Source organism: Pseudarthrobacter sp. CC12, assembly GCF_039907755.1.
GTDB lineage: Bacteria > Actinomycetota > Actinomycetes > Actinomycetales > Micrococcaceae > Arthrobacter > Arthrobacter niigatensis.
The window spans coordinates 1-57005 of the sequence record NZ_JARDJH010000024.1 but is presented as its reverse complement, the minus strand read 5'-3'; the positions used below and the strand labels follow the sequence as shown (position 1 = coordinate 57005).

Annotated in this window: 55 protein-coding genes and 3 pseudogenes (1 of these 58 running past the window's edge); 33 read left to right on the top strand and 25 right to left on the bottom strand. The window is 62.1% G+C overall.

Translation table 11 applies throughout. The features are described from left to right. From PV772_RS15860 to PV772_RS15845, 4 genes are all read right to left on the bottom strand, one after another. Positions 1-197, bottom strand: the 5' portion of a protein-coding gene (locus PV772_RS15860) for a hypothetical protein (RefSeq protein WP_347886760.1). It extends 262 nt beyond the left edge of the window; only the first 197 of its 459 coding nucleotides appear in the window; it begins with the start codon at positions 195-197; its stop codon lies off the left edge, out of view. A gap of 94 nt (positions 198-291) precedes the next feature. Continuing rightward, positions 292-909, bottom strand: a complete 618-nt coding sequence (locus tag PV772_RS15855) for a hypothetical protein (protein ID WP_347886759.1) — start codon at positions 907-909, stop codon at positions 292-294. After that, positions 910-1908 carry a hypothetical protein gene (locus tag PV772_RS15850; protein WP_347886758.1) on the bottom strand — a complete coding sequence of 333 codons (999 nt, stop codon included), beginning with the start codon at positions 1906-1908 and terminating at the stop codon, positions 910-912. Next, positions 1905-2396 carry a hypothetical protein gene (locus PV772_RS15845; protein ID WP_347886757.1) on the bottom strand — a complete coding sequence of 164 codons (492 nt, stop codon included), beginning with the start codon at positions 2394-2396 and terminating at the stop codon, positions 1905-1907. The genes PV772_RS15850 and PV772_RS15845 overlap by 4 nt, the downstream gene beginning before the upstream one ends. Before the next feature lie 484 nt (positions 2397-2880). On the opposite strand from PV772_RS15845, the gene PV772_RS15840 reads away from it, so the two are divergent. Together PV772_RS15840 and PV772_RS15835 are read left to right on the top strand one after the other, a co-directional pair. After that, positions 2881-3117 (top strand): hypothetical protein, encoded by a 237-nt coding sequence (locus tag PV772_RS15840; RefSeq protein ID WP_347886756.1) that lies wholly within the window; start codon positions 2881-2883, stop codon positions 3115-3117. Between the two features lie 300 nt (positions 3118-3417). After that, a complete protein-coding gene (locus tag PV772_RS15835) occupies positions 3418-5160 on the top strand; it encodes a MarR family transcriptional regulator (RefSeq protein WP_347886755.1) in 1743 nt (580 codons plus the stop codon). Positions 5161-5343: 183 nt separating this feature from the next. Here PV772_RS15835 and PV772_RS15830 read toward each other — a convergent pair whose 3' ends face one another. After that, positions 5344-5925, bottom strand: a complete 582-nt coding sequence (locus tag PV772_RS15830) for a hypothetical protein (RefSeq protein WP_347886754.1) — start codon at positions 5923-5925, stop codon at positions 5344-5346. Positions 5926-6053: 128 nt separating this feature from the next. After that, a complete protein-coding gene (locus PV772_RS15825) occupies positions 6054-6995 on the bottom strand; it encodes a ParA family protein (protein WP_347886753.1) in 942 nt (313 codons plus the stop codon). 1018 nt (positions 6996-8013) lie between these two features. Between PV772_RS15825 and PV772_RS15820 the strand changes: the two genes are divergently transcribed. Further along, positions 8014-8604 (top strand): recombinase family protein, encoded by a 591-nt coding sequence (locus tag PV772_RS15820; protein WP_347886752.1) that lies wholly within the window; start codon positions 8014-8016, stop codon positions 8602-8604. A 391-nt stretch (positions 8605-8995) separates the two neighbouring features. Here the strand turns inward: PV772_RS15820 and PV772_RS15815 are convergent, their stop codons facing one another. Continuing rightward, positions 8996-9904 (bottom strand): nucleotide-binding protein, encoded by a 909-nt coding sequence (locus PV772_RS15815; protein WP_347886751.1) that lies wholly within the window; start codon positions 9902-9904, stop codon positions 8996-8998. 161 nt (positions 9905-10065) lie between these two features. On the opposite strand from PV772_RS15815, the gene PV772_RS15810 reads away from it, so the two are divergent. Then, positions 10066-10863: a hypothetical protein gene (locus PV772_RS15810; protein ID WP_347886750.1), complete on the top strand. Its 798-nt coding sequence runs from the start codon at positions 10066-10068 to the stop codon at positions 10861-10863. A 55-nt stretch (positions 10864-10918) separates the two neighbouring features. Next, a complete protein-coding gene (locus PV772_RS15805) occupies positions 10919-11239 on the top strand; it encodes a hypothetical protein (RefSeq protein ID WP_347886749.1) in 321 nt (106 codons plus the stop codon). A 64-nt stretch (positions 11240-11303) separates the two neighbouring features. On the opposite strand, the gene PV772_RS15800 is transcribed toward PV772_RS15805, so the two are convergent. Beyond that, complete coding sequence (locus PV772_RS15800) at positions 11304-11573, bottom strand: hypothetical protein (RefSeq protein ID WP_347886748.1); 270 nt, start codon at positions 11571-11573, stop codon at positions 11304-11306. Positions 11574-11783: 210 nt separating this feature from the next. Here PV772_RS15800 and PV772_RS15795 point away from each other — a divergent pair, with 210 nt between their 5' ends. The 3 genes from PV772_RS15795 to PV772_RS15785 are packed head-to-tail and all read left to right on the top strand — an operon-like array spanning position 11784 to position 17352. After that, positions 11784-13946 carry a DNA methyltransferase gene (locus tag PV772_RS15795; protein ID WP_347886747.1) on the top strand — a complete coding sequence of 721 codons (2163 nt, stop codon included), beginning with the start codon at positions 11784-11786 and terminating at the stop codon, positions 13944-13946. 8 nt (positions 13947-13954) lie between these two features. Next, positions 13955-16753: a DEAD/DEAH box helicase family protein gene (locus tag PV772_RS15790; protein WP_347886746.1), complete on the top strand. Its 2799-nt coding sequence runs from the start codon at positions 13955-13957 to the stop codon at positions 16751-16753. Between the two features lie 38 nt (positions 16754-16791). Beyond that, positions 16792-17352 (top strand): hypothetical protein, encoded by a 561-nt coding sequence (locus tag PV772_RS15785; protein ID WP_347886745.1) that lies wholly within the window; start codon positions 16792-16794, stop codon positions 17350-17352. Between the two features lie 62 nt (positions 17353-17414). On the opposite strand, the gene PV772_RS15780 is transcribed toward PV772_RS15785, so the two are convergent. The 4 genes from PV772_RS15780 to PV772_RS15765 form a co-directional block, all read right to left on the bottom strand. Continuing rightward, entirely contained in the window at positions 17415-17741 is a 327-nt protein-coding gene (locus PV772_RS15780) for a hypothetical protein (RefSeq protein WP_347886744.1), read from the bottom strand. Continuing rightward, positions 17722-18054 carry a hypothetical protein gene (locus tag PV772_RS15775; protein ID WP_347886743.1) on the bottom strand — a complete coding sequence of 111 codons (333 nt, stop codon included), beginning with the start codon at positions 18052-18054 and terminating at the stop codon, positions 17722-17724. Before PV772_RS15775 ends, PV772_RS15780 begins: the two co-directional genes overlap by 20 nt. A gap of 1480 nt (positions 18055-19534) precedes the next feature. Further along, complete coding sequence (locus PV772_RS15770; RefSeq protein WP_347886742.1) at positions 19535-20056, bottom strand: cyclophilin-like fold protein; 522 nt, start codon at positions 20054-20056, stop codon at positions 19535-19537. Positions 20057-20062: 6 nt separating this feature from the next. Then, a complete protein-coding gene (locus PV772_RS15765; RefSeq protein ID WP_347886741.1) occupies positions 20063-20902 on the bottom strand; it encodes an SDR family oxidoreductase in 840 nt (279 codons plus the stop codon). 148 nt (positions 20903-21050) lie between these two features. Here PV772_RS15765 and PV772_RS15760 point away from each other — a divergent pair, with 148 nt between their 5' ends. The 6 genes from PV772_RS15760 (at position 21051) to PV772_RS15735 (ending at position 26174) form a co-directional block, all read left to right on the top strand. Continuing rightward, positions 21051-21956 (top strand): helix-turn-helix transcriptional regulator, encoded by a 906-nt coding sequence (locus tag PV772_RS15760; RefSeq protein WP_347886740.1) that lies wholly within the window; start codon positions 21051-21053, stop codon positions 21954-21956. 547 nt (positions 21957-22503) lie between these two features. Next, a complete protein-coding gene (locus PV772_RS15755) occupies positions 22504-22653 on the top strand; it encodes a hypothetical protein (protein WP_165838024.1) in 150 nt (49 codons plus the stop codon). A 693-nt stretch (positions 22654-23346) separates the two neighbouring features. Further along, positions 23347-23778: a hypothetical protein gene (locus tag PV772_RS15750; RefSeq protein WP_347886739.1), complete on the top strand. Its 432-nt coding sequence runs from the start codon at positions 23347-23349 to the stop codon at positions 23776-23778. Positions 23779-23854: 76 nt separating this feature from the next. Next, positions 23855-24205, top strand: a complete 351-nt coding sequence (locus PV772_RS15745) for a hypothetical protein (protein ID WP_347886738.1) — start codon at positions 23855-23857, stop codon at positions 24203-24205. 605 nt (positions 24206-24810) lie between these two features. Beyond that, complete coding sequence (locus tag PV772_RS15740) at positions 24811-25824, top strand: DUF4192 domain-containing protein (RefSeq protein ID WP_347886737.1); 1014 nt, start codon at positions 24811-24813, stop codon at positions 25822-25824. 197 nt (positions 25825-26021) lie between these two features. Beyond that, on the top strand, positions 26022-26174 hold the full coding sequence (locus PV772_RS15735; RefSeq protein WP_347886736.1) for a hypothetical protein: 153 nt from the start codon (positions 26022-26024) through the stop codon (positions 26172-26174). Positions 26175-26264: 90 nt separating this feature from the next. Here PV772_RS15735 and PV772_RS15730 read toward each other — a convergent pair whose 3' ends face one another. Next, a complete protein-coding gene (locus PV772_RS15730; RefSeq protein WP_347886735.1) occupies positions 26265-26441 on the bottom strand; it encodes a hypothetical protein in 177 nt (58 codons plus the stop codon). A gap of 556 nt (positions 26442-26997) precedes the next feature. After that, positions 26998-27777, bottom strand: a complete 780-nt coding sequence (locus PV772_RS15725) for an alpha/beta fold hydrolase (protein ID WP_347886734.1) — start codon at positions 27775-27777, stop codon at positions 26998-27000. 549 nt (positions 27778-28326) lie between these two features. Here PV772_RS15725 and PV772_RS15720 point away from each other — a divergent pair. Then, positions 28327-29673: a ParB/RepB/Spo0J family partition protein gene (locus PV772_RS15720; protein ID WP_347886733.1), complete on the top strand. Its 1347-nt coding sequence runs from the start codon at positions 28327-28329 to the stop codon at positions 29671-29673. Positions 29674-30031: 358 nt separating this feature from the next. On the opposite strand, the gene PV772_RS15715 is transcribed toward PV772_RS15720, so the two are convergent. After that, entirely contained in the window at positions 30032-30259 is a 228-nt protein-coding gene (locus PV772_RS15715) for a DUF2188 domain-containing protein (RefSeq protein ID WP_347886732.1), read from the bottom strand. A gap of 165 nt (positions 30260-30424) precedes the next feature. Beyond that, on the bottom strand, positions 30425-31048 hold the full coding sequence (locus PV772_RS15710) for a helicase associated domain-containing protein (RefSeq protein WP_347886731.1): 624 nt from the start codon (positions 31046-31048) through the stop codon (positions 30425-30427). A gap of 520 nt (positions 31049-31568) precedes the next feature. On the opposite strand from PV772_RS15710, the pseudogene PV772_RS15705 reads away from it, so the two are divergent. The 4 genes and pseudogenes from PV772_RS15705 (at position 31569) to PV772_RS15690 (ending at position 33977) form a co-directional block, all read left to right on the top strand. Continuing rightward, a pseudogene (locus tag PV772_RS15705) lies at positions 31569-31834 on the top strand (glutaredoxin family protein). A gap of 5 nt (positions 31835-31839) precedes the next feature. Beyond that, complete coding sequence (locus tag PV772_RS15700) at positions 31840-32790, top strand: single-stranded DNA-binding protein (RefSeq protein ID WP_347886730.1); 951 nt, start codon at positions 31840-31842, stop codon at positions 32788-32790. 29 nt (positions 32791-32819) lie between these two features. After that, the gene (locus tag PV772_RS15695) at positions 32820-33080 is read left to right on the top strand and encodes a hypothetical protein (RefSeq protein ID WP_347886729.1); all 261 of its coding nucleotides are present in this window, start codon (positions 32820-32822) and stop codon (positions 33078-33080) included. A 339-nt stretch (positions 33081-33419) separates the two neighbouring features. Beyond that, positions 33420-33977, top strand: a complete 558-nt coding sequence (locus PV772_RS15690; protein ID WP_347886728.1) for a hypothetical protein — start codon at positions 33420-33422, stop codon at positions 33975-33977. A 111-nt stretch (positions 33978-34088) separates the two neighbouring features. Here the strand turns inward: PV772_RS15690 and PV772_RS15685 are convergent, their stop codons facing one another. The 3 genes from PV772_RS15685 to PV772_RS15675 all read right to left on the bottom strand — a co-directional run bounded on the left by PV772_RS15685 (position 34089) and on the right by PV772_RS15675 (position 37169). After that, the gene (locus PV772_RS15685) at positions 34089-35357 is read right to left on the bottom strand and encodes a hypothetical protein (RefSeq protein ID WP_347886727.1); all 1269 of its coding nucleotides are present in this window, start codon (positions 35355-35357) and stop codon (positions 34089-34091) included. 398 nt (positions 35358-35755) lie between these two features. Further along, on the bottom strand, positions 35756-36058 hold the full coding sequence (locus tag PV772_RS15680; RefSeq protein ID WP_347886726.1) for a helix-turn-helix transcriptional regulator: 303 nt from the start codon (positions 36056-36058) through the stop codon (positions 35756-35758). 22 nt (positions 36059-36080) lie between these two features. Then, complete coding sequence (locus tag PV772_RS15675) at positions 36081-37169, bottom strand: tyrosine-type recombinase/integrase (RefSeq protein ID WP_347886725.1); 1089 nt, start codon at positions 37167-37169, stop codon at positions 36081-36083. A 169-nt stretch (positions 37170-37338) separates the two neighbouring features. On the opposite strand from PV772_RS15675, the pseudogene PV772_RS15670 reads away from it, so the two are divergent. The 4 genes and pseudogenes from PV772_RS15670 to PV772_RS15655 form a co-directional block, all read left to right on the top strand. Next, positions 37339-37794, top strand: a pseudogene (locus tag PV772_RS15670) (single-stranded DNA-binding protein); the annotation flags it as partial. Positions 37795-37891: 97 nt separating this feature from the next. Continuing rightward, positions 37892-38497: a DNA-binding protein gene (locus PV772_RS15665; RefSeq protein WP_347886724.1), complete on the top strand. Its 606-nt coding sequence runs from the start codon at positions 37892-37894 to the stop codon at positions 38495-38497. Further along, positions 38484-38750, top strand: coding sequence for a hypothetical protein (locus PV772_RS15660; protein WP_347886723.1), 267 nt, complete (start codon positions 38484-38486; stop codon positions 38748-38750). The genes PV772_RS15665 and PV772_RS15660 overlap by 14 nt, the downstream gene beginning before the upstream one ends. A 2-nt stretch (positions 38751-38752) precedes the next feature. After that, positions 38753-39040: a helix-turn-helix domain-containing protein gene (locus PV772_RS15655; protein ID WP_347886722.1), complete on the top strand. Its 288-nt coding sequence runs from the start codon at positions 38753-38755 to the stop codon at positions 39038-39040. 528 nt (positions 39041-39568) lie between these two features. Here the strand turns inward: PV772_RS15655 and PV772_RS15650 are convergent. Then, positions 39569-39871 carry a hypothetical protein gene (locus PV772_RS15650; protein WP_347886721.1) on the bottom strand — a complete coding sequence of 101 codons (303 nt, stop codon included), beginning with the start codon at positions 39869-39871 and terminating at the stop codon, positions 39569-39571. 28 nt (positions 39872-39899) lie between these two features. After that, positions 39900-40700, bottom strand: coding sequence for a hypothetical protein (locus PV772_RS15645; RefSeq protein ID WP_347886720.1), 801 nt, complete (start codon positions 40698-40700; stop codon positions 39900-39902). A gap of 251 nt (positions 40701-40951) precedes the next feature. Between PV772_RS15645 and PV772_RS15640 the strand changes: the two genes are divergently transcribed. The 4 genes from PV772_RS15640 to PV772_RS15625 all read left to right on the top strand — a co-directional run bounded on the left by PV772_RS15640 (position 40952) and on the right by PV772_RS15625 (position 44519). Further along, the gene (locus PV772_RS15640) at positions 40952-41341 is read left to right on the top strand and encodes a MobC family plasmid mobilization relaxosome protein (protein WP_347886719.1); all 390 of its coding nucleotides are present in this window, start codon (positions 40952-40954) and stop codon (positions 41339-41341) included. Between the two features lie 2 nt (positions 41342-41343). Then, positions 41344-42981, top strand: coding sequence for a relaxase/mobilization nuclease domain-containing protein (locus tag PV772_RS15635; protein ID WP_347886718.1), 1638 nt, complete (start codon positions 41344-41346; stop codon positions 42979-42981). 30 nt (positions 42982-43011) lie between these two features. Further along, positions 43012-44244 (top strand): hypothetical protein, encoded by a 1233-nt coding sequence (locus tag PV772_RS15630; RefSeq protein WP_347886717.1) that lies wholly within the window; start codon positions 43012-43014, stop codon positions 44242-44244. A gap of 68 nt (positions 44245-44312) precedes the next feature. After that, entirely contained in the window at positions 44313-44519 is a 207-nt protein-coding gene (locus PV772_RS15625; protein WP_347886716.1) for a hypothetical protein, read from the top strand. Between the two features lie 775 nt (positions 44520-45294). On the opposite strand, the gene PV772_RS15620 is transcribed toward PV772_RS15625, so the two are convergent. Further along, complete coding sequence (locus PV772_RS15620) at positions 45295-46395, bottom strand: ATP-binding protein (protein ID WP_347886715.1); 1101 nt, start codon at positions 46393-46395, stop codon at positions 45295-45297. Positions 46396-46968: 573 nt separating this feature from the next. On the opposite strand from PV772_RS15620, the gene PV772_RS15615 reads away from it, so the two are divergent. Further along, complete coding sequence (locus PV772_RS15615) at positions 46969-48045, top strand: response regulator (RefSeq protein ID WP_347886775.1); 1077 nt, start codon at positions 46969-46971, stop codon at positions 48043-48045. A 458-nt stretch (positions 48046-48503) separates the two neighbouring features. On the opposite strand, the gene PV772_RS15610 is transcribed toward PV772_RS15615, so the two are convergent. The 3 genes from PV772_RS15610 to PV772_RS15600 all read right to left on the bottom strand — a co-directional run bounded on the left by PV772_RS15610 (position 48504) and on the right by PV772_RS15600 (position 52111). Then, complete coding sequence (locus PV772_RS15610; protein WP_347886714.1) at positions 48504-49856, bottom strand: adenylosuccinate lyase family protein; 1353 nt, start codon at positions 49854-49856, stop codon at positions 48504-48506. Positions 49857-49866: 10 nt separating this feature from the next. Further along, the gene (locus PV772_RS15605; protein ID WP_347886713.1) at positions 49867-51285 is read right to left on the bottom strand and encodes a cation:dicarboxylase symporter family transporter; all 1419 of its coding nucleotides are present in this window, start codon (positions 51283-51285) and stop codon (positions 49867-49869) included. Positions 51286-51388: 103 nt separating this feature from the next. Next, the gene (locus PV772_RS15600; RefSeq protein ID WP_347886712.1) at positions 51389-52111 is read right to left on the bottom strand and encodes a GntR family transcriptional regulator; all 723 of its coding nucleotides are present in this window, start codon (positions 52109-52111) and stop codon (positions 51389-51391) included. Between the two features lie 84 nt (positions 52112-52195). Between PV772_RS15600 and PV772_RS15595 the strand changes: the two are divergent. From PV772_RS15595 to iolD, 5 genes and pseudogenes are all read left to right on the top strand, one after another. Continuing rightward, positions 52196-52285: pseudogene (locus tag PV772_RS15595) on the top strand (ATP-binding protein); the annotation flags it as partial. 267 nt (positions 52286-52552) lie between these two features. Continuing rightward, a complete protein-coding gene (locus tag PV772_RS15590) occupies positions 52553-52957 on the top strand; it encodes a tautomerase family protein (protein ID WP_347886711.1) in 405 nt (134 codons plus the stop codon). A gap of 175 nt (positions 52958-53132) precedes the next feature. After that, complete coding sequence (gene iolC, locus PV772_RS15585) at positions 53133-54149, top strand: 5-dehydro-2-deoxygluconokinase (protein ID WP_347886710.1); 1017 nt, start codon at positions 53133-53135, stop codon at positions 54147-54149. After that, complete coding sequence (locus tag PV772_RS15580) at positions 54146-55084, top strand: deoxyribose-phosphate aldolase (RefSeq protein ID WP_347886709.1); 939 nt, start codon at positions 54146-54148, stop codon at positions 55082-55084. Before iolC ends, PV772_RS15580 begins: the two co-directional genes overlap by 4 nt. Before the next feature lie 2 nt (positions 55085-55086). Beyond that, the coding region (gene iolD, locus PV772_RS15575) for a 3D-(3,5/4)-trihydroxycyclohexane-1,2-dione acylhydrolase (decyclizing) (protein WP_347886708.1) at positions 55087-57005 on the top strand (1919 nt) is incomplete at its 3' end.

The following is a 57005-nucleotide window of genomic DNA, read 5'->3' as shown; positions in this document are numbered from 1 at the left end:
TCCGGAGAGCCGGCCAGGAGCCGATGCCACCGGGTCTTTGTCAGGTTGAATCCCTGTTCGGCCAGACCGGCGCGGATCTCTTCGTAAGTGAAGCTGGCAGCGTCTTTGGCGTGAACTATATCGAGAAGGAGTTGCAGCTTGGACGCCAAGACCTCCCGGTCCGTCCTGCTGTCAACGGGGTTCGTGCCCTCAGTCATTTTTCCTGCTCTCGGAGCTGCATCTAGGCCGTTCGTAGTAACCGGTCTGCTGTTCCAAAACTGGGGACCCTGAACGTTCAGAAAAAATACTATGTCAGTTCAGAATTAGCACGCAGGCCGATCCAAATACGACAAGCCCCGTTACGAAGCCGGCCAGAACCTGCGAGAGCGTGTGATCCTTCAGGTACACCCTTGACCAGCACACCAAAGGCGCTGCGAGCACGAATGGGATCGACCAGACTCCGAAGAGCATAGCCGAAGAAATCGTCGCTCCCCCAAGCGTCATGGCATGCCCAGACACTTTCCAGAAAGGGCTGACAATGATGAGTGCCAGGATTCCGCCGAGAATGCCGGCAATCAATGCCCACACAGTCACAGGGGTGTTGATCAACGTGAGTACTCCGCAGCCCAAAAGAGCCGATGCCAGCGTCGAGAGCATCACCGGGCGGCGCTGCTTCTTGTTTCCCACGTGGTGATCCGTGAGTTTCCCGCGGCGGGCGAGAATCACTACCACCAGCAAGGGCGCCAAGCAGATCGTGACAGCGGCCACGAGACCCGGCAGCACAGCTGTGACGCCTCCCCCGTCACGCAGTGCAGCAAGGACGAGCAGCAGCGAGAGAACGAGAGGCGGCTGTGCCACTTCCGTTGAAATGCGCGCCACGCGTTGAATCATCGAAGGGGTAACCACTGCGAATTGGGTGTCTGAAGCCACCTAGATTTCCGCCCTTTTCCTAAGCTCCAGCCCAAGGGGCTCGGATGTGTTGGTCAGCCGCCGTTGAGCCAGGACAAGCGCCCTCTCAGCTGGCTTGGAATACGCTGCTTGCCGGCCCGCGGCGCGAAGATCACCGAGGGCAATGACCAGCGTGTACAGCCGCTCGGACGGGCGAGGCCCGAGTACGTCGGCGGCAAATGAGAAACGCGCCTCCGGAGCCTTCCCGATACTTCTTACCGCAGGAAACTTGCGGTGCAGCACGAGAATCCAGAAGCGATCGACGAGGGCCAGCCTGCGCCAGAGCCGCACGGTTGGTGGTATGCCGAGTCCGAGTGATGTGAGCAGAATGCCGCTGTAGAAGAGGGGTGTAAACAGCAGGTACGTCACATCGGCCAAGAATCCCTGGAGGCCGGTAAAGCGGACGCTCATATAGATGATCTCATCGATGCAGCCGAGAACCATGATGCCCATTCCGATCCCGACGACCGTGGCGCTAGCGCGCACCGTGCGGCTTTCACGCGGGCTAATGCTCAGTCGTAGGACCGAGAGGCCCAGGCCCCCAAGAATTGCCATATAGACCGTTGCATAAATGTAAACCGCCGGTTGGTGAACGGTTTCAGGGATGAAGGCATCCGTAGTCGGGACGAAGGACTGCAGGGTGAAGGGCATGACTATGGCCAGGAGGAGCGCGGCGAGGAACAGAGGTCGGTGGGTCGTACGGCGCCTGGTCGTGAGTTCGGTGGACAGCGCGCTGAACACGCCTTCCCGAACCAGCCACACTGCCGCGGTAACAAGGAGGTTCCTCACCAAGTGGAGCCAGTTCGTTCCTCCGATTAGATCGTCAAGGGTGCTTTCAGGGACGATTTGGCCTGTACAGAAGAGGCCCACGACGCCGACGCCGGTTGCCCCCAGGAACGCCGTCGATGCATTGTGACGGGCCACCAGATACAGCCGCGCCACGAAAACAACGGCCAACAGCCAGAATGCAGCCTGAATCACAGTCCAAAAATCCGTTCTGCGTCAGAGACGCAGGCGTCCGGCCCTGCCACCAGCCGTTGAGCCAGGGCATAGGCGAGATTTTCCGCCGCCTGCTCGGCCTCTTCCAAGGGAATGGCCGCCGGCCGGCACATCCAACTGATCCCGCGCCGCTTACCGACTCCTGAGAAGAAGCCCGCAGACTGAAGGCCGTCAGCTGGCTCACCTTTGTGCCCCAAAAGAATGTGGCCGAACTCATGCAGAATGACGTGCCGGCACCAGAATGCGTGACCGCGACGGTACTGAATGAGACCCTGGTTCGGCATGTCGACCCACCGCCCGGTCACCCCATCCGCCAGGACATCCTCCGTTACTTCGTCGAACTCCAAGGGTTTGCCGTAGGCCCGCTCTACTGCGGTGATCAGGTGCGGAAGGGTGGGAGAAGCCGGCAGTTGCAAGGACTGGATCGTCCGCAGGGACAGCTTAGTCGGCTCTAGCAATTGGTTTCCCATCAGTTCCCACCCCAGTGAACTTGCTACTGAAATAATTTCAGTGATGTGTAATATAGGTTCAGCGCCCGACCCGAGGGTCAAACAGGGCCACACCATATCAAGGAGCCCCGGGACTCTGCTTGTCACATGGGCCCCAGGTCGATCGCTACCAGCCACTTGGATCGGGGTTGTAGGTACTCATCGCCAGGAAGGAGGCGAAGGGCGCACGTATATGAAGGGTGCTGTTCTTTGTGGGGGCGAGGGCCACCGGATTCGGGCTGCCTACTCTTGCTCATGCGCCGGGGCTGATGCTTGCAATGATGTAGACGGGAGGGCCAAGTCACAAACGCGACACGCGTTCGTTTTCTGAAAACAAATCCCGAGCAGTTCAGGTGCCCGGTGATAGTTTCGGAGCAGTCGCAGGGACAATCAACTACCCAGTGGCAGCAACACAACGATGAAGCTGTATCCGTTCAGGCGGTTACAAAATCAAAGGACACAGCAAATGACGGCAGTAGCAGTAAATCGAGGCGGCGGGCGCCCCAGCAAAGGCCTGCGCAAGTTCATTGGTTTTCGCTCACCGGAACCCACCGCTGACGGTATCGCCAAAGTGGCGGCTCATAAGGGCCTGACTGTCACTGAATATCTTCTGTCCGTTGTCGAGCCGCAACTGAAAGAGGATCTGGCCGCCCTCGATCAGGACGACTACCAGCAGGAGCTGCCCATCCGCATGGCCTCATAACAAAAGAAGGCCCGCACTAGGCGGGCCTTCGAAGCTTGAGACTTACCTTCTGGATTGCTTGCCGGCGGATCAGATTGTAAGTCGTGGAGAGCCTATACAGGCCATCCTTTGTGTTGCTATGAAACCGATCTGGCAGGATCGGCCCTTTTTCGTACCTCAATCCCCGAAAGGATTACCCTCATCGTACATCAGCACGTCTCCGTGCTGCCATCACGCCCCGCCATTGGCGTGTCCACGCAGTCAGACGACCCAACAACCGTGTGGGCAGCTCTAGCTCCATTGCTAGCAGGCCAGCCCAGAATGCGCCTTTCTCGTGATGCAGGCAAAACGTACCCACAGAAATATGAACGGAACCTCACCGAGGCCCTTCCCTCATTTCCGGCCGCAGTCCGCATCTTCGGCAAAGACGGAACATGCGCCGCGATCTTCCTTGACTTCGACTCCTCGGTAGCGGGGGTCGACTGGGTCCAGGCTGACGTTCGTGCCGTGCAGAGCTGGCTGCACTCGGTGGGAGGCCGCTGGATTGAGGACTTCTCCCCCAACGGAGGCCGTCACGTCTACATCCCGCTAGCGCAGCGGGTCACCTTCTCCGAAGCGCGTGATCTTGTCGAGGCGCTGGGCACCCGGTACCGGACCCTGGACAAGACCCCGCACCAGAACCTGCTTCACGGCTGCATGCGAACCCCCGGTTCACCGCATAAGCGCGGAGGCCACCAGGAGCTGGCGATGAGCCTGTCCATGGCTTACGACGTTGCCCGCCGGCCCAACACTGCCAAAACTTGGGCCGCAATGACCAAAGATCTAGCCTCTGAGATCAAAGCTGTCCGCGCCCTCCGCCAGGAAGAGTCCTTCACCCCGGACACCCTCGAAGCACCCGTCATCGACCAGCCCGTCGGACGCATGTCCCGCTCTATGCAGGTGCTGGCCCAGACGGGGCTGTACGACACCAACCGATATTCGTCGGACTCTGATGCCCGCCAGGCGGTTATCGTCTCCGCCGCGGCAGCTGGCCTGCAGCTCGTGGACGTTGAACGCCGCATGCTCCAGGGAACCTGGCCCGGGCTGGCCTCCTTCTACGCACGGTACGCCGCCAAGCACAGGCTTCCTGCACTGCGCCGGGACTGGCATAACGGCGTCCAATACCTCAGCAAAAACAAGGCCAGCGGCGATAGAACTAACAATGTCCGCAGATCCCCCACAAGCCAGCCAACTACACAGCCCCCAGCATTACAAGGCACAAATCCAATTTCGAATCCCGATGCAGAGCATCGGTTTATTCGGACCTGGCGCAATGCACTACGGATCAGGGAGGTGAACTACCACAAATCCAGGACAGGAATGGCGCGTCGGATGGTTCTCAGGTCGTTGGGGGAGGCAGCCCACATGACGGGATCCAGGTTTGTTGAATTCGGTGTTCGTTCCATTGCCGTGGCCACGGGTCTGGACCACACCACCGTGGCCATGCACCTTCGGAAGCTCCGTGCCGAGAAGGACCCTTTGGTCACTCTCGTCGAGGAGGGGCGTGGGACGAAGGGTGATCTGTACATGCTGACCGTCCCCGAAGAGTTGAAGTCTGCAGCGGAAGACGCGTCCTGGCAGAAGGGGAAGGTCCACGCTCTCCGCCCGGTGTTCCGGGAACTGGGTCTGCCGGCAGCGTTCGTTTACGAAGCCCTGGAACACTCCCCCGCCATGCCGACATCTGAAGTCGTGCGTGTTACTGGACTTTCGCGGTCCGCAGTAAACGAGGCCTTGGAAGTGCTGGCGGCATGGAACCTCATCACCCGTGGTGCCGCCCGTGCCTGGTTCACCGTGGCGGCTACGTCACTGAAGCAACTTGCCGAGCACTTCGGAGTCTTGGAGGCGGTTGCCAGCCAGATCCAGCGTTACCGCAACGATCGCATCATTTGGCGGGAATGGCTCGCCAAGAACATTAACACCGTCGTCGAGCTCCTCTCCCCCGACGACGACTACCCTTGGGATACCTTCGAGGGCCCGCCCGATGAGTGGTCACTGTCGGATATGGCCTTCATCAGAACAGGATGAGGGCCAGGGCCAAGGCGTGTCGTTTTTGTGACCTCCTCCGGATTGCCAATTGACTCGTGTCGATGGGCCGGCCGGGGCGTCCACTCCCCCGGTGTAACTTTCACACCCACGTTTTCACGCCATTGGTCGTGCCATAAGCACTATTGGAAGACAAGCCACGGTTGTCTTCCAGGAGCTGCTGGATCACTGTGCTGCAGTCGGCCCCGCGTGAATATGAAGCTTGAGGACGGTGGAGACGAGCGCGCTGCGTGACGGTGCGTCGAACTCGGCGACCTTCTCATCCAGCCAATCGACCTGATGCCCGTCGAGGCGCAGCTGGATCTGAATGCCCGCTTCGCCCCGTTTTCGCGGTGCACGGCGGGGCATGCCCGAGGTGGTCAGCGTGGTTTCGGGAGTGAACTCCTTGGTTATCTGATTGTCGTCGACGGCTTCGAAGGCATCAATTAATAGGTCCGCGTATGTGGTCCGTTTTTGGTAGACGGCATCCTTGACTTGGGCCAGGAGCGCCGGCGGCAGGTAAACCCCGACATTGCGTAGCGCCCCGGGAACCAGTTCGGAGGCTTTGGTTGCGTTAGCTGCCTTTTTGGCACTATCTTGATGCCGCGTGTTGGCCTTTGGGGCCTTGATGACTTTAGGCGCGCGCTCCTCCTGGGGCGCCTCCTCAGCTGGCCGATTATCCGCTTGCGGTTGCTCAATAGGTGCCGGTGCGGGTTCGGGTGCCGCTGCTGGTTGCACCTGGACAAATTCAGCGACCGTGGTCTCCACGGGTTCTCCGGTTTTGGGTTCCGGTGCAGGAGTGCCCCTCCCCCGCTTTGGAGCCAGCAACCCTTGGAGTGCTGCACCGCGGGGAGGCGCTACAGGTGCGAACGCCCCCGCAAGGCTCTGTCGGCCGCTCATGCTTCGTTCTCGCTTTCGATCTCGTTTAGTCGGGCGAGTATTTCGCCGGTAAGCTGCTCGTACTCCTCAGCGAGTCCCCCGGCGTTTCGGGAGAAGAAGCCGTCTGTCGGCTTCTCCCCCGCCCGGAGCGCCTTCAAGCGGTTCTTCTGAGCGTCGGTAACGGCACCTTCAAGTTCGTGGAAGAGCAGGCCCTTTCGGCGGGCGTCGGCGCTTGCGCTCTCGAGGTTCCTGATGCGAGTCGCGAAGACCGGGGCGACGGTGCCGAGCATTTCCTCCAAGGTGTCTCGGACGCTGCGTTCGAGACGCATAGAGCGCGGACCTACACCGAACAAGACGATGCCTGCTAACTGCAGGGACGGGTTGCGGTCACGTACGGCCATGAAGCGGCGTGCAATACGTTCGACACCGTCGATGCTCGCATCATCAGACCGGGTAGGAATGACGACTGCGCTTGAGATTGCGAAGGCACCCTCTACAAGGATCCGCTCCCCCGGTGGGGTATCGATCAGGATCAAGTCGTACTCGTCCGCCAACGGGGCCAAAACGGTGTAAAGCATGTCACCGAAGTCGCCGGCGCCGGAGCGGTTGGAGCGGGACACCATTAGACCCTGGATGTCTTCAAGGTCCTGGCCGCCCGGGATTACGTCAAGGTTTTCCCGAACGTCGCGCAGGATCATCGGCGGCGTGCCGGCGATCAGGGCCTGAAAGAATTCCCTCCCTGTCTGCCGCTCGTATCCGAGGTCGCGGGCCAGATCGCCCTGCGGGTCAAGGTCGATCAGCAGCACACGCGAGCCGGCCAGCGCCACGTAACCGCCAACGTTGGCCGCCGTTGTCGTCTTGCCGACTCCGCCTTTGCCGTTCGCTAGAGATACGACACGGTCAAGGGCCCGTGTTGTTTGGGGTTTCGGGTGGACGGGGATTTCCAGCGATCGTGCCATCGGCCGACGACTCTCCTATTTGATCGGGTGCATGTTGTTCTTGCTGACAACGCTATGTGGACTTCCCCAGGAACGTCGGCAGTGACACGCGTAAGAGTAGTAACAGACCGTAGAGCAGGGATATGTACGGGGTGTCACGTCGTAGGCATGGCGCACCTTAATGTCCGCATCCTTACGATGAATCAAATCGGTTGTTCTATGGCAACTTCAATTTGTCTCCCTACTGCGCTCCCTGCCCGGTCTACTGTGGTGGCTTTTATTGTCCCGCCTGTTATCTCTACCGTGTCATAGCACGCGTGTTGTATCGCTTGATGTAACTGGTGAATTCATGCTCGATTGCTCAGCAAATGTGCAACGTGACGTATGGCCTTATTACGTGCGTTTTGGCGTATGGGTAGAGATGCCGTAGTTCTTAGCCGCGCTCCAACTAGGCCTTATGTGTGTCGTCCTACAGGAGATATGGCATTGCTTATGGCATCAATTGTTGATGATGCTGAAATGGTCCGCCTAGCATGTAGCCGAGCAAGGACCCATGCCCTGCGCCCACTGGCCTGACCAATGTCTATCGAGCCCTCATGCGGGGCCAGCAGCCATCGTCCGGAGTCAATTAACACAGTCGCGTTATTACCCGATGGCCGGATTTCGAATAGTGCTAGTAGACAGGGCGGGGGAGACCCCTCTGGACTGGAGGCCCGGCCTTGCCATCCATGCACGGATCAGCCCTTCTGGTGCAGCGGCGGGAAACACGTAGTTCAGTTGATGTCCTTCAACAAGACTCGTCACCATTACGCGGGTCATCGAGCATCTTGTCCAGCGCTGATGCCGGCGACCATAGCGACCTCCTTGCGGCGCAAGGGGAAGCGCCATGAAATGCTGTTGGTTACCAGCGAGCAAAAACGACCGTTTCTGACCTATTGGCGGCAAGCCTCCAAAAAAAGCGGAAAAATCACTCTTACGCTAGTCAAAACCGGTTGCCGAAAAGAAAACCGGTCAAAAGGGTAAGGGGAGGGTTTTTGACGTGTCCGGCAACATAGTCGGTTATGCGAGGGTCAGTACTCGTGGTCAATCGCTCGATTCGCAGGTGGACGGGTTGGTGGCGGCCGGAGCAGTCCGCGTCTTTCAGGAGTACGCGTCCGGTGCAACCCAAGCAAGGGCGCGGTGGAAGGACTGTCTGGATTATCTGCAGCCGGGCAACGTGCTGTTGGTTGCAGACCTGACCAGGCTAGGCCGGAGTACCGCTGACCTAGCCGACATCGTCACAGTGTTGGGCCAGCGGGGGATAGGTTTCCGTTCCCTGGCTGAACCCTGGCTGGACACGACCAGTGCACATGGCAAGCTCATCTTTGACATGTTCGCTTCCCTCGCGGAATACGAACGATCGCGGCTGTCGGAAAGAACGAAGGCTGGGCTTGCCGCAGCGAAAGCCCGAGGGCGGCTCGGTGGCCGCCCGCGGTCGATGACGCCTGGGAAACTGGAAACGGCCCGGCAGCTGCGCAATGAAGGAAAGACTTTGAAGGAAACGGCTGAGCGGCTTAGCGTTAGCGTTTCATCACTCACTCGGGCTCTTAGCAGGAACGACGTCCCAGAAGTCGCGTCCGAAGCCGCCTAGCACTGCCATATTTGAGATAGCTTGCGGGACATCAATGTTACGGAAGGTGCCTAGGCGTTTCTTATAGTCACAGTGACCAAGCCCGGACGAGCCACAGCCGCCCTGTACCCGTCGAAGGTCAGCGGTGGGGAACTGGGAATGGTGGCAGCACTTCTTAACTGACACGTTGGTTTGCAGGCGTGCGCAGTGGATCACGTATCCTTCTAAGGCTGAGTTACAAGTTGTATGGGAGAGCATCCAGGTGGTGCAAGAGCTCCCTGCAGCTCAGGGACGAAGTCAAGGTGCAGCGGCCCGTAGGGTGCTCTCGGTATGTGGCCGGGTTTGAGCGCTGTTCCCCTCGCGGGGACTGTGTCATTGAGTTGGCAGAAAGCGCGAGGGGAGCCTCAGACTTCTAGCCGAATGGCGATTCCTCGACGGAGCCTTGAAGTGCACGGTTGACGCGTAGCCCGTTGGCTCGTAGCTCCGTGACGAACTTCCTCAGTTCAGTGCGCGTACCGGCAGGGCGTTTCCGGGCCAGTGTGAAGCTCTTCCCCTTTGGTGAACTGAGTCGCAGGGTAGTTGGGTTGTTTTTGACTATGGCCCACCCTTGGCTCGTTGCATTGCTACAGAGCCACTTAATCTCTTCCTCCAACGCCTTAAGGGTTTGCTCCCCGTGACTTGCCGCGAGGATGCTTGGAGCTGAATCATGGGTGGTTGTCACGGGGAGCTGGATGTTCTGCGGGACGCCTCTTTGCGCTGGGGCTTCTCCCTGGAACGCGGACAGCGCGTCTTTGGCGACCATTTCCACGACAGCGTGTGTTCCCCTTGGTAGGTTCGGCTGGGTTCCGCCCCTTCGTGGACCGAGCTTAGCCATGGCCTTCTCTACTCTGAGGACGGCGTCATTGAGGCCGGCCCTGATGTCGTCGTCTGGACGCTCGCGGTAGATGAGCCTGGTTAGGCCTTGAAGGTCCGATGGCAGCTTGGCGTCGCCGACGCTGAGGAGGTAGACACGTTCCCGCCCAAGCGCGCCGAGGAACAGACCGAACTCAAGGATGATGTTGTCTCTAACCGCAGCGCTTTGGGTGCCTCGGCTGGTGACAGTGTCCTCACCCGTGGCAACAAGGATGGCGAAATCGACAGAGTTGGCTCTCGCGATCAACTCGTCCAGGGTGATACTTCCAGGGGCGAAAGTATCAGTGTCCCACCGCTTAACAATGCAATCCGTGGCTGCTTCGAGTTCAGCCTGTAGAGTCCGGGCGATTTTTAGGCCCTCCGTTGAGGATCCGATGAACACCTGGAGGTGGTGGAGTGCGTTCGTCATGCGTTCAAACATAAGGGAATTCGAGTGAGCAAACGGGCAGAGGCCGAAATCCAAGGAAGTGGGACTGTGGGCTCACTTCTGGTTGCGGTATAGGGGACGAGTCCGCATTGCCGAGCTCGAGCAGCGGGTTGATTGTCAGGGCCCTCAGGCATCATCAGAAGATGATGTTTGAAGACGACCGCACATCGGTCCCGCGTGCCTACACTGCTTTGCCCGATAGTCCGGATCACCCTGATCCGGTCGAAGATCTGAAGCGCTCAATTGAGTGGTGCCATGCCCAATCTGATGGAAACCTGCGCGCAATTGGCATTCAAATTGGCAGTAGGTTCGATCTTAAAGACGAACCGCTCATTGAGGCGCTGGTTCGTCGCGGAGCAACCGTCTACCCGGACTCCCGGGGCAAAGTCGCCCGGCTTCCGGCCGGGCCAGTCCTGGCCTACAGGCCGCTGCCGCAGACGTTGTGGCAAATCGAGGATCACCGAGGACCGTCAGCAATCGCCGCCGTGGGAATTACTGGGCCGTCCCATTTCCGGCACGCCTTCACACCAACGAAATCAGTGGGCGCACAACCGTGGGTCAGCGCCTACAACCCAAAACACTTGGGCGGCCCCGTGATCGAGGCTAAGACTCCAGTGGTTTCGGATCCGGTCATATGGGAAGCCTTAAAAACCTTCACAAACATGATCAATTCCAGCACGGGGCTGTCGCACAGTTCCGACCGTTCCAGCGTCACAGAAGGGCTGACGAAACTGAAGGCGGACGGTCACAACTTCTCCCCAGATGACCTACTTGCTGGCGCCTTGCGGTTGAACTGGAAGGGGAGCGCAGCCGTAGAACTACGTGAACTCGCACTTGAGATCAATGCCGGCAAGCAAAAACGATTTAGGAAGATGCTCAGGCCAGACATCGTGGAAATATGGAGGGCCGAAGCAAACTCAGCAACACCATTCGACCATTAGACGCCTGTCGGATCGCGTGACGGTCTCCCTCTTGCTGGCAGTATGATCGATGCCTATGTGCGGCGAGCCTTCCTTCCTGTTTGAGATAAACGCGCCTGTCCCATCTCCCAACGTTCTTGCTCCGCTTCTGATCAAACCGGAGCAAATGCAGGAGATTCGTGATGCTTTTGAGGAAGCTGGCGTGGTTAGCCAGAGCGATCGTAAGGCCTTGATCGAATCAGTCATCATGGGTGAAGTGGAAAGCCTTCGCGAACTAAAGTCCGTCGATGCGCGACGGATCCTTCAGCGCATCAAAGGACTGCATAGCCGCAAACCAACCAGCACCGGCTCGGCTTGGGATAATCGCGAAGACGATACTTGGATCGACAAGCTCTGAGAGCCCCCTTTTTACGCTTTTGTTGTCCTTGACACCAAGCACCCCACAAAGGCAAAGGGGAACGTTACCCGTCTGGGTCCTGGTCCTGAGTCGCCTGTAGAGTGCCAATCTCTTGAAGGGATAGGTACGTGTAGTCATCGGTCTCGCGCAGCTTTAGAAGCCGTTCCCGCACGGCTGGACCGGCGGCAAGCCAGAGGGCATCCCGCTCTCGAAGCAGGTATTGCAGCTCAAGCCAACGAATCTTGACGAAACGAGTCCTTGGCCGCTGTTTAGCGGCCTGACGCATCCTCATCAGCCAGTAGGGCTCGGTAGATTCAATTCCAGACTCGGTCATGCCACCAGCGTAGATTCGAGCGACCGAGATGGAGCCCTGCCCTGAAAATCTTGGGGAAAAAATGCAGGTCGCCAACTGCTGGCCACCCTGTGTCAATTTTGGAGCGCGTCGAACGAGTCCGCGGCCGAACGGGCCGGCAGCGGCGGGTAAAGTCAGGTACGCCCGCGCGGGCCTAACGGGGCAGCGTCGGCCCGAGATTCAAGGAGTATGGTGGCACACCTCGACACGCTGATCGCGATGATCCCTGACGAGAAGCTCAAGAGCGAAATCCAAAGCCAAGTCAGTCGCCTCACAGCAAAAGCCAGCTTTGGTTTAGTGTTCGAGGAACATCGTCCTGAGACGGTGCAATTACCAGGCTTCGAAGTCGCTCGCGGCGGCAAGGTGGTATTCAAAGACGGTTCAACGCCTGGCATCTGGACTGTTCTTCGGCTGACCGAGGGTGTTGCCACACTGGTGCGAACGGGCGATTCCGGGGAGCGTATTACTGCCCAGGTAAATGAGCTTGTTGTTATCCGAGAGTTCGGAGACGCTATCTATCCCGGACTGCAAAGCGTCGGATCAACGTTGAACGGTGGCGACAAGCCGTTCCATGCGGTCATTAACGCGGAAAACTTCCATGCGGCCGAGATGCTTCTGTACCCCTACGAGGGCAAAGTCGACGCAATTTACCTTGATCCTCCGTACAACACAGGCAGCAAGGACTGGAAGTACAACAACGATTACGTTGACAGCAAGGATCAGTACCGCCACTCCAAGTGGCTCTCTTTCATCGAGAAGCGGCTGCGCCTTGCCAAGCGGCTCCTGAACCCGAAGAACTCTGTCCTCATCTTCACTATCGACGAAAAAGAGTATCTACGGGCAGGTCTCCTCCTTGAGGACATTTTTCGTGGATGCAACATTCAGATGGTCACAAGCGTCATCGCACCCCAGGGGAGCGCACGGGCGGATACTTTTTCACGGGTGGATGAGTACCTGTTCTTCGTGCTTGTAGGTGATGCAGGCGTCATTAAGGGACCAGATGACATGCTTTTCGAACGTAAGTCTGATGCTGTCGACTGGGATTTCCTACGAAGAAGTGGTTCCAATGCCCGACGCCAGGATCGCGAACGGAGCTTCTACCCAATCTTCGTGGATGTTGCAACGAACAAAGTTAAACATGTCGGCGAGTACATCCCGCTCGGGACATCGCGAGATGAAGTAGCAGATATGCCAGGGTGCGTCACCGTGTGGCCGATACGGAAAGACGGCAGCGAGGGGCGTTGGCAGCTGGGCTCCGCCGGTTTCCGTGCCGCATTAGAGAACGGCACCGTGAAACTTGGTCGTTTGAATAAGTCCTCCAAGTCATGCGCCATCTACTATCTTGCCGCCGGCAAGCTTGAACAGATCAAAACAGGTGAAATCCTCGTGACGGGCAAGGCGCCCGACGGCTCTCTAAAACTGACGTATAACCCTGAGCTGAAGATGGAGCGGCCCAAAACCGTTTGGAACCGGGAGTCGCATAATGCCCGAACGGGCGGCAGTGACCTACTGAAAAACCTTCTGCCGGGCCGGTCTTTCCCGTTTCCAAAGTCCCTCTATGCAGTCGAAGATGCTCTTAGTTTTTTCGTGATGGACAAGCCCAATGCCTTGATCCTCGACTTCTTTGGAGGATCCGGCACAACTGCACACGCAGTTATGAGACTGAACGCACGAGACGACGGCCGGCGGCGGAGCGTTGTAGTCACTAATAACGAGGTTTCAGCGGAAGAGGCAGACGATCTCAAGAAGAAGGGCATGGAACCAGGTGATCCCGAATGGGAAAAGCTTGGGATCTTCGAATACATCACAAAGCCGAGGATCGAAGCCGCCGTAACAGGCCGCGTACCATCTGGAGCCCACGCCAAGGGACAGTACAAGACCTACGCGCAGGTGGAAAAGAAATGCGTCTGTGACGACAGCAGCTGTGACGGCAAGACGATGATTACGGACTTTATCGATGACAGGCCACTTTCCAGCGGTTTTCCGGAAAACGTGGAGTACTTCAAACTCACCTACGAGGACAATCAACTTGTCCGTCTCGGCCGAAAGTTCGAAGCGATCGCACCGATCCTATGGATGCGGGCAGGGGCAGAGGGCGAGCGAGTCGATAGTCTTCCCGCAGACGGGTGGGCGCTGCCCAAGAAGGGCTTCTACGGTGTGCTAACCGACATCGACCAATGGGAGCCATTCGTCGACGCCATCAATGCGCGCGATGATGTCCGTTGCGTTTTCATTGTCACTGACTCGCAAGCCGAGTTCGAAGCAATCAACGTGCAGATTGATCAGGGTATCGACTCCGTTAGGCTCTACTCGGACTACCTGCAGTCGTTCGAGATCAACACCAGGCAAGGCTAAGCACCTAAATGAAATTCAAGCTGCGCGGTTACCAGGCCGTTGCCAAACGTGACGTACTCGAAGACATAAGTGACGCCTTGGAAAGGTACGTGGAAACCAAAGGCGAACGTGTCACTGCGGTGCAACTCACCGCTCCCACAGGCTCGGGTAAAACGGTAATTGCCTCGGCCGTCATTGAAGCCGCTCTCTTTGGCGCCGAAGACTTCGCTCCAAACCCGGATTGGACGTTTCTCTGGATTTCAGACGATCCTTCGCTGAATGAACAGACAGCACGGAAGTTTCTTACCGCCTCGGACAAGATTTCGCACGGCACGATTGAAATCATCGAGCCCAGCTTTGACCAGAAGGTACTTGACCCAGGCAAGGTTTACTTCCTAAACGTCCAGAAGCTCAACTCAAGTGCTCGGCTGTCCAAAGAAGGCGGGGGAGACCTGCGCGAGTATTCGTTCTGGTCGACCTTGACTAACACCATCGACATGCGGCCCGACAAGCTGGTCATCATGATCGACGAGGCGCACGTCGGCATGAAGACGGAGCGATCCCGCGACACCATCGTTTCGCGCATCATCGGCGGAGCGAAGACTGGCCGACCGCCGGCGCCTGTCATCGTAGGCATCACGGCTACACCCAAGCGCTTCGAGAAGGCGATGGACACGATGAAGCGTCGCGTCCGCGCCACTCGCATCGGGGTTGACCAGGTGCAGGCGTCAGGCCTCCTAAAGGACGGACTGGTGTTGGCCTCGCCGCAGCAGATTGCCGCCAATTTCAACGAGTCCGCATTGCTTCGCCACGCCGTGGCCACCGTTCGGCGGTACGAGCAGGATTGGGCGACGTATTCAGCCCAAAATAACGAGCCCCAAGTCTTGCCGGCCCTGGTTATTCAGGTGGGTAACACGCCTTCCAATGACGAGTTGTCCGCGATCATCAGAGTGATTCTGGAGTCTTGGCCGGCCCTGAAGACGCACAACATTTGCCACACCTTTGGCGAGCACAACGTCCTCAAGGTCGGTGCCTATGCCATTCCCTACTCGAACCCCGAGGACATACAAGATGACCTCGACATCCGCGTTGTGCTCTGCAAGCAGGCCATTACCACCGGCTGGGACTGCCCCCGCGCCGAGGTGCTGCTGTCATACCGGGTGGTCGAAGAAGAAGACGCCATCACGCAGATCATCGGCCGTATGATTCGTACGCCGCTGGCCCGGCGCGTCGAGCACAATGAAGCCCTTAACTACGTCCACTGCTTCCTGCCCCGGTTCAACAAGGCCGGCGTGAAAAAGATTGCCGACCGGCTCAAGCTGGGTGACGACAGCTTCCGTCAGGAATGGGTGCACCCAGAGACGATGGATAAGGACACCCTGCCGGAGCTCGTCCCGGCCGTCCCATCGACGCAGATGACGTTGGCCGGCAGTACCTTGGCCAAGCGTGCCACAACCTTCAACACTGGGCTGCATGACGAGTTGATCCGTCGACGCGAAGCCCAGCAGGATGATGCCAAGCTATTTGAAGACGAGGCAGAGCAGCCCTCCACGCCACGTGCGGAGCTCGCGGAGGTGCCTGCGCCCGAAGAAGAGCTGATCATCGTCGAAGAGCAGGAGCTCACCGACGGACCCGGTCCGACCGGCGTCAGCGTCATCACCCAGGAAAACGTTCGGCTCGGCCGAAACCCGCTGATCGACCCCAATGTGTTCGAGCAGCTGCTCGAATTGCCTTCGTACGTCATCCCCGGCGTTCAGTATCGGACCCAGGTTGATCGATTGAAGAACTTCGCCACCTTGCTCACCGGCGGAGGCAAGAACGCCATTCTCCAAGGGGCCTCGAAGATCGCCAACGAGCGGCTGCTCCAGGTCCTCAGGGAGACACGGCTGCAACTGGACGCCAGCGAGAAGTTCCAGGAGCAGGCCGACAAACTGGCCCACTTCTTCATCGAGAACGAAGTCACGACGCTCTTCGACGGTAACGCCGTGCTCGAAATTGAGCAGCTTGAAGAAGTCGAGATTGACAGCAAGGGTGTTGAACAGCTCTTCGCCCAGGCGGAACGGCGCATCGGCCGCACAATGGCTAACGCCTATCTGAACGAGCGCTATGAAGCCGACGGCGACACCTTCACGATGATGATGTCCGTGGCAGTCGTGGCACACCAGCCGGGCGTCAAAGAGAAGCTGGAGCAGGTCGCGAACGCCACAATTGTTGAGTGGTTCAAGGAATACCAGACGCAGATTAACAAGGCGCCGGCACTCCTGAAGGCGCAGATCGACGAGGTTCGGTCGGAAGCCACCGAACCAGAGCCTACGGTGATCTCACTGGTGGAGAACAAGCCGTTTCCGGTCGCCGAAGTTGTCTGGCCGAAGCACTTGCTGTCCAGCCCGACGGGTGACTACCCGGTAAAGCTGAATGAGTGGGAGATCCACGTCCTCGACACCGAGCTGCAGGACGACAACTGCCTGGGCTGGTACCGGAACCCTTCGACCGGTTCTGGTGCACTGACGGTTCCTTACACGATGAACGGTCGGCACCGCGGCTTGACGCCTGACTTCGTTTTCTTCCACCAGACCGACGATGGCGTGGTGGCTTCCATCCTTGACCCGCACGCCCAGAGTCTGAGCGATTCGATTCCGAAGCTGCGGGGTCTCGCCAAGTACGCAAAAGATCACGGTGACGAGTACCAGCGCATCGAATCGATCATTAAGATCAATGACGTGTTCTACTCGCTGAACCTGAAGGATAAGGCGGTGCAGACAGTGGTGGAAGCGTACCGCGAGGCGAGGCCTGAAGCGCTGTACCTGGAGCACGCTGGCAAGTACTAGGAGTTACCGTGCCCTGTGAGTGTGAGGTCGGGATTGCAGTGGAAGCCGCGAAAGAAGGCCTCTTCCTATCTCCGGGCATCAGTTTTGAGTGGGTCGGAACCAAAGGGCCCTACGGGCTCAGTGGTAAGACGGCAAACGTCTACGAAGACGTGATGACAATTGCTATTGCCCTAGGTGCTGACCTGGATGCAATGCGCTTGGCCCAACGGGTCGTTCGACCCCGTGCCGACCTGATGCATGAGGAATCGGGGGTGATTATTGAGGTCGATGAACTCCAACACTTCACCTCCCACCGACTGCTGTCCTTCGAAAGCTATCCAAGTGGAGCCCCTCTGGGGTTTGACCTGGAAGATTACCGCGATCTGTGCGAACAGCACCGCGTCAAGGCGGACAAGGCATGGGGAACAAAGAAAACGGCGACGTTCGGGCCAAAGAGTAGGGGGCGTCAACGCGCGTTCTACGATGCGCTGAAAGATTTATCCCTTCCTGCAGCTGGCCTGCCTCCCGTCGTTAGGATCGCGGTACCAGACCGTGACTACATAAGGGCATGGAAGCAGGTCAGGGATCGAGTCTTCGCTGCCGTGGCGGACGGCGCTTAAGGAAAAGCACCCCTGAGAAGGGTGCACCAGGACACATCACGCTCAGGGCCATCAATCCCGGCTTAGGCGGCCGCAGCCCCAGCGTCCGTGATGGCAGCCAGCAGCCACTGTTCTGATAGCGGGTCGCGGCGTAGCTCGAAGGTACGCAGCGCCGTAGTGGACGTCAGACGGACCTGGACCTGCCAGTGTTCGACGCTCACCAGGTCACCGCAGCCAACCGGTGCCCGTTTAGCGGTGTTCCACCAGTCCGACCGCGTAAACCAGCGCACTGGTTCGGCAGCCACGGCCCAGATCCGGTCGTCATATCTGACGGCTAGGGGAATGCCTTTGGCGGTAAACCGGACCTGCACCGGGACGTCCAGGGGTTTATCACTTGCTGTTCTTGCCACGGGTCCGCTCTCCCAAATTCCTGTTCATCATTTCCTCCCGGCGGGTGACCGCCGAACTCCACACCCAAGTCCGGTACGTGACCGGCCCGTCCTTCCACGTCACTTCGGCCGCCCTCGCTGTCCAGGCAAAGACCTCGCCGTCCACCAGCTCCGCGCAATTCGGGAACCGGATCCACGCCTTGACCGGGATCCCCGGATATCCGTTCTTGACCGGGAAGTGCTCGAAATCGAGCTCTTCCACGGTCAACCCGATTGGGCCGGCCCGCCGTGCGTACTGCGCCTGCAGCGCGGCCGCAAAACTCTCGGAGGACATAGCACAACCTTAGAACATATATTCGAATAGACACGCCAAAGAACGGCGGCCATGGGGGTGGCCGCCGGCTCCCATCATGAGGGAGAGGTACGACAACGAGGCCCCGGGTTATACCCAGTGGGGACAGGGCGGTTTCTAACGAACGTCGCAACACCTACTGAAAGTGGTGTTGATTCATGCGTAGTTCGACGCGCCAGTCGAGGAAAATGGGGCCTCCGGGCTTGATTGAGAAGCGGCCCTTGTATGTTCAGCTCATGAAAGATGGGCTCTCCAACCGGGCAGCGTGCAGGATTCTTGGGATCAACCCCAACACAGGCCTTCGTTGGTTGAACGGACGCAACGGCGTTCAAGGACTCGTGCAGCAAGGTTTGGATCCGCGGCCACGTAAGGCAATTCCTGCGGCGGCCGTATCCAGCCGCTACTTGTCAGAAGACGAACGCATCTACATTGCCGACCAGTTGCTGGCTCGGGCAAGCCTGCGTTCCATAGCCCGGAAGCTCGGGCGTTCACCATCGGCCATCAGCAGGGAGCTAGCCCGGAACAGGCCGGATTCCAGGCGTTATCATCCATTCCGCGCTCAGAAGCTGGCGCAGAAACGACGTCCAAGACCTCGCCTAACTAAGCTGACCAAGGACGAGGAGCTGCGCCGTTACGTTGTGGCGTGCCTGTCGAAAAGATGGAGTCCACAGCAGGTTTGCCAGTCACTGAAGTCTCGGTTTCCGGGCGAAGCACACCGGCATTTGGTACACGAGACGATTTGCCGCGCGCTTTACCAGCTGAGCATTCGTCCTGTCCCGTCAGGCCCTGCTCGGTTGCTGCGTTCGGGGAAGTTCAGTCGTCAACCACGGGCGCGGACCAAGGTGAAGCCACGCCAGTACATCGCGGACGCCCTCAAGATCGGAGACCGCCCAGCCCACGTTGCCAAGCGAGAAGAGGCTGGTCATTGGGAAGGAGATCTCATCATGGGCAAGGCAAATAGATCTGCCATTGTCACGTTGGTTGAGCGGACCTCGCGCTTTCTGATCGCGTTCGCGCTCCGGCCAGGCAATCGCTCAGAGAATACGCGGGACCAGCTCATTGAAGCTCTCGGGGTGTTGCCGGCCTGCATGCGTAGGACGTTGACTTGGGATCGGGGTTCGGAGATGGCTAAGCACGCCGGGGTCACATCAGCGTTGGGAACGCTTGTGTACTTCTGTGATCCAGCCAGCCCATGGCAACGCGCCTCAAACGAGAACGCCAACGGACTATTACGCCAGTACTTCCGAAAAGGGCAGGACCTGAGCGCTGTAGGGTCAACGGCGATCCATTTAGCCGTCGATGAGATCAATAGCCGACCCAGGGCCGTCTTGGATTGGTCCAGCGCCGAGGCCTGTTTCAGGCTCCAACAGGCAGCAGCAACCGGTCCATTGCTGGGCGTTCCCTCGCATGGCTACGTGCCCGACTCTGGTCCGGTTGCTGCCTGCGTCTAAGGCATGGGGATCTACCTACGCTCGATGCGCATGTCCACGTCGTTGGGGAGGCTTTCGAAAACGCTCAGGTCTGAGGTGATTTCACCCATTTTCGTGAGTGTAGGGACTGAGCTGGTCTCCTCGTAGATGATGGTGATGCTGTCGAGCGGGTTGTAGTAGACGATGTCTCCGGGCTGCACGTCGGTGTAGAACGGACCCGTTTCTGTCATCGGGGCGGGGAGCTCGGTGATGTACTCGATGCCGGCATTGCGGAACCAGGGCAACGTCACGGGGAGCGTAGCTGCGAAGTCTTGGGCGACTTGGCTGTCGTTGAGGGTCGCGGTCACCACGACGTCACCGGCGGTGATGGTGATTGGGGTCCCGTCCGTGGATGCTTCGGTTGGAGCCGGGGAATCGGTGGTGGCGGAGGGTGTGGCCGCGATAGCCGTGGTGGTCGGAGATGCGGTGGTGGTCTCGGCTGCAGGTGCGGAGCATCCTGCGAGGGCGATCGCGGCCGTAGCCGCCAAGGAGATCAGAGCCAGTGATTTTTTCATGATTTCCTAAGCGTTTTCGAGGGCCATGGCGGAGGACAGGTCGCGGTGGGCCGCGACCTGGTCGAGGAGCTGCTGAGCCTTGTGCTCGACTCCGGCGACGACGTCTGCTCCGGCGACGAACCGCAAGGGAGGGGTCTCCAGGTCGGCGATCGTGACGAGAGCGGCGCCGAGCTTGGCAGGGTCTCCACCCTGCTGGCCGTTCATGCTCTTCCACGCAGCGATGGTCTGGGTGGTGCGCTCGGCGTAGTCATCGATGGACAGTTCGGGCCAGATGGAGGAAGCGCCCTCGACGAGGAGTTCGGTGCGGAAGAAGCCGGGCTCGACGATGGTGGTGTGTATGCCGTAGGGCTGGACGTCGTACTGGAGAGATTCCATCCACCCTTCAAGAGCGAACTTTGAGGCCGCGTAGGCGGCGCAGAACTCCTGGCCGATGATCCCGGCGGCAGAGGTGATGGTGATGACGTGGCCACTGCGCTGCTTGCGCATCACCGGCAGGATCGCACGTGTGACGTTCAGCGGGCCGAAGAAGTTGGTTTCCATCTGCGCCCGGAACTGCTCGTCGCTGATTTCTTCGAAGTAGCCGGCGTAGAAGTTTCCGGCGTTGTTGACCAGAACGTCAACGCTGCCAAAGCGTTCGACGGCGGCCTCCGCTGCGGCAGCGGAGGCCGCCGCGTCGGTGATATCCAGGGATAGGGCGAGAAGGTTCTCGTGTTCGCCAAGAGCGGCGGTGACTTTGGCGGCGTCGCGGGCGGTGCCGACCACACGGTGGCCGGCGTCGAGTGCGGCTTTGGCCAGGTCGACTCCCATGCCGCGGGCAGCTCCTGTGATGAACCAAACGTTGCTCATAATGATGCCTCTCTCAGGTCTTAGCCGGCCCGGTCGGGGCGGCTGCTGATTCAAGTCAACAGGGCATCGCCGAGGCTAACGAGACCCCACCTATGGGTTCCCTGACAGAGACCCTATAGAGGCCACGAGGTGCGGTACCTTCAACTCCATGGAGAACCAGAACGACCTCAGCAAGTTCCTCGTCACGCGTCGGGCCAAACTCGACCTGCAACGAGTAGGCCTGCCTGACTATGGCGGACGCCGCCGCGTTCCAGGGCTACGGCGCGAAGAAGTCGCTCTCCTGGCCGGCATGAGCGTTGAGTACTACAAACGTCTCGAACGCGGCAACGCCAAAGGTGTTTCGGAGTCGGTGATTGATGGGGTCAGCCGCGCCCTCCAACTGGACGAGGCCGAGCACAAGCATCTCTACGACCTCGTCAAGACCGCCAATGCAGGCGCACATCCACAACGCCGACGCCCGGCACGCAACTCCAAGGTCAATCCCGCTCTCCAGCAGACCATTGATGCGATGTCGACCGTTCCTGTGTTCGTACAGAACGGTCGCTTGGACGCCGTGGCCACCAACCAGCTGGGTCGGGCACTGTTCTCAGAGATGTTTGAGGACTCACCGAAGTCCGTTAACGCCGCTCGCTTCGTCTTTCTTGACGGCCGCGCCCAATCCTTCTACCAGGACTGGGAAGCCAACTGCCGCCAGATCGTCGCCCTTCTTCGCGTTGAAGCTGGGCGTTCACCCTACGACCGGCAACTGAGCGACTTGATTGGTGAACTCTCAACCCGCAGCGACCTCTTCCGCAAACTCTGGGGAGCGCACGACGTCCGCGAGCACCGCACAGGCCTAAAAAGTGTTCACCACCCCGTCGTCGGAGACCTGGATCTGACCTACCTTGGACTGGACCTCATCGCAGACCACAACCTCCAAATGCTCGTCTTCTCCGCGGAAGCCGGATCGCCATCCGACGACCGACTGCAGCTGCTGGCCAATTGGACCAAGACGCGCATCATCGGCCTAGGCATTCAGGATCCAAAGACCTCAGAACACATCAGCGGAGACTGACGCTGTGACAGCACAGCCCGGACCTGTGACGTCCGCGTGTGGATAACGAAGAAGGGCTCGTACTAACTAGCGGGGTCCGCAGTTAGCAAGACCTTCGATCTCCGGAAGTGGCAAGCCAGTCGAACTGGTCTTCGAAGTGCTCGCCGGACTGCTAGGTTCAAGAGACGACCTGTTGCGACGTTCGTTAGAAACCGCCCAGCTTTGAGCTGTGCGGAGGGCTCCACCTGCCCGCCAATGGGCATAACCCGGAGGCCAAGAGCTCTGGTCTCCGCTGCGCTGCACCCAGGAGACGGTCCTTCGCTGCGCTCCGGCCTGTAAATGCTTGTTTTTCCCTTACATCTGGCTGGGTTGTTCTCCGTACAAGGCCGCTCATCGTAGCCGGCCGGGGGCCCGACCCATCAACCCACGTACACGGACAATCCCACGCGGTCGCCAGGGCTCCCTTATTTCGCGGGCTTCCCCGCGCACTCTTCGGGGTTGACGGCCCACCCTCGACCGGCTGCGACAGCGGGGGCCTCGCACGGCGGGGCAGGAAGGAGGTGGCTACATGAGCATCGACGAAGCGATCAAGCTCGCGACAGCGGTCGTGAGCCTGATGACAGCTGTCATCGCTCTGCTCTCCACGCGGAACGCGCTCTTAACGAGCAAACGCTCCCGAGCGGCAACTCGGAAGCGTAAGCGTAAAGCAAGGAAGTAGGTGTAGCTACGAACCCGGTGGTCGTAACCGCAAGGCTGCGGCCACCGGCTCCTTCCCAGACTAAGTCCAGTTCAACGATAAGGAAACCATCATGGAGCCACTGACCATCATCAACTTCGTGCTCTCCCTGGCGGCACTTGGCGCTTCCATCACCGCCTACCGCGCCACCGCCAAGACCCGGAAGGACCAGGAAACATAAAACGGGCGAGAGGCGGGCCACAGTCCGTGGGTCCGCCTCTCGGCACTGCCCGCCTAAAGCCAGGCGCGGGGAGCAAAGCGCCTTGTTGGGGACGCCCTGGTTTCCGCTGCGCTTCAACCAGTTTGTTGGGCGTCCGCTGGCGCGGCCGGCTGTTAGGTCCAGGGCGCACCGTCGCAGGGCTCCGGACCCCCTGCACCGTGTGTGTCTACGACGTTTTTGGCTGCTGTCCTTCGGATTGTACGTGCCCGTTCCGGCCCCTCTAGCCCCTCCGTTCCTCCGGGGCCTGCGCCCCGGAAAGTCTTCTCCGGCGCTCCTTCGTCGCTTATTTCCTTTCGAAGATTTCCCGGGTCTTGCCCTCCGGGTAGACGGGCCTGCACGTGCACAGCTCCGCAAAGCTTCGCCAGCAGCCAAAAACAACGGGGGGAGAGGGGAGCTGGCCGGTCACCTGAGCCGCCCCACCCACCCAACTTCTCGGCAAGAAGGAGCAACACCACATGAGCGCAGTAAGCAAAAAGACCGTGACCCTCGCGGACACGGAGGAAACCATCGACGGCGTGACCGTGCTGGGTGATTACCACATGAACGGCGGCTACGACTGGATGGAACTGATCGAGGAGCACGGCTGGGCCGTGCTCTCCAGCTGGGGCTGTGACGGCTGGGACCTGGGGCAGTGGCCCTATGTCATGGTCGCCGTGACCCGCACCGCTGACAGCATCGGCAACCTGTTCGGCATCGCCACCTATTGCGAGGGTGACGTGACCTGCACCTACTACCGGACCAAGGCCCGCCTGTGGGACGCGATCACCGAGCAGGCGTTCTACCACTGGAAGAACGGGCAGGCCCAAGGCCCGGCAGACCTGCCCGAGGCCGCCGCAGAACTGCCCAGCCGGTACCGGATGCCCTTTGCCGTGCGGGACGCCGCCTAACCAGCACTGACAACGGCTGTACTGCCCGGCCGGGAGCCGGGCAGTACAGCCCCCACGACTTCAAAGGAGCCAGCACATGAGCAACGACACCACCGCCCCCAAGGGCATCACCGCCCTGGTCTACCGCGACGCCCTGGGCACGGACTTCTCGAACCGGGGCATCTCCGCCCGCGTCATGGAAGTAACCGTCATTGGCGAGGGCATAGACCCGGTTTTCGAGGCCACCGAGGAACGGCCCGCCGTCCGGCTCGTCAAAAACGAGCACTTCCACCGCGAAAGCGTGATCCACGCCGAGCCGGTCACACCGGAAGGTGAACCCGCACCGTGGTACATGTTCGGCGGCACGTTCATCTTCAGCAGTGACTCACGGTTCCGCCGCGCAGCCGGACACTACGGAGCCGTCCCGCTGCACGACCGCCGCGAATAGGGCCGAAGGGTGGCCGGTCTTTCGGGGTCGGTCACCGCGGGCGGTCCGCCGTCGTGGCCGGCCTTTGTTGGTGGTCGCCGGCGGCGGACCGCCAATCCCGCAGTAACCAGGTGCACGGTTGGCGGCCGCCGGCGGCAAGCCATGGGCTGTGGTGCCGTTGGGTTGTCCCTGGGCAGGGGAGTGGAAGGGCAGGCTCGCGGGGCTCGCCCTGGTTTCCGCTGCGCTTCAACCGGGTTGTTGGGCGTCCGCTGGCGCGGCCGGCTGTTGGGTCCAGGGGGCGCCGTCGCAGAGCTCCGGACCCCCTGCACCGTGTGTGTCTACGACGTTTTTGGCTGCTGTCCTTCGGATTGTACGTGCCCGTTCCGGCCCCTCTAGCCCCTTCGTTCCTTCGGCGCCTGCGGCCCGGGAAGTCTTCTCCGGCGCTCCTTCGTCGCTTATTTCCTTTCGAAGATTTCCCGGGTCTTGCCCTGCGGGTAGACGGGCCTGCACGGTCACAGCTCCGCAAGCTTCGCCAGCAGCCAAAAACAACGGGGGGGAGAGGGGAGCTGGCCGGTCACCATTGGTCGCCCCACCCACCCAACTTCTCGGCAAGAAGGAGCAACACTATGAATGACTTCATCAAATTCACCGGCCCGGCCGACATCCTGGCCTTCATCCCGCACACGCTGGGCGAGACCCCGACAGAGTCCTTCGTCGCCATGACTATGCAGGGCAAGCAGCTCGGCGCGACCCTGCGCGTGGATGCCCCCTTCGGGCAAGACCCGGTTGGTTACGCCCAGACCATCGTCAGCTACCTGACCGCCGACGAGGCCGCCACCGGCAGCCTGCTGGTCATCTACACCGACGAGACGACCCGCGACGGCGGCCGCCCCTACGCCGGACACGTGGAGGCACTGCGCAGCGAACTGGAAACCGCAGAAATGCCGCTGCAGGACGCATGGCTGATGACCTCCGAACTATGGCGGAATTACCACTGCACCGACAGCAGCTGCTGCCCTGCCCAGTCGCTGGACACCATCACCACGAGCAACGGCAACGCCGCCCTGATCTACCGGGGGAGCGCCGTCACCGGATTTACCGCCCCCGCACCGTTCACCGGTGACGAGACGGCCCGGGAGGCTATCGCCGCGCACAAGCCGGACGGCTGGCCCGAAGACCTCGAAGAAAGCCGCGCAGCGTGGGCCAAGGTGCTGGACGACCCCAAGAGCCTGACCACCCACACCGCGCACCAGCTGGCAGGAGCCCTGCAGCACCCCACCATCCGGGACTACATGATGAGTGACATCGTCCCCCACACCCCGGAGCAGTTCACCTCCATCATGCTCGGTGTGTTCCTGAGCCGACCGGACTGGGCCCGCGTGGACACCGCCCAGGAAGTCGCCTTCGAGCTGATGAAGACCACACCTGAAGGCCAGCGCGCACCGATGCTGTGCCTGATCGGCTGGCTGGAATGGCTCAAAGGACGGTCCAGCTTCGCCGCCCGGTACTTCAAGCTCGCACTGGAGGACGTGGACGGGTACCGGCTGGCCGAGCTGCTGGGCGAACTGGTCAACCGGGGCCTCATCGCGGACTGCACCCGGGATCCGAAAAAGGCCTATGACCGCCGCCTGAAGCGCTAACCTAAACACCGGGCCGGACTCCACGACAAAAGGGGTCCGGCCCTCATCAGGGATCCCCAGGTACGCGGCGGCCTCCCCCGCTTCGCTCCGCCGGCCGCGTAAACGCTGCGCGGGCGGCGCCACTTCCAGCCCGCGCGCAGGAACTGCCGATACTGTGAAAGGGAGCCTCATCCCCGCACAGCCAAGGAGTCCCGAGCATGGCAGATCAATTCCGCATGACCGAGGACGATACCGTTGCCCCGGACGCGAGCTCCCTTGAAGACATCCTGGAACTGGCCCTGCTCACAGCAGGCCCAGCCACCGGCCCGGTGGACCGGCCCAGGAAAGACCAGCGACACTACGAGCTGTAACCGCAAGCAGCACCGACGCTGCACCGATAGATTTCCTTTTGCCGAGGAAAAACCGCGAAGGGCTGGCACATTTAACGTGCCGGCCCTTCGTCATGTCCGCCGCGCAAGCATCCACAGGATCACGGCCGCGAGGCCGTTGAGGAAAACGATAAAGAGGTCACCGGCAACAGGCCGGCCGACAGCCAGATCCACGACCACCAGCACCACCGATCCGAGCGCAGCGACAGTGAACACCACAGCCAGGACCCGGCAGGTTCTCGGTGACATCCATGCGCTTGCGCGCCTGACTTCACCTGTGTGGCCAGGGCGTGGAGCCGGATTGCTCATTCCCTAACCCTACTCAGGGGCAAGGGCAGGCTCGCTGGGCTCGCCCTGGTTTCCGCTGCGCTTCAACCAGTTGATGGGCGTCCGCTGGCGCGGCCGGCTGTTGGGTCCAGGGCGCGCCGTCGCAGAGCTCCGGACCCCCTGAACCTGTGTTTCTACGACGATGCTCCTATGGGCGTCAAATTGATGATCCGCTGATTAGAGCAGCGATGAGGGGCATTGCGAAGATCCGATTATGCCAACTTTCTTGAATCTTCTTAGAAGAGATCCCTGGCCCTCACCGACTGCTCTGCGACCGTCCTGCACGCCGTCGCCGTCTGGAGCACCCTATTTGGAAGACACACCCTGGCGGCGGCGGTCCAGGTGAAGCCGGGTCCCCAATTCGGGAACGGCGACGTCGATGCCTCCCGAGACTGGGGCATCATCCTCAGCCGTCGCAGGTTCCGCCTTTCTGAAGCGAACTCAACGTAATGGCTCCGCCCCGGCGCTCAGCCGCAGCTCAGCCGGTGCTATCGAGGATCAGGCGCGCCGCTTCCGTTGGTTGGTCCCAGTGCGGGAAGTGACCGCAGTTTTCGAACCAGTGGAGCGTTGCATCCGGGAACAGCTCCGTGGCACGCGCCGCCTCACTGGGAGCGGTGACCTTGTCCTTCCGCCCCCATCCGATTACCACTTTGCCCTTGAGTGAACCGGCCGGTGCGCCTTCCTGGCGGGGGCCGTGAATCAGCGCGTTGAGGGCCGGGTCCAGACTGGTTGACGTCTTGAACCCGCGAAGTTCATGCAGGACCAGATCCTGCGGCAGCTTCCAGGGGTGGGCGGAGAACTGAGCCAACAGGGCCGTGCGGCCCACGGGGTTGCCCGTAAGGAAGGGGAGTGCCGGTTGGATACGGCGCACCAGTGCGACGGAGGCCTTGATGCTTGCCCCAAAGATCGCTGCCTGGCGGTCATTCCAGAAGCCACCAGGGTCCAGTGCAATCGTGGTGCCGGCGTGCCCTCGCCGTGCCATCTCCATTGCCATCCGGGCGCCCATGGAGCTGCCTACCAGATCAATGTCACCCAGTTCCTCGTCGCGGATAAAGGCTTCGACGGCATCGGTCAGCGTGGCAATGGTGGTTTCGCCGGTCAGCGGCGCGGATTCGCCGCAACCGGGGAGGTCGACGGCGATGACATCGCGTTCAGCGGCCAGCGTCGGGATTATCGGGTTCCAGTTATCAATACTGGAACCGAGCCCATGGATCAGGAGGAGAGGCCTACCGGAGCCTTGCCGGGCTGAGTGCAACATGACTTCACTGTACGGGGTGGTGCAAGATCTCGGGCCAGAAGTCATCTGGCGACAGGCCCGACGGTGCAGGGATACGCGTGTAGGCAGCGCATCCAACGACAGTGAGAACGTCCGGGTGTCCTCGCTGAACCGGCCACCGATGAGGACGTCAACGCCGTGCGCGTCGTCACGTACCAGTTGAGGGGCGTCCGCTGGCGCGGCCGGCTGTTGGGTGCAGGGGGCGCCGTCGCAGAGCTCCGGACCCCCTGCACCGTGTGTGTCTACGACGTTTTTGGCTGCTGTCCTTCGGATTGTACGTGCCCGTTCCGGCCCCTCTAGCCCCTTCGTTCCTTCGGCGCCTGCGGCCCGGGAAGTCTTCTCCGGCGCTCCTTCGTCGCTTATTTCCTTTCGAAGATTTCCCGGGTCTTGCCCTGCGGGTAGACGGGCCTGCACGGTCACAGCTCCGCAAGCTTCGCCAGCAGCCAAAAACAACGGGGGGGAGAGGGGAGCTGGCCGGTCACCATTGGTCGCCCCACCCACCCAACTTCTCGGCAAGAAGGAGCAACACCAATGAATGCAACACCCACGCTTGAAATGCTCGACCCGGCAACCCTGACCGTGGATGTCAACGTCCGCAAGGATGCCGCCCTGACCGCTGATTTCGTCGCCAGCATCAAGGAACACGGCGTGATGGAACCCGTGATTGCCCACCGCAGGGACGACGGAACCGTGCACGTCCTGATGGGCCAGCGCCGCACCCGCGCCGCCGTCGAAGCGGCTCGGCCTCTGATCCCGGTGATGATCGTCGAGTCCCCCGAGGAAGCCGAACGCATCGTGACGCAGGTAGTGGAGAACATCCAGCGCGCCGAACTCACTGAAGCCGACGAGGCCGACGCCTACCACCAGCTGTCCCTGATCGGCGTCTCGGCCGCCGCGATCGCCAAGAAGACCGGGCGGACCAAGACCACCGTCGAGAGTGCCCTCAAAGCCAAGTCCACCGAGACGGGAGCCGCCGCCCTGGGCAAGGGATACACGATCGAAGCAGCCCTGATTCTCGTCGAATTTGAGGCGGACGAGGACGCGACGGCAGAACTGGAATCGGTCATCATGGACGAACCCGACATGCTCCTGCACGTCACCCAGCAGCTGCGCGACAAGCGCGACCGCGCCGCCGCGCTGGCCGCACTCACCGCCGAGCTGGAAGCCGCCGGAACCATCGTGGTTCCCGAATGCGGGTACGGGGAGGACAGCGAAACGCTCCGCGTCACGTCCCTGAAGAGGGCAGATGGGGAACCGGCCACCGACGAGGACGGCAACGCCGTTTACATCGAGACCGGCTACCGCGGCGAGCACTCCGCCGTTCCCGTCGTGACCGGCTGGAAAGACCTGGGCTTCACGCTCCGCTACTACGGCGGCTACGGCACCTCTTCGTCCCCGAAAGGCCCCATGACCGAGGAACAGAAGGCCGAACGGAAGACCCTGATCGAGAACAACAAGCTGATGCAGTCCGCTACAACCGTCCGCCGCGAATGGGTCAAAAACCTGCTGGCAAAGAAGCAGGCCCCCAAGGGCTGGCAGTACTTCACCGCACACGCGATCACCCACCACCCAGAAACCGCCAGCGGCTACGAGGGCAAGGTGGCCGCCGAAATGGCCGGGGCGAAGATCGAAGAATCCAACCAGTGGGCGTGGAACCCGCTCAGGGACCACGTCGCCAAAACGACCGCACGGCCGGAGGTCGCACTGATTGCCCTGATCTGCGCCGGGTACGAAAAGACCATCCAGAAAGACTCGTGGCGCTCACCGAGCCAAACCCACCGGGACTACCTGAACCAACTCGTTTCATGGGGATACACCGCATCCGAGACCGAGCAGATCATCATCGACAGCGGCGACAAGACCGAGACAGCCGGATAGACCATGGCTTCTGTGCCGGGCGGCGGATCCCAAACCCCGCCCGGCACGGGCCCAGCCCAATCGCCGCAGGAAGGCCAGGAACCTTCCAGAAGTCGGGCGGTCCGCCGCCCGGGGCGAACCACAGCAGCCACTCACCAGCGACGGACCGCCGATTAACGCACCCCACGTCCGCGCCCACCAGGTGCCGCGCCCCCAGGGAACAACGACGCTCCCACCGGCTGCAGGACCCGACGAAGAGCGTTCAGCTACGCTGAACCCATAAGTTTCCTTTGCCGAGGAGAACGCAGAATGGCCGGCCTAACCGCCGGCCATTCTTGTGCCCTTAGGCAAGCCGCAACGCAAAAGCGCTGCTCGGCAATCAGCCCGGGACGTTCCGCGGATCGTTGCCGTAGCTGTTCTTTTCAGCGATCTGGCCGTCCTGATTCCTGATGACGTGCTCCACCTTGTCAGCTCGGGCCGCTTCCCGGCCCGCAGCCACCGCTTCTTCCTTGGTGCCGTAACCGGCACCAAACGCGCGGTCAGCGCCCTCACGCTTGTTCTTCCACTGCCCATCTTCGTAATACGTCTCGATATCGCCCTGGGCCACTGCATACTCCCTCTGCCGTTCGGATACTGGCACCCGCTGCGCAAGTGCGGATAGCGAAAAACCCCGCAAAACGTTCGTCGTGCGGGGCCTTCCTGGCAGCCGCTCCGCCTGATGGGGGACAGACGGAGAAGCTGACACCAAACTAATAGAAAGCATGCTTAGTTTTCAAGGCGTGCTGGGTTTCGGTCGTCCACCGCGCCGGGCCCGGCCTTCCCGCCATCCCGGCAACTCCGCGTCCAGCCGCGCCCGCCGGTCCGGGGTCAATGTTCCTTGACGGGAGGTGATTCTTTGTCCGTGGAGCCACACCCCAAGAACCCGCTCCTGCTCGGTGCCGGCCTTCTTGTGCAGGGGCCAGTCATTGCCCTCGGCCCGGTAGGAGATGAGTTCGGCCAGGCGCCGATTCCACAGGTCTTCGCGGTGTTCCTTCTGCCGGCGCTGCGCGTCCCAGCCGGGAATTTCGGCAAGTCGTTCTTTGACAGTGGGGGAGAGGGTGCCATTCGCGGAGTCCTGACGTTTGCGCCCGAGCCAGCTGCAAAGGGCCCGCTCCCGTGCGGACTTCGCCCGGGAGCTGGGCAGCCGGCGCTCCGCCCGGTACAGGGCAATGACGTCCTCCAGGTTTTTCAGGCTGCGGCCGTCCATCCTGGCCGGAAGGGGCTTGGCCGCCCGGCGATGTTCGGCCCGGATCGACGGGTCTTCGTTCGCTGCGATGTGCAGGTGGTACCGGACCGTGGATCCCGCGGCATCTGCTAGCGAGGCGATCCTGGACGCAGGCAGACCCCTCCGATACATCTGCACCCACTCCGGATTCGGTGCAGCACGCCGCGCACCACCCATACGCCACCCCCCACGTTCCGCGCCAGCCCGCCAATCTTTGGACAGTACCTCACTGCAGGCTACCCACTGCCGGGCATCCTGCCCGGCCGGCAACCTTTCCCATGGTCCACCACCGACACCACCGGCACACCCATGCCAGGACAGACACTTCTTTCAGCCGGGACGACACCTCTTCACGTCGGCCATGACCCAAGGACCCTCATGTCACCACGGCCGGCACACACCTTCTACGGCGCATGGGGGCTTCCGCCGGGGGAACCTGCGGGGATGACCACAGTCGCCGGCGGCGTTACCCGCCTTCCACCCTGGGCTCAGATGCAGGGTCAGCTGCACCCATTCTGGAGGACGATTTAACCCGAAAACCCCTAAAATACGCGGAATAAGCACTATCCATTGAGTTGAATGATTGGTAGAATTGAGGTAGCAAGTCAGCCAGACGAACGAAACTCATGTGATACGAAACCAGGTACTGAAAATGACTGCAACACCCGCCGCTTACACGGTCTACACCAAGCCCGACTGCCCCAACTGCGAGAAGACGAAGGACTACTTCGACTCCAAGGCATCACCTACGCGGTCGTGGACATCACCGAAGTCCCTGCAGCGCTGGAGTACATCACCGCCGAACTCGGCTACTCCCAGGTTCCCGTCGTGGTGAACAACGCCGATGACCAGGACCGCTGGTCGGGCCTGCGCCGCGACAAGCTCGTCCAAGCGGCCATGAGCCACAAGGCGGCGTGAGGACGATGGCCACCCTGCGCCCGGTCGTCGGGTACAACCTCAGCCCACGGATCCCGCTGGAGGTGGACCTGTTCCGGCAGGTCAACCCCAGCGGACGGATTCCCTCCAACGTGGTGGACCCCTACGTTGTAGAACCCGCCATTGTGGAACCCCTCGCGGAGGACCTGTACGACGGTTACTCCGTCCCGGACAGGGGAGGGGATGAGCGGTACCTTCAGACGATCAGCCGCGCCCCGCTCGGGGACGGCGGTCTCTGGGACGCGCACACTGCGAGCCAGTACCAACCCAACGACCTCACCCACGACGAACCCGGTGGGACCGAACTCCAGAACGAACCCACAACACCCATCGAGAACATCACCAGCGCACGAGGAAAAGGAACCATCATGGCCGGCGAAACCACCATTACTGTCATTGGAAACCTGACATCGGACCCAGAGCTGCGGTTCACCCCGGTTTCCCGTGAGTTCGGTAAAACTGAAGGCACTCCGGTCGCGAACTTCACCATCGCATCCACTCCCAGGACATTTGATGCCCAGAGTAAGGAATGGAAAGACGGCGAGACCCTCTTCCTTCGGTCCACGGTCTGGCGCGAGGCAGCCGAGCACGTTGCCGCCTCGCTGACCAAGGGCAGCCGGGTGGTCGCCAGCGGCCGGCTCAAGCCCCGCACCTACGAGACGAAGGCGGGGGAGAAGCGCACGGTCATCGAATTCGAGATCGATGAAATAGGTCTGTCCCTTCGCTACACAGCAGCGACGGCTACCGGCTCCCCGGAAGGCCGCCCCGTGAGGGAAGAAGCCTCGCGCATTGACCGGAGGGACAGGCTCAAATCGCAGCAGGAAGGCGCAGCCGAAGTCAGTACCGAGGGATACGCGGACGACGACCCCTGGTTCGGCAAGAAGGCAACCGCCGAAGGGTACGCAGAGCGTGCCCGCGCCGAGGAACCGACCTTCTGACATCAGGGGTCCTAGCTTGAAGGCAACAGATGCGGATTCCTAAGAAGACGAAGACTGTCTCCCCCTACTTCAGCGAAGACGACGCGGACCAGATCCGAGCTGCAGTGCAGGCCGTGGGCAAGCTCGAGGGCTACCCCTCGATCACTGCCCTGGTCGAAGCAGCCACGCTGCGCGAGCTGCGCCGGTTGCAGCGAAAGTACAACGGGGGGCGGAAATGGCCGGGCGTTCCGGCGGGCTGCATGCGACCAGGACAGCGAACCCTCGAGGAACTTATACCGCCCACCAAGTGATAGGCCCAAGATTCTTGGCAAACTCTCCCGTCTAGCGACCTTGCCTTCATTGTCTGCCGTTTTCAGCAGAGAACCGAACCAGGAGCAATCGCTCAAAATGGGGTTTTTTTAGGGGGATTCAAGCGTGGACGCCAGTTCTGCGGCTGAGTATCCTGTGTTCTGCAATAGCAGGCTTGCGTGAGGTCAAGTGCTGCTGTTGTTCATCATGAGGGCGCATAGTGCTGGGAGGGGTGCCCGGTTGCGGCCACGCAGCTGGGGCAACGGTCGGCCATTGTCAGCCGCGGTGCATGAGCGTTAACTGCGGCTTAGCAGATGCATGCTCTTTCAATGAGGCAAGCCATGAAAAATCACCTTCGGCCGCTGATGATGCTGTTGGCAGCCATCTTCATCGTGTTTACGACGGGGCTGTCTGCAGCGCAGGCCGCCAGCCCGCACTTCAAAAAGGGCGGCGAACCAGTCTGTACCGTTTCCACATCAACGGGGTCCGCGTCCACCACGTGCCGCACAGTGCTCACCGGCCTCGGTAACGATGATCTGCTCGCTACGGTAACCACTTCGGGTTCCGCCGTCTACCAGTGCCAGAATCAGGGCGGCAATGTCGCGCCGGGACAAAACAAGGTCTTGGTGGGCCCTGCAACAGCGCCGACGTTCATCAGCGGCGACGCAATCAAGAACGGCAATTTGACCCTTGTTACCGAGCCGTCGGTTCTAACTGCGCCGGCAACAGTAACGGGAGCCGAGGCTGGTTGCCCGAATCCCAACTGGACAGGCGTCAACCCGACACTGACCATTACGTCCATCCATCTCGTTATTGAACAGCCTGTGGGAACGGTCATTTTCGATTGCTCTGCCAGCAGCTCGACCGGCCTGACAGGCCGCGTGCCGCTGACCTGCTAAGGGAAGGGGGCGTCGGGGACTGAGAAGTAGCCCGAAGACATCCCTGTCATTGGAGTCCTTTCTTTCCCGGACGCATTGAGGGTCCGCCGATCCCTGATCGACGGACCCTCGTCATGTCGATACGTCGTCGAGGGAACGAAGGTAGCGTTCAGCGCCTTTGACGCTGAGGCCGAAGAGATCGACGATGCGACGGATGTCCTTGGTGGCGATTGCTTCGTCCAGGATGCGGTCTTCCCGGAGCGCCTGGGCGGCGAAACCGAGGGTGCTGTTGATCCAGACGTGGCTGACTTTGGCGGTTCGTACTGCCGTTTGGATGTTGATGAAGAAGTGAGGGTTGATGCTCTCGGGCCATGTCCTGCTTCGGTGGTCCAGCCATGCCGTGAGACAGCGGCGTGCGGGGTGTGCCAGCACTATGGTCCGGTCAGGCAGGTAGAGTCGGCCGTCGCGGACATCGGTCAGCAGCAGACCCCGGACCTGCCCGCTGCGCAGTGCGTGATAGCCAATCAGCGATGCCAAAGCTTCGCGGGCGGGGTTACCGGAGCCCAATGCAGCGCGCATGGCGGCATCATTGATCGGCAACGGGATCCGGGATTCCGGTCGCCCGGACCTGAGGTGGGTTGTCGGATTTGAAAAGACGAGCCGTTTTGCCTTGAGTATCCGGAACAGCGACTTCAGCGCGGTGCAGGTCAGGGTGCGGTTACTTCCTTGGGGCGGCAATGCCTGGTTGATGTCGTCCCGGGTGATTTCCCGGAGGGAGGTGCGGCCTTCGGCGGCCCATGCCCGCAGAGCGGGCAGCAGGGACCTGACCCGGACCCGGATGGTCACAGGCGCGCGGGGCTTGGAACGGGGGTAGGTGCTGCTGCCTCGGAGCATGATTTGAAACCAGGTGTTCATCTCATCTGCCATGCCATCAGGCAGATCCGCTATCCGCTGCGCATACCAGGTCATGATCGCCGGTTCCCTGTCATCGTCAAGAATGCCCGCGGAATCCAGCACGTCCAGGATGGGCTGCCGGTTGAAAGCGACGGGATTAAGCTCTGCCACCTCACTTGCCTTGATCGGCGCGCCCGGTGTCGCTTGGGCGTAGGCGAGCAACCGCAGACCTTGGCGGGTTACGTTGATCCGCGTCTTGCTCCAGCCATGCTCTTCCGCATGGGAACGGACCGCGTCGTCCAGGAACTCGCCGAATCCCGGATCCGGCAGCAATTCAACACCCCGGATCCTCGTGAAGTCCCGGGGTGCGTCAACCAGGGTCAACTGCTGGTGTTCAACCGGATATGACCTGCGGCGCCGGGGCGCAGTTTCCGGTCCAGAGGCGACGGGATGGCGTTTCTGCCGCAAGAGACCGACAAGGAACAGCTGCTGGCCGTGCCGGTTCATCTCCAGCACACTTGGCCCGATTCCGTGCGGCCGTGCGCCCACTGCAGTGCGGAAGCAAAGTCGGCAGAAACCTTCACCGCTCAGCGCTTTTACCTCGGTGCAGGAACGGCATGGACCAATGTTCGTGAACCGACGGCGCCACCCGCGGCAGCCTTCGCAGAGCCAGCCGCTTGTTCGCGTGACACCCCAGCCAAAGCAATCGATGCAGCTGTCGATCACATGAGGTGCGAAACGGTGACACCGCCGGCAAAGCCCACCGGAGAAATACAGGTCGTTGCTGCCGCACTTGCGGCAGGGCGGAGGAATGAACGGTCCGCCCGGCATGCACTGGTGACAGAACACGTCCCGGGCTGTCGCGACCGGACGCTCACCGCATCAGGGGCAGGTCCGTGGTGCGCTCACACCGGCGGAAGGCTACGGTTACGTCCCAGCCGCGGGGTGATCACCTGCGCGCCGCCCACTGCGGCAGTGTTCTCCTTGACCGGGCGCCGGGCAGCGACAACCTCGGGTTCCCTGATGAGCAGCTCGGTGGGCTCGCAATCCAGGACATGGCAGATGACGTCCAGGTCGTCGAGCCGGATCGACGTCGGGGTTCCGGTCCAGAGCGCCGACATCTTCCCGGCGCTCATCTCCAGCCCGGCATCCGACAACCGGCGTCGCAGCTCCGTTGACTTCCAGATGCCGCGTTCTGCGGCCTTCATGCGCAGGTTCCAACGCATCGGTTCACCTCGTTCCAGTTCCCCATCGCAACGCGACGCGATCGTTCGCCACGGCCCATGCTGCCTCCACATGATTGTCGTGGACGTGAATATAGCGGGTAGTTGTCGAAAGCCATTCATGCCCGAGCAGGTCCTGGATGGCCTTCAGATCCATTCCGTGCTCATACATGGACGAAGCGCAGAAATGGCGCATCCCGTGAGGCGTCAGCCGGCCAGACCAGTCAGGCAGCCACAGATCGACGGCGTTGGCGAAACCGGTCCGCAGCGTGTCATCTCCGGCTCTCCGGCGGCAACTCAAATCCGCGTCGCGCCGTTCGCTCGGAAACATCGGTGCGTTTGGATTCTGCCAGTCATCACCGAACTGATGACGGACATCGGTGAGCCACCAATTCAACAAGGCGTCGACGCCGTTGATCGCCGGCACCATCCTGGCCTTGGGTCCACGGCCCATGCTTCCCTTGCCGAACCTTACGTGCAGTTTTCCCCGCTCACCCAAGTCCGGCCGCCAGTCACGAATGTCGAGCATGACCGTTTCGTTGATCCTCAGCCCGACGCGCCGCCACAGCGAGGCGGCGACGTAGGCCCGGGCCGCCGGCAGATACTTCCGGGCATCCGGCAGCGCCTCCCGCCACCCCGAGAACATCACCTCCACCTCTCCCCGGGAGGGCGGCACGCGGATGACGCCGTCGTAGTCGGCTTTCGCAGGCCTGTTGAATTCATCCACGGGCTGCGTGACGATGTGTCCCGTGTGCTGGTGAATCTCGCCCTGGTAGCGGCTGGTCAGGAACTCGAAGAAGCGGGCGAGGGTGCCGGCTTTTCCATGGATAGTGGCTTTGGCCAGTCCACGCACCTTGCGCTCCCTGTTGAGGAACCGGTCGACGTCTTCAGGCTGAGCGGTCCAGAGGTAGTTTCCGAGGAATCGGAGAAATGCAAAGATCACCGAGCGTTCCTGCGCAATGTGCTCGTCAGTGATGCCGGTGGCGGCCGCGGCAAGAGCGAACTGGTCAACGAGCTCCTGCTCGAAATCGTCCAGCTCCTGCGGCGACAGCGCGTGCCTGGCCATGGCCGGGCGGACGACCGCCAACTTAACCACGCGTGCCTCACTTCAACCCTGGTGAACGAATGTCAGGAAAACACTAAGTCCTTCAGGAATCTTGAATAAACTTCATTACGCGTCGCTGCCGCGGAAATGACCGCGATAGAAGGGAACCGCGTAATGTCAGGGCTAAAGCCGTCAAACGAAACTCACGGCAGTTGCGACAAGTGGGTCGGCCGTCGCGAACTTCACCATCGCATCAACGCCCAGGACGTTCGACCGCCAGTCCAACGAGTGGAAGGACGGGGAAACGCTGTTCCTCCGTGCCAGTGTGTGGCGGGAAGCGGCGGAGAACGTGGCCGAGTCCCTGACCAAAGGCATGCGCGTGATCGTCATGGGCCGGTTGAAGTCCCGCTCCTACGAAACGAAGGAAGGCGAGAAGCGCACCGTGATCGAGCTCGAAGTGGACGAGGTCGGCCCCTCACTCAGGTATGCCAATGCGAAGGTAAACCGCACCCAGCGCAGCACCGGCCAGGGCGGTCAGGCCGGTGGCGGTTTCGGGAACCGAGGGAACGGTGCCGGGGGAGCGCAGTCGGCACCACAGGATGACCCCTGGGCCGTCCCGGCGAACAGCAACGCCGCCGGTTGGGGCAACGGCCCCGACTCCGAACCCCCGTTCTAGACGAGCGGCGCTGCTAAGACCCTTGCCAACGAATAGTAGGAGTAGTAGTTTTGCTACTACTCCTACTATTTTTCTATTTTTTTGAAAGGGTTCCGCCGTGGCTTTGAGTGTTAAGGACCGTGTATTCGCCGCTGCTGAGAAGATCAGCGCCGAACGCAGGCCAACCGTCTCCACGGTTCGTGCAGAAGCTGGGGTGAGCAATGCGGACGCTACGCGGTATTTGAAGGAATGGGCGGAGGAGAAGCAGGCCGCTGGTGGCCAGGTCGCGGCGACGCCGCCGACAATCCTGGAGCAGGCTGCCCGGCTTGCGGGGACGTGTTGGGCCGAAGCGTCGGCCGCGGCGAACGAGCGCCACGCCGCCACCGAAGTGGCCTGGGCGCAGGAGAAAAAGGAATTGAATGAGGAAGTCGCCGAGCTCGTCGCTGACCTCGATAAGGTCACCGCCGAGAAGGACGACGCGGTCTCGGAGTTGACTGCGAAAATCGCCGAGCTTGAACGCCAGTTGGCCGGCGCGGCGGAGCAAGTTGACCAGGCACGATCCGCCGAACGTCAGGCAGCAGCCGACGCCAACGCTGCAGGTACGCGGGCCGCGGCCGCGGAGGCGCGCGCGGCCGCACTCCAGGAGGCCCATGACGCTCTGCTGCAGCGCATCACCCCGCAGGGTCCCCAGACGGACGGACAGCCCGCACATGACCAGGCCTAAGCGGATCGCTGCGTTCACGCCGTACTACACGGAGGACCAGGCCGGGCAGGTCCGGGCGGCGTTCAAGGCTGCCGGGCTGCAGGAGGGCGACGCCAGTGTTTCGGACCTGATTGTTCGGGCGACGATGCGTGAAGTGAAGCGTCTGCAGCGGAAGTACAACGGCGGCAAGCCCTGGCCTCCCGTGCCGGCCGGCGAGCTGCGGCGGGGGCAGAGAACGATGGATGAGATGCAGCACCGAAGCGAGGAAACGTAAGCGTGGGTAAGAGGTCTGAGGAAGTAAGCAGGAGTGGTGCGCCCGTGGCTAACCCGTTCCCGCGGATGTTGACACTGGACCAGGTTGAGGAAGTCCTGAACCTTGGTAAACCGTTGGTCTATGCGCTCGTGCGCAGTGGAGAGTTGAGGGCAGCTCAGTTTGGCGGCCGCGGCGTTTGGCGCGTCCGGGAAGATGATCTGAGCGCGTACATCGATGCCGCGTACGAGAAGACAGCGGAGCGCATTGCATCCGGCCAGGTTTCCGAGGGGGAGTCCCCCGCAGACGACTGACCCACAGCAACTGAAACGTCGAAGGCCGGCACCCGCTGACGGGTGTCGGCCTTCCGTTTTTGCCGGGCCAGGGTCACCATCTTATGAACTCTTGTGCTGCGGCTGGTGCCATTGCTTGGATCACGCGGGCCAGCGGAAGTTGGTGGTGATTAGCGCCGCCCTGCTGCTTGTGGTTGTCACCGCCCTGTACCGGCCCGGGAAGCCCCCTGTGCCTTAGAAGCCAGCCCCCTGGGAGTGGTTCCGAATCTGTCCGGCATGCGGCGCTGTGTAGTCCTGTGTCGTCGCGGCTGAAGAAACCCGAGCGCTCTTTTGGTGCGTCGGCAGCGGAGGTCTTGGACCATGGGGAAGGCTGCCGCTGGTGCGTTTCGTCTTTCGAGGCTGGGCACATTCGCCGGCTCCCAGAGGCGGGTTCGTGGGTGTGGTGACCTGGCGTTTGTGTGCAGCCGGTCAGTTGGGTCCCGTCGTGCACATGTGTGCGGGGAAAGCCCGAAGGGTTTTAGCTTTTGCCGTGCACATGTGCGCGAGGGGCTAGGTCGCCTGTGAGCCGTGTGAGTCTGATGTGCCGGGGGTCTCGACGGGTTTGGCTTGGGCTTTGCGTCGGCGCCCTGCGGCGGCAGGTTCGAGGCCGAGTTTCTTCAGTTCGTCAGGGCTCCAGCCGTCGCGGGTTGCCTTGACGTAGGCGCGCTTGTCGTCGCGTTCTGCGGCGGCGAGCTGTTCTTTGAGGTCGGTGACGCGCTGGCGTGCGTGGACGAGTTCTTCGACGGACTTGATGCGCGAGTTCAGGAGTGCGCGGGCTTGGTTTTTGGTTGCTTCGATGTTGATGGCGGCCATGCTGGATGTGTTCCTTTTCGGGTGGTGGTCAGCGGTCGAAGGCGGGGCGGGCGGCGACGCCGGCGGCAGCCTTTGAGGGTGTCGCCGCCACGGTATGGGCGGCGGTCGTGAGGGCTTCGGTGGCGTGGCGCGGGAAGGAGAGCTGAGCGGTTTTCACCGCTTGCTGGTATTCGGGCTCGAGTGGTTCGGGCCTGCCTGCCCGGTCGTATTCGGCGAGAACTTCCGGGATGGAGGTGCGCTGGTAGGCGCGCAGCAGGTCTTCCGCGGCGGGGATCTCCTGTGCGACCAGGTGGGAGATGTCGTCGAGGTGGGGTTGGAGTGCCGGCGGGAGAACGTCGCGGACTGATTCGATGACCGCCGGGAGAATGGCTTCCTGGTCGGGCGTCAGCGCCCTGTGCTCGACGTGGCGCAGATAGGTCTCAGGTTCCGGCCCGTACTCCTTGAAGAGGGGTCCGGGCAGTGGGGTGTCGGGACGCTCGGGCAGGGGAGCTGGCAGGATAACCCACGCGGTTAGGCGTTCGGCGCCGATCCAGATGTGGGCACTGGATCCGGTGGCGTCGTTGAGGTGCCGGTTAGCGACTTTGTCGATGCAGCCCTGGATTGTTACGGGCGGCGCGTCGACCCAGTCGTCATCCCATTCGTTGCCGCTCTCATGATGTTTTCCGGTCGGCAGCTGGTCGGTTGCTGCTGTGACGAGATGCTGGCGCGGGGCCGGGGGATCGACCGGTAGGTCGATTGTGATTTTCCCGCCCCAGATGGCTGCGTTTTCGGGCTCGTAGGTCAGGCTGCCTGATCGCAGCCGGTCGGTGGACGTTTCGATTGGACGCATTGTCTCCCCCTGAGAAAGCGTGTCGTGGCGTATCTCCACCCTAGCCCGACGCCAGCGTCCATCACCGCCCAACACGCCGTTGACCACCCGGCTTTCTGGAGCGGAGCAAGCTATACGTTTACACGGGCGTAAACGGGCGTGTCCTGCACGGCTCCTGCGTCGTCGTTTGGCACACTGGCTTGTGGGTCCCCGGGTTTCGGGGTCGCTGCGCTGGGCTTTTGACTGCGGGAACCGAGGGATTGGGGGAGTGCGTGAATGAGGAAGATGTGCCGCGCTCCCGGCTTTCGCGGCGGCGGCGGGCGAATTCCCCTGCGGGGACGAAGAAGCGCCGTGAGGTGTGGGTGACGGCTGCGGAGGAAGCGGCCCTGGTTGCGAGGGCGGCGAGGGAGAAGGTCACTGTCCCAAACCTGCTGGTCACGGCAGCGTTGTCGGAAGGCTCGGAGACCCCGACGGAGCGGCGGGCGGCAATGGCTGAACTGATGGCGATCCACACGCTGCTGGCGCGGGTGTCGAACAACGTGAACCAGATCGCCCGGCATGCAAACGCCGGCGACGAGTTCCCCCAGGACGCCAAGGCTGCTTTGGCGTATGTGCGTGAGGTGGCGATTCGGATCGACCGCACCATTGAGGGGCTGATGTAGGGATGATGCCGAACATCACCCGCGGCTCGATGATGGCCGGCCTAATGGTGTATCTGGTGTCGACGGATGCGGATAAGACGAAGAACGCGCACACCGACCCGCACCTGGTGGCGGGGGACGCTGCGATCATGGCGTGGTACGACGACGGTGTCCTGGACAAGGACGACGCGGCCGCAATCGCGAAGCACCTGGACCAGCCACGCAAGGCCTTCGGTGTCGAAGTCCGGGTCAAGGACATGGTCTGGGACCCGGTGAAGAAGCAGCGCGTTTTCGCCGGATACAAGGACGCCAGCGTGTGGCACTGCTCCCTGAGCCTGCGCGCAGAAGAAGGCGCCCTGACGGACCAGCAATGGGGCGATATCGCCAACGACTTCGTCGACGCCATGGGCTTCACCGAAGCCAGCGGCAAATCGCAGTGCCGGTGGGTCGCGATCAACCACGGAACCAGTGAGAACGGCAACCACCACATCCACATCGCCGTCTCACTGGTCCGCGAAGACGGCACCAAAGCCTCCGCCCACGGCGACTACAAACGCGCACAACAGACCTGCCGGGACCTGGAAACCAAGTACGGTCTCGAAGAACTCTCCAGCGTCCACGCGACCCGCGGTTACGACCGGGCCGAGAAGGCCACCGCGGCACGCGACCAGCGCGAGATGCACCGCGCCTCCCTCGCCCGCAAAGTGCGGGCCAGCGCGGCCGCATCCGGCAGCGAAGCGGAGTTCGTCCGCCGCGCCCGGGACACCGGGCTGCTGGTCCGCCCCCGCTACGCGAAGAACACCACCGACGTCATCGTTGGCTACTCCGTCGCGGAGCGTCCCAAGCCGGGGGAGCGGCCGATTTGGTTCGGCGGCGGCACCCTCGCCACCGACCTCCGCCTCGGACAACTGCGGCAGGAATGGGCCGACACCCCACAAGCGGCAACCGAGGCCGCGGCCGAATGGAACGCGGCAGCACGGAACAAACGCAAGGCCAACACCCACGGCGCGGAACAAACTACACCGGACCCGCAGCTCTGGGTCGACTACACCCGAAACGCCACCGAACTCGCAGACCAGCTCCGCAGCATCCCACGGGACGATCACGCGACCTGGGCCAAAGCAGCCCGCGACGTTTCCGGCGCCTTCGCCGCCTGGTCACACCGGCTCGAACCAACCCCCGGCCCGCTGGCCGCAACCGCCGCCGAACTGTCCCGCACAGCCCAGCTCCGCAACCCCCGGCAGCACAGCAAACCGGTGGCACTTCCTTCCATTGCCGGCACCGCCATGTTGTTCATGGCAGCGTCCAGCAAGAACAAAACGGCCGCGCAAACGGCGCTCATGGTGCAGCTGATCAACACCGCCTTCGCCGTGTATGAAATGCATGCCCAGTCCGGCCGTGCCCGGGAAGCCCAGCGCATCCGGGCAGTCGTTGAGAACCAGCTGGCACCGTTCACCGCGACAATGCCCAAGACCGTTCCCGTAGGAGCAGGGCAACAGCCCGGGGAGGCGGCCGCGGTTCCACCCAGGGCTGTCGACATTGCACGCCGCGGCATGGCCCCGATCCGTCCCGGGTCCGTGGTCCCCACGACCCCCACCCCGGCGACACCAACTAAGACCCATCAGCCCAACCGGGGCGCCGGGCCGGGGCTCGACCGATAAAAGTTCACACCACCAGTGCAAGGGAACACCATGAGTGAAGCAGACGGCATCGACGACTTTCTCGACAACAGCATGCGGCAATCCCTGATAGTCGCAGCGCGGATCGCAGAAACGCTGGCACGCCGGCGTCAGGAAGCCCAGCGGCAGCAGCAACACCACGACACCCAGGCGGCGCACGAAGCCCAGGTGCGCCTCGCTGCCGAACGCGCCGCTGCCCGCGCGGCACTGGCACCGATCGAAAAAGACCAGTGGTGGGACACCGCGCAACCAGCAGATATTGCCACCGCCCACGCAGTCGCCGAGGGCTGGAAAGACCACGACCCCACCGCCCTCGAAGCCTCTACAAGAATCCGTGAAGAAGTCCTGGCCCGGTACGGCATCGACACATACGACGTCGGCACGGACACCGCCTACCTTGTATCAGGGATCGACGCCATAGCGACTGGAAAAGCTCGGCCGGACGAGCTGGCACGAAGCCAAGAAGAAGCACGGAAAGCCGCAGTCGAACACGAGAAAGCTATCCAGCTAATCGCGGCTGCGCAGGCACAGGAACTCCGCGCCCAGGCGACAAAGTTCGCACCTGAAATGGAGCGCCACCAAGTACCCGTGGAGTTTTTGGCGAACCCAGAACTGGCACAGGCCTTGCAGCGCGCCCACAGCGCAAAGACACCCAAAGCTGCTGCAGCTGCAGACGTCGATATCAAGGAGCGGCTGTTCCTCATCGGCAAGGACGGCATCAACGGCCCCGACATCGAGCAACTGCGCAAAGAAACCACCGCGAACATCAACGGCGCAGGCGACGCCCACTTCACGGACCCCCAATTCGTCAAAGCAGCCAAGGAACTGCACGAAGCCAAACTCCTTGCCGAGGGCGGCTTTACCGGCACTCAGTTCCTGTCCTCGGAACAGCGGTACGAACGCGCCGAAAAGGAACTCTTCACCCGCCTCGAAGACCTCGGCCGGCACATCGAACACCGCGTCACCGGCAACGACAGCAAGCGACTCACAGACCAGGGCCGGGCAGCCGAAAGCACGTCGTCCGCCGGTTACGGCTCAGCCGAACACCACGCAAAGTTTGCCGAGTCCCTGGAAAATACCGGGGCCAGCGACGCGCAGATCCGCGGCCGGCTCACCGCAGCTCGGAGTGAGGGGACCCACCCCGGCGCCGCCATCACCATCGGCAAGAGTGCGGCGAGGGCACGCAAAACCCGGACAGGTGCAGCCGTCGGCACGGAGCGGGCGAAAAACGGTCTAAGCCGCTGACGGCGGCACCACCAATGACGGGCCGCCCAGGCGGCTCCGCCGAAACCCACCCGGCAAGCGAGGAACCCATGACAGACGAGCCCGATATCCCAAAACGCCCACAGATCTACGAGAGCGATCAGGAGGTCATCGAACAGGGCATCAGGTTACTGGCGGAGTTGGACGATGCCCCCCTGAACCAGATGACCCCTCTGTACTATCAACACGGGTTCGAGGAATTACGGATGGTGGTCGACGATCTGCTCCGGATCCTTCGACGCAATCCCGCGAAGTGAGCTAGCCCGGCTGCAGCTGCGGGCCGATGTGAACGCCGTTTGTTCGCGAAGTGTCCGGGCAAACGGCTGCCCTGAGCATTTCCCGCGGTGACAGCAGAGACGCGCGACGTGCTCACCCTCGACGCCGGAGACTGCGTCCATGCCCGGTGGGCCAAGTTGGATCCGGGCTCAACGGGTGGCATGACGGTTTGCAACGCGGATACTCGACGATTCACTTCACCGCCCGCCTGACCTCGGCCGCTAGGCGCGCAGAGTGGGGCCAGCCAAGAATTCACTGTGGCGGGCCGGCGGTGGGGCCCACCGAAATTGATGGATGACCCGCCGCCGGCCCTTCCCCACTTCAAGACCCCACCCCCCAATCGGCGGGAACTTGGTTCAAGGCTAGGACCGGTTACCAAACGGCAGCCCCTGTTAAGCACAATGTTCGCTCAAGACTGTCCCAACCCCGGCCCTGCTATTTTCCGGGGGAGCATGCCCCTGAGCGACGGCCATCAGGTTACTCCAGGCAACTTTCTGCTGAGAGTACGCGCACCTGTACCGGTTCCTCACCAGCGACCCGCCTGCACCCCGGCGCCCCATCATGAGGACACTATGGAAGCCGTGGCCGACCCGTCGCACCCCGGACCACAGCGAACACGCCTCATGGGTGGCAGGTATGACCGGTTCCGACTCGCCTTGGCCCCAGCGTTCCTGGACATTCCTGCGCTGAACCCGGGTACTGGCCGGTGAGTTCTGACTCTGCTCCCGGGGCTTGCGCGGTTCCGGGTCGGTGGTCTTAGTCGGCGTTGAGGTTGCGAAGGTACTGTCGCAGGCCTGGTATCGCGAAGTCGATTTTGCCGTGGCCGGCTGGTTCGACCAGGCCTGCGGCCAGCAGGCGTGAACGGTAGTTGGCCACGAGATTGGTCTTCGCTTTCAAACGCTGTCCGATGTCGCCAGCGATGGATGGCCCGTCATCCTGGGCCATGGCGCGCAGGAAATCGAGGTCCTTTCCAGACGCGGTGGAGAGGGCGGCTTCGATGACGGTTCGGGCGTTGCGCCGGTGTGCGGCCTGAACCGCCCGGTCCGCCTCGGCAGCGGTCACCGCGCCGTTGTTGTTCTCGGCTTCGCGCCAGAGGAAGTATCCGACGAGCTGGATCAGGAAGGGGTAGCCGCCGGTAGAGGCGGCTGCTTCCTGGACGAGATGCGGCGGTATGTCGAAACCGGCCGCGGCGAAAATGGAGGTGAAGGATCTTTCGACGTCGCGGATGCCCGCTGCGTGGAGGTCTATTTTGTCGGCCCGGCGCAGGAACGTCGCGACACCTTCGTTGAGCAGGTCCGATACCGCGGCGGGCAGTCCGGCGAAAACCAAACCGATCGGCAGCCGGTCCTGAATGAAGTGTTGAACGCTCGCTGCCAACTGCGCCAGTTCGTTGCGGTCCGCGGCGTGAATCTCATCCACTGTGATGATCAGGCCGGTGTTTCTGTCGTTGAGGAGTTGGAGGAGTTCTTCGCCGAGCCTGCGCCATGCCACCTGGCGTTCGGGTGCCAACTGGGTGGTGATGCTGAAGCCTGCTGCGCCGATGGCGGTGATGCGCCGGTTCTGCGGGCCGGTGCCAAGTTCCTCGGTCAGGGTGCGCATCGCCTCGCCGATGCGGCCCATGAAGCCTTCCGTTGCGGTCTCGGCGATGACTGCCCAGCCTTCCTGGCGGGCGGCGTCGTGTGCTGCCCCGAGCATCACCGTCTTGCCGATCCCGCGGGCGCCGGTGAAGATGGTCAGCAGGCCCGGGGCGCCCGAGCCAAGCCGGAGGCCGTACTGGAATTCGTCAAGGAGGCCTGCCCGGCCGACGATCTCCGGTGGAGTCGCTCCCGCCGAGGGTCTGAATGGATTTTCAATCACAGATCCATCCTATGAGTTTCTGTGAGTTTTGTGAGTTAGGCGCCTCCGGTGAATCCTGTGAGTTTTGTGAGTATCGTTCTCGGGTGAAGCGCCCGCAAGAACTCGAAACACGGGCCGACCGAACACCCGGACGGAGACGCACACCCAAAATATATCCCTCCGACCTCAACTCCGAGGGCACCCCGTACTAGGCGCGGAGACTGGCGGCCCTCGTACCCAAGGAAATGGGTGCTTTCGCAGTGGCCTTTACAAGCAGGAGGTCGGATCGCAGGACCGCAGACGTTCTGGAGCTTCCCGCAGACGTCAGGTTGGTTGCCCGACGGTAGCGAATGAGAACGTAGTCGAGGGTCCGGTGGAAGTTGTCCTTCATCGTGGGATCCATCGACATTGGTCGATGGGTAGACTCAGCCTTGTCCGGTTGAGGCAACGGGCTGCATCATCGACACGGCGGGGGTCGAGTGTTACCTATTTTGATTTGCCATGGTCAGGCCACTTTCTGTGGTGACGAAGGGCTGGGCCGTTGTCGTGGGTGAAACGGGGATCAGCGGAGCACAGGAACAACTCGTGCCCGTCATGAGGGTGTTGGTCGTTGACGATGACCCGGGGTCCTTGCTAGTCGCGAGGGCAGCGGTTGAACAGTCGGGACATGAATGCATCACCGCCGCTGACGGCGATACTGCCTGGGAGCTTTACCGTAACCATCAGCCGCACGTGGTCGTAACGGATCTGAGTATGCCCGGGATGGACGGGCTCAGCCTCTGCCGCGCCATCCGAGCCGCTGACAAAGACAACTACACCTATCTGGTGCTGGTGACCTCCCACGGATCCCGAAATGACGTCCTGGCCGGCATGGACGCCGGCGCCGACGATTACGTCACAAAACCACTGGACCCCTTCCACCTCCACACCCGATTACTCGCCGCGCACAGGGTCACAAGTCTCCACTCGGACCTTGTTGATGCCTTGGCTGTGGCCAGGAGCAGCAACGAACGTCTTGCGGATTTCACCGGTCGGGTCAGCCATGATCTCCGCACCCCGCTGACATCAATTCTCGGATATACGGAGCTCGGTTCTATCGACATGGACCCCGACCCGGCGGAGATCGCGGAATACCTGCGCATCGCGGGTTCAAGTGCCCGCAGAATGCTGTCCATGGTCGAGGAACTGCTCGGATTTGCCTCCCTCGGAGGTTCCCTCGAGAGGAAACAACTTTCCCTGTCGGATCTGGTGGAAGAGGTCAGCATTGACATGAGCTTGGGCTTACGGGTGTCCGGCGCGGTCCTTACGTGTCAGGACCTGGTCTTTGATGCGGACGAGGGGCAGATGCGGATGGCCTTGCAGAACCTGATCAGTAACGCTGTCGCGTACAGCCGCCCCGGGGTTCCTCCGGTTATCCGTGTCGAGGGTGAGCGTTCGGACACCGGGGTCGTAGTGAGGGTGGTGGACAACGGTAAGGGAATCAGTCTGGGCGACCGCGTCCGGGTGGTCGAACCACTGGTGCGACTGCACCGCGACGGCGATCCCGGCGGGTCCGGGTTGGGCTTGGCGACCTGTTCCAGGATCGCCGCAGCGCACGGAGGCCGACTCGAAATTACTGGGAGTCCCGCTGAGGGCACCACGGTGAGTCTGCATCTCCAACAAACTCGATAGCGGAACCACCGCGATGTCAGGCTGGGGTCTAAGACCACTCTCCAGGCCTGTGCAGCAACTACCTTGAGAACCCAATTCTGACGCTTTGCTCATCGTCACCTGACGTCAGGTTAGGGTGTGCTGCGTCGGACGATCAGCCTGCAAGCGCTGTTCGAAACTGGCTATAGTCTGGGACCGGAGCGTATGCAGGCGTCGGTAGCTGCTCGGCGCCGAGCGGCTGTGACAGTTGGCGATAAATGGCGGTGTTCTTGCACCGCTCCGTGTCGCCCTCGGATCACGCGCCGAGGCCGGCTCGGCCCGGAGGCAGTCTCCCGCCGGCGCCGGCTCGAACTACCTCGTAACTCGACGATTTCGAGGCAGAGGGATTATGAGACAGGGATCAGACGTCTCACCTGTTAAAAGACCAGGCCCACCGGTGCACTCGCGTGCACGGTGGGCTGGCCGTTCGGATGTCTGGACTACCGCGTGCGGGCAGAGATGACCTGTTTGGTCATGGCGCCTGCGCTGCCAAGGTAGCCGGCGGGGTCGCAGAGGTGGGCGATGCGTTGTGCACCGAGGTGCTGGACGAGTTCGGGGTGGGCGAGGAGTTCGGATTCGAGGGTGGTGTGGGTTTCGATGGCGGTTTTGCAGGCGTCGTAGATGACGTGGTGTGCTTCCTGGCGGCCCAGGACCGGGGCGACGGCCATCATGACGGCTTCGGCGACGATGAGCCCGCCGGTGATAGCGGTGTTTTCGCGCATCCGCTCGACGTTGACTTCGAGGCCGGAGAGCATGAATTCTGCCTGGGCGAGGGAGCTGGAGAGTAGCAGGAAGGACTCGGGGATGGTGGCCCATTCCAGGTGCCAGGGACCGGTGGCGCGTTCGAAGTCCTGCACCATCGCGTCGAACATGGTGGAGGATTTGTCGCGAAGCATCTTTGCTGCGGCGAGCATGAGTTCGCAGGAGATCGGGTTACGTTTCTGGGGCATGGTAGAGCTGGCGCCGCGGCCCATTACGAATGGCTCGGCGGTTTCACCGTATTCGGAGGAGCACATCAGCATGACGTCCAAGGCGATCTTGCCCAGGGAACCGCCGATGTTGGCCAGCAGGGAAACCAGTTCTGCGAGGCCGTCACGGGCGACGTGCCAAGTGATGTCGGGGTCAGTCAGGCCGAGCTCCGTTGCCAGGGCGGCCCGTGTTTCCAGGCCTTCTGGTCCTTCGCCAAGGGAGGCGAGGGTGCCGGCGGCTCCGCCGAACTGGACCATCAGGTCCCGCTGGGTGGCCTGAGCGAGGCGGTCGGCCTGCCGGTCAAGGGAGGAGAGCCAGACGGCGCAGCGGTAGCCGAAGGTCACTGGCAGGGCGTGCTGCAGGTGCGTGCGGCCGGCGGCGAGGGTGTTGACGTGGGTTTCTGCCAGCCGGGCGAGGGCGGAACGTACGCCGTCGAGCTGTTCGGTGAGGATGCCCACGGCTTCCTTGCACTGGAGCATGGTGGCGGTGTCCATGATGTCCTGGGTTGTTGCGCCCCAGTGGATGTAGCGGCCGTCGTCGCCGCACTGTTCAGAGAGCTGCTGCACGATGGGCAGGATGGGGTAGCCGACGATTTCTGTTTCGAGGCGCAGGCGTTCCTGGTCGAGTCCGGCGAAGTTTGCGGTCTTGGTAATCCTGGCGGCGGCGTCGGCGGGGATGAGTCCGACTTGGGCTTCGGCACGGGCGAGTGCGGTCTCGGTGTCGATGATGCGGCTGACGTAGGCGTCGTCGCTGAAGATGGCGCGCATTCGGGCGGTGCCGAACATGTCGCGGAATAGCAGGGAGTCGTAAACGGTGGAGCTCATGGATGGTCCTTTATTTCGTGGAGGCGGTGGAGACGATTTCGGGGGCGCCGCTGGTGGCTAGGGCTGGTGTTTCAGCGGCGGTGCCGTGCCCGGTAGGGGAAGCTGCTTCCAGGGCTTCCTGGCGGTCCATTTCGGCGAAGAACGCGGCGGGGTCGGCCAGTGCGCGGCGGACCTTCCGGGCGTCCATTTCCTTAGTCATCTTGGAAACAACGATGGTGGCCACAACGTTGCCGAAGGTGTTGCAGAAGGCGGTGGCCATGGACATGAACCGGTAGACGCCGAAGAGGATGGCGACGCCTTCCAGCGGGAGGTATCCGGTGGCGGCCACAGTGGAAGCAAAGACGACATAGGTGCCGCCGGAGACGGTGGCTGCACCTTTGGAGGTCAGCAGCATGATCGCGAGCAGGCCCAGCTGTTCGCCCAGTCCCATGTGAACGCCGAAGGCGTTGGCCAGGAAGATGGTGCACATGGACATGTACAGCGAGGTGCCGTCAAGGTTGAAGGCGTAGCCGGTGGGAACGACGAGTCCGACGCTCTGCTTGGAGCAGCCCATCGCGGTGAGCTTCTTCAGCAGTCCGGGCAAGGCCGACTCAGATGAGGCGGTGCCGAGCACGAGGGACATTTCGACCTTCACGAAGCGCAGGATGCGGAAGACGTTGAACCCTGCGATCAGGCAGACGAGGCCGAGGACCACGGTGATGAACAGGGCGACGACGGCCCAGTATTCGAGCACGAGCTGGGCGAGTGCGATCAGCATGGCGCTGCCGTTGGTGCCGACCGAGTAGGCGATGGCACCGAAGGCGCCGATGGGTGCGAGCTTCATGATCACGTTGATGAAGCCGAAGAATGCCTCGGAGACGGTGTCGAGGCCGCCTTGGATCCTGCCGAGAACGGCCGGCTTGAGGGTCAGGAGGCCGGCGCCGAAGATCACGGCGAGAATAACGACCTGCAGCAACTGGCCGGACGTGAAGGCACCGAAGAAGTTCTCCGGGAAGATTCCCTTCAGGAAGCCGGCAAAGGAGTGGTCGCCATCCGTTGCCGGGGGCTTTCCACTGTTAGCGGTGAGCGCGCCGGCGCCTTCCCCGACCTGCAGGAGGTTAGCGGCCAGCAGTCCCAGGCCAAGGGCAACGGTGGAGATCACCTCGAAATAAATCAGAGCCGAGAACCCGATCCTGCTGGCCTGCTTGAGGTTTCCGGCCGAGAGGATGCCCAGCACCACCGTCAAAAAGACCAACGGCGCGATGCCCGCCTTGATCAGCGCCAGGAACAGATCCCCCACGATCTTGAGCTGGGCTGAGAACCCGGGGAAGGCAAAGCCCACCCCGATTCCCAGGGCCATGGCAATCATGACCTGTGTACCCAGGCTGCAGTACCAGGCTTTCTTCGGACGGGGAGCGGCTGCTTCCAGGAGCTGTTCTTGCGACTTCATTGACGCCTCACTTGTCTAGACACATTTTCTGTCTAGACAAATGTGAGGCATGTCATGGGGTGATGTCAAGGCCGGTCTTGCAGCAGGCGACCGAAAGGCGGTTCTAGCCGCGCTCGAGGACCGATTCGTAGACGAAGCGGGCGGCCGGGTGTGTGCTGATCGCGACAGCAAGGATCCCGCCGTCAGCATCGATATAACGCCTCGTCAGCCGCAACGCCACTGAGCCGGGTATTTCCCCCAACGCCTTGGCAGCTTCCTCGTCCAGTACGGTCGCTTTGATCTGCTGCAGAACCCGGATGACTTGGCGACCGGTGCGCTCGGCGACCAGGTCGGCGACGAGCCGGTCACTATCCTTGAGGTCATCCTGAATGAGGTGTGCATCCGCGGGTGAGATGTAGACCTTTGCCCAGGACGCCGCCCGGCCGCCCTCCGCGGGATCCCGTCGGGTTGATGTGATGACCGTGCGCAGCGTACCTTCAGGCACCACCAGCTCATCAGCCAAAGGGCCGCCAACAACCACCTCTTCGACGGAGAGGATGGTGCGCTCAGCCGTCCGTCCATACTGCGCCAATTCCTCGATCGAGGAGAGCGTTGTATGGAATTCCTGCACCGGCTGGAGCCTGACGACCCGTGTACCCTGGCCCTTACGCCTGGCAATCAGGCCGGCATCCTCGAGTTGACGAAGCGCCGCGCGGAGCGTTTCCCGGGACACTCCATACTTGGATGCGAGCTCCGGCTCGGACGCCAGGAAGGCGCCCACCTCCCACTGCCCTTCGGCGATCCGGGCCTGCAGATCCTCAGCGATCGTTACATATCTGGCCGCCATGGCAGTCCATCCCTTCCAAGCTCATTCCTGCAAACAAGTCTAGACAGGTTGACCGACTCTCTTGATTCCTTTTTCCCTCCCTAGATCACCCGCGTACTGAAGATCAACCAGCTCGAAACCATCACTGACGACGTCATCGAAGCAGCCGCCAGCACTCTGGTCATCCGCAACTAACGACAAACAGCGCAAACAAAGCACCGTCAAAGATCGCCGAACTTCACAGCTCATGCCGCCCCACTCTGATGTCAGGTTGAGGTGTAGTCCAAGTGGGCAATCTCGCCGGCAGCGAGCCATTTCTCCGGACTTGAGGAGATTTGCTTTGGTTGCGCCGGACGGGCGCCTTCTACCGTTGCAGCGCCAAGATCAGCTAGACCTGGCCAACATTGCCGACGTTCCTCTATATTGTTAGAATGTTCTAACATACTCTCAAAGGAGAACTCTGTGCCTCTTGTTCGTATTGATGTCAACGAAGGCCGTACCCGCCATGACCTGAAGAAGCTAAGTCGGGGGATCCACGACGCGATCCTTGGCGAGTACGGCATCCCCGAACGCGACTACTTTCATATCGTCACCGAGCACCCCCAGGGGCAGATTTTCGCCCAGGACGCGGGCCTTGGGTTTGAGCGCACTGGGGGCGTGGTGATGATTCAGATCTTTACCCAGGGTGGACGGTCCCAGGAGGCCAAGCAGCGGCTCTTTGCGGCCGTCGCCGAGAAGCTGTCGGCGGTGGGCGTTTCCGGTGAGGATGTCTTCATTGGCTACGTCGAAAACACTGCCGAGGACTGGTCGTTCGGATTCGGCCGCGCGCAGTACGTGACTGGTGAGCTTGCCGTCCCGAAGAAGTAACGCTGAACCCTCCCGGAGGCGTCCAGTCTGACTGTAAGTATGTCAGTACAAACCTTTGACATGACAACCGATCTGTTGCAAGGTAGTTCTGTGGCCCACATCACGGGGCCGCCCAGTTCCGGAGAACCTGCCCCTCAAGGATTCGAGTTCCACACCAGAAAGGTCCACGATTCACGTGACCCACGAGCTTCTTACGATCGGGCGCATCAGCGTTGATATCTACCCGAACGACATCGGGGTTGGCCTGGAGGACGTCAACTCCTTCGGCAAATACCTGGGTGGTTCACCGTCCAATGTGGCTGTTGCTGCCGCCCGCCACGGCCGCCGGACGGGCGTCATTACCCGCACCGGGGACGACGCATTCGGCACTTACCTGCACCGGGAACTGCACAAGTTCAATGTCGACGACACGTTCGTCACGCCGGTAAGGGACTGGCCCACGGCGGTGACATTCTGCGCCATCAAGCCGGCCACTGACGAGTTTCCGCTGTACTTCTACGGCCGTTTCCCCACTGCTCCGGACCTGCAGATCAAGGCTGAAGAGCTGGACCTCGAAGCCATTCGCCGCGCCCGCATCTTCTGGTCCACAGTGACAGGGCTGTGCCAGGAACCTTCCCGCTCCGCGCACCTCGCTGCCCATGAGGCCCGTCCCCGCACCGGCCTGGCCGAGGGGCAGTTCACCATCCTGGACCTGGACTACCGGCCCATGTTCTGGGCCTCCGAGGAAGAAGCCCGCGCAGAAGTGGCCAGGATTCTCCCGCATGTCACCGTCGCCATCGGCAATGACAAGGAATGCGCCGTGGCCGTAGGAGAGGGAACCCCGGACGAGCAGGCGGACCGGCTGCTGGCCGCCGGCGTCGAGATCGCCGTGGTCAAGCTCGGTGCCGAAGGCGTGATGGCCAAGACGCGTACCGAGCGCGTGGTCTCCGCCCCCGTCCCGGTGGAAACCCTCAACGGCCTGGGTGCCGGTGATTCGTTCGGCGGCGCGTTCTGCCACGGGCTGCTGTCCGGCTGGCCGCTGGAGCAGGTCCTGGACTACGCGAACGCCGCGGGAGCGATTGTGGCCTCCCGCTTGTCCTGCGCCGATGCGATGCCGACGCCGGATGAGGTCACCTCGCTGCTGGCCGAACGCGGCCGTACCGTGCCGGGTGCGGCTTCGGGCGCTTCAATTCCCGAAGGAGCAGCACTGTGACCCTGACGCACGCCGCCTCGACCAACGCCGTGGATGACAATCCCCGCCGCTACGAGCACCTAAGCACCATCCGCCTGGAAGACCCTGACGCTGTGGCCCGCGCCGCGAAGTCGCGCCGCCGCCACCCTGGCGTAAAGGCCGGGCGGCAGAACTTCATCGTCGCCGCCGACCACCCGGCGCGCGGTGCCCTGTCCGTCGGCAGCGATCCGGTGGCCATGGCGGACCGGCGCCAGTTGCTGGACCGGCTGCAGATCGCCTTGGCCAACCCGGCGGTTGACGGAGTCCTGGCTTCCCCGGACATCATGGACGACCTGCTCCTGCTGGGGGCCCTGGACGGCAAGCTGGTGTTCGGATCGATGAACCGCGGCGGCCTGTCCGGCCTGGTCAACGAGTTCGACGACCGGTTCACCGGCCACACCGCCGCCGCCCTCGAAGCGCTCGGTGCGGACGGCGGCAAGATGCTGACCCGTATCTGCCTGGGCGACCCGGACACCGTGGCGACCCTGGAAGCGACAGCCAAGGCCATCGATTCCCTGGCGGAGCGGAAATTGATCGCCATGGTGGAGCCGTTCCTGTCCGTCCGCGAAAATGGCCGGGTCCGCAACGACCTCTCCACCAACTCCGTGATTAAGTCCATCGCCATCGCCGAGGGCCTGGGTTCCACGAGCGCCTACACCTGGATGAAGCTTCCCGTGGTGGCGGAGATGGAACGCGTCATGGCCGCCACCACCATGCCAACCGTCCTCTTGGGCGGGGATCCGGACGGATCCCAGGACGAAGTCTTCGCCTCCTGGCAGGCTGCGCTGGCACTGCCGGGAGTTCAGGGCCTCACCGTTGGCCGTACCCTCCTATACCCCGCGGACGGGGACGTCGCCGGCGCCGTTGCCGCGGCAGCCTCGCTCCTGCACCACACCATAGAATTCCCGGAGAACTAGCCATGGGCACAACTACGCGCAGGATGACGGTGGCCCAGGCCGTCGTCGAATACCTTTCCCGGCAGTACACCGTGGACACGGTGGGCGGCGTTGACTACCGTGAGCGGCTGATTCCGGGCACGTTCGGGATTTTCGGGCACGGCAACGTGGCCGGCGTGGGCCAGGCGCTGAAGCAGTACCAGCAGCTGGACCCGGCCCTGATGCCGTATTACCAGGGCCGGAACGAGCAGGCCCAGGTGCACCAGGCTGTCGGTTACGCCCGGCACACCCGCCGCCGCCAGACCTACGCCATCAGCACCTCGATCGGTCCGGGTTCGTCCAACCTGCTCACCGGTGCCGCGCTGGCCACCACCAACCGGCTCCCGGTGCTGCTGCTGCCGTCCGACACCTTCGCCACCCGCGCCGCCGACCCTGTCCTGCAGCAGCTTGAGCAGCCGTACGCCTACGACATCACGGTCAATGATGCGTTCCGGCCGCTGTCCAAGTTTTTCGACCGGGTGAACCGTCCGGAGCAGCTGTTCTCGGCGTTCCACCACGGACTGCGGGTCCTGACGGACCCGGCCGAGACCGGCGCGGTGACCATTTCGCTGCCGCAGGACGTCCAGGCCGAGGCCTTCGACGTCCCGGTCGAGTTCCTGGCGGAGCGGGAGTGGCGGATCCGCCGCCCCGAGGCCGACGACGAGGACATCGCCCGCGCCGCCGCAGCCATCCGCGCCGCGAAGCGTCCGCTGATCATCGCCGGCGGCGGCGGCCTCTACGCCTACGCCAACGACGAACTGGCGAAGTTCGCCGAGCTGACCGGGATTCCGGTGGGTAACACGCAGGCAGGCGTCGGCGTGCTGCCGTGGGACCACCAGTTCTCCCTCGGTGCCATTGGCTCCACCGGCACGACGGCGGCCAACGCCATCGCTGCCGAGGCGGACCTGATCATCGGCATCGGCACCCGCTACGAGGACTTCACCACCGCGTCCCGGACCGCGTTCCAGAACCCGGACGTGCGCTTCGTGAACATCAACGTCGCACCCATCGACGCCTACAAGCACGGCACCACGCTGCCGATCGTCGCCGACGCCCGCAAGGCCCTGGTCAAGCTCAACGCCGCCCTGGGCGGCTACCGGGTCGGCGCAGACCTGGAACAGAAGATCGCCGCGGAGAAGAAGCGCTGGAACGCCACGGTGGACGAAGCCTTCGACACCCGCTGCACCCCGCTGCCGGCACAGAACGAGATCATCGGCGCCACCAACCGGGCCATGGACGCCCGCGACGTGGTCATCTGCGCCGCAGGGTCCCTGCCCGGGGACCTGCACAAGATGTGGCGGGTCCGGGACCCGTTCGGCTACCACGTCGAATATGCCTACTCCTGCATGGGCTACGAGATCCCCGGCGGCTTGGGCGTCAAGCGTGCAGCCATCGCCGAAGCGGCCGGCACGACGGCGGCAGGCGGAGTTGGTGGGGAAGCGGCCCAGGTGCGGGACGTCGTCGTGATGGTGGGGGACGGCTCCTACCTGATGATGCACACAGAACTGGTCACCGCCGTCGCCGAACGCATCAAGCTGATCGTGGTCCTGATCCAGAACCACGGCTACGCCTCCATCGGATCCCTGTCCGAATCCCTCGGGTCCCAGCGGTTCGGCACCCAGTACCGGGCCCTGAACGAGGAACAGCACAGCTTCGACGAGGGCGAGACCCTGCCCGTGGACCTGGCCCTGAACGCCGAGTCCCTCGGCGTGAAGGTCATCCGGATCGAACCGGGGGAAAAGGTCATCGCCGAACTCGAGCAGGCCATCCGCGATGCGAAGGCCGCCCCCGAGAACAGTGGCCCGATCCTGATCCATGTCGAATCCGACCCGCTCCTTGACGCCCCGTCCTCCGAGTCCTGGTGGGACGTCCCCGTTTCGCAGGTCTCCGAGCTGGACTCCAC

What these genes read in the sequence shown, in the direction of transcription:
- PV772_RS15845 (WP_347886757.1), bottom strand. Translation starts at nt 2,396, where the DNA reads ATGGGAAACCAATTGCTAGAGCCGACTAAGCTGTCCCTGCGGACGATC.
- PV772_RS15840 (WP_347886756.1), top strand. Translation starts at nt 2,881, where the DNA reads ATGACGGCAGTAGCAGTAAATCGAGGCGGCGGGCGCCCCAGCAAAGGC.
- PV772_RS15835 (WP_347886755.1), top strand. Translation starts at nt 3,418, where the DNA reads ATGCGCCTTTCTCGTGATGCAGGCAAAACGTACCCACAGAAATATGAA.
- PV772_RS15825 (WP_347886753.1), bottom strand. Translation starts at nt 6,995, where the DNA reads ATGGCACGATCGCTGGAAATCCCCGTCCACCCGAAACCCCAAACAACA.
- PV772_RS15815 (WP_347886751.1), bottom strand. Translation starts at nt 9,904, where the DNA reads ATGACGAACGCACTCCACCACCTCCAGGTGTTCATCGGATCCTCAACG.
- PV772_RS15810 (WP_347886750.1), top strand. Translation starts at nt 10,066, where the DNA reads ATGATGTTTGAAGACGACCGCACATCGGTCCCGCGTGCCTACACTGCT.
- PV772_RS15805 (WP_347886749.1), top strand. Translation starts at nt 10,919, where the DNA reads ATGTGCGGCGAGCCTTCCTTCCTGTTTGAGATAAACGCGCCTGTCCCA.
- PV772_RS15800 (WP_347886748.1), bottom strand. Translation starts at nt 11,573, where the DNA reads ATGACCGAGTCTGGAATTGAATCTACCGAGCCCTACTGGCTGATGAGG.
- PV772_RS15790 (WP_347886746.1), top strand. Translation starts at nt 13,955, where the DNA reads ATGAAATTCAAGCTGCGCGGTTACCAGGCCGTTGCCAAACGTGACGTA.
- PV772_RS15775 (WP_347886743.1), bottom strand. Translation starts at nt 18,054, where the DNA reads ATGTCCTCCGAGAGTTTTGCGGCCGCGCTGCAGGCGCAGTACGCACGG.
- PV772_RS15770 (WP_347886742.1), bottom strand. Translation starts at nt 20,056, where the DNA reads ATGAAAAAATCACTGGCTCTGATCTCCTTGGCGGCTACGGCCGCGATC.
- PV772_RS15765 (WP_347886741.1), bottom strand. Translation starts at nt 20,902, where the DNA reads ATGAGCAACGTTTGGTTCATCACAGGAGCTGCCCGCGGCATGGGAGTC.
- PV772_RS15760 (WP_347886740.1), top strand. Translation starts at nt 21,051, where the DNA reads ATGGAGAACCAGAACGACCTCAGCAAGTTCCTCGTCACGCGTCGGGCC.
- PV772_RS15755 (WP_165838024.1), top strand. Translation starts at nt 22,504, where the DNA reads ATGAGCATCGACGAAGCGATCAAGCTCGCGACAGCGGTCGTGAGCCTG.
- PV772_RS15750 (WP_347886739.1), top strand. Translation starts at nt 23,347, where the DNA reads ATGAGCGCAGTAAGCAAAAAGACCGTGACCCTCGCGGACACGGAGGAA.
- PV772_RS15745 (WP_347886738.1), top strand. Translation starts at nt 23,855, where the DNA reads ATGAGCAACGACACCACCGCCCCCAAGGGCATCACCGCCCTGGTCTAC.
- PV772_RS15740 (WP_347886737.1), top strand. Translation starts at nt 24,811, where the DNA reads ATGAATGACTTCATCAAATTCACCGGCCCGGCCGACATCCTGGCCTTC.
- PV772_RS15735 (WP_347886736.1), top strand. Translation starts at nt 26,022, where the DNA reads ATGGCAGATCAATTCCGCATGACCGAGGACGATACCGTTGCCCCGGAC.
- PV772_RS15730 (WP_347886735.1), bottom strand. Translation starts at nt 26,441, where the DNA reads ATGTCACCGAGAACCTGCCGGGTCCTGGCTGTGGTGTTCACTGTCGCT.
- PV772_RS15725 (WP_347886734.1), bottom strand. Translation starts at nt 27,777, where the DNA reads ATGTTGCACTCAGCCCGGCAAGGCTCCGGTAGGCCTCTCCTCCTGATC.
- PV772_RS15720 (WP_347886733.1), top strand. Translation starts at nt 28,327, where the DNA reads ATGAATGCAACACCCACGCTTGAAATGCTCGACCCGGCAACCCTGACC.
- PV772_RS15710 (WP_347886731.1), bottom strand. Translation starts at nt 31,048, where the DNA reads ATGTATCGGAGGGGTCTGCCTGCGTCCAGGATCGCCTCGCTAGCAGAT.
- PV772_RS15700 (WP_347886730.1), top strand. Translation starts at nt 31,840, where the DNA reads ATGGCCACCCTGCGCCCGGTCGTCGGGTACAACCTCAGCCCACGGATC.
- PV772_RS15695 (WP_347886729.1), top strand. Translation starts at nt 32,820, where the DNA reads ATGCGGATTCCTAAGAAGACGAAGACTGTCTCCCCCTACTTCAGCGAA.
- PV772_RS15690 (WP_347886728.1), top strand. Translation starts at nt 33,420, where the DNA reads ATGAAAAATCACCTTCGGCCGCTGATGATGCTGTTGGCAGCCATCTTC.
- PV772_RS15685 (WP_347886727.1), bottom strand. Translation starts at nt 35,357, where the DNA reads ATGAACCGGCACGGCCAGCAGCTGTTCCTTGTCGGTCTCTTGCGGCAG.
- PV772_RS15680 (WP_347886726.1), bottom strand. Translation starts at nt 36,058, where the DNA reads ATGAAGGCCGCAGAACGCGGCATCTGGAAGTCAACGGAGCTGCGACGC.
- PV772_RS15660 (WP_347886723.1), top strand. Translation starts at nt 38,484, where the DNA reads ATGACCAGGCCTAAGCGGATCGCTGCGTTCACGCCGTACTACACGGAG.
- PV772_RS15650 (WP_347886721.1), bottom strand. Translation starts at nt 39,871, where the DNA reads ATGGCCGCCATCAACATCGAAGCAACCAAAAACCAAGCCCGCGCACTC.
- PV772_RS15645 (WP_347886720.1), bottom strand. Translation starts at nt 40,700, where the DNA reads ATGCGTCCAATCGAAACGTCCACCGACCGGCTGCGATCAGGCAGCCTG.
- PV772_RS15635 (WP_347886718.1), top strand. Translation starts at nt 41,344, where the DNA reads ATGATGCCGAACATCACCCGCGGCTCGATGATGGCCGGCCTAATGGTG.
- PV772_RS15630 (WP_347886717.1), top strand. Translation starts at nt 43,012, where the DNA reads ATGAGTGAAGCAGACGGCATCGACGACTTTCTCGACAACAGCATGCGG.
- PV772_RS15625 (WP_347886716.1), top strand. Translation starts at nt 44,313, where the DNA reads ATGACAGACGAGCCCGATATCCCAAAACGCCCACAGATCTACGAGAGC.
- PV772_RS15615 (WP_347886775.1), top strand. Translation starts at nt 46,969, where the DNA reads ATGAGGGTGTTGGTCGTTGACGATGACCCGGGGTCCTTGCTAGTCGCG.
- PV772_RS15610 (WP_347886714.1), bottom strand. Translation starts at nt 49,856, where the DNA reads ATGAGCTCCACCGTTTACGACTCCCTGCTATTCCGCGACATGTTCGGC.
- PV772_RS15605 (WP_347886713.1), bottom strand. Translation starts at nt 51,285, where the DNA reads ATGAAGTCGCAAGAACAGCTCCTGGAAGCAGCCGCTCCCCGTCCGAAG.
- PV772_RS15600 (WP_347886712.1), bottom strand. Translation starts at nt 52,111, where the DNA reads ATGGCGGCCAGATATGTAACGATCGCTGAGGATCTGCAGGCCCGGATC.